This window comes from Peribacillus sp. NPDC096448, assembly GCF_044762675.1.
In the GTDB taxonomy this organism is placed as follows: domain Bacteria; phylum Bacillota; class Bacilli; order Bacillales; family DSM-1321; genus Peribacillus; species Peribacillus frigoritolerans_B.
In genome coordinates, this window is sequence record NZ_JBIWEU010000027.1 from 1 (window position 1) to 44,623 (window position 44,623).

A 44,623-nucleotide genomic window follows, 5' to 3' on the forward strand; every position below is an offset into this window, starting at 1 on the left:
CAGGCACTCGCTTTCCGCGGGCGGGCGGGAGCCTCCTCGGCGCGCGCCTGCGGGGTCTCCCATGCCACGCTTTTCCCGCAGGAGTCTCGTACCTTACATTCCAATCAACTGAAACGTTTACTAGATTACCCTTCATGTTTTTTACTGAAATCAACTGGAATTTTTTTTGTCTACAGCTTGAAATACTTAAGTATTTTCACCATTCAGGACGACTTTTACACCTTTACGTTTTTTTACATCATCTTAATGGGACCGACATGGCACTAAGTTAAAATGTTAATGGGTAACGAATAAGAATGGGGGGATTGGCATGAAGGTTGAATTACATTGTCATACGAACGTTTCAGATGGTTCCAGTTCTTTTGAAGAACTATTGGAGGTTGCAAAAAGGGAGAGCATTGGCCATTTAGCGATTACGAATCACGATACAACAATGAGAATGCAGGAGATGGTGGAACGGGGTAAGGAAATGGGAATTGAAATCATCCCCGGTATCGAAGTTTCCGGTTATGACTTTGCAAGAGGAAGGCGTGTACATATTTTGGGCTATTTTGTTGAGCCTGGTCATAAGGCACTTGAGGATCTATGTAATCCACTGATTGAAAAAAGGAATGCAGCTTCTGAAAAAATGGTGGAACGGCTGATTCATGCAGGATATCGAATAACTTGGGATCAGGTATCTAAATTCAGGGGAGGAACCGGCGTTTATAAACAGCATATCATGCTAGCACTAAGGGAATCGGGGTATACGGATTCTATCTATGGAGATTTGTATAAGAAAATCTTCAGTCGCGGCCAAAATGGGGAAGAGCCGGGCATTGCCTTCATTCCTATGGAGTATATGGATGCCATACTGGCTGTGAAGGCGATTCGTGCTGCCGGAGGCGTCCCGGTCCTTGCTCACCCTGGACAATACGGGAGCTTCGAAATTATTCCCGATCTTGTAGAAGCAGGGCTTGAAGGGATTGAAGTTCTTCACCCGCATCATGGTCCTGCAGAAGAGGAAAGAGCGATTTCATATGCAGATCAATATAATCTCATTAAGACAGGAGGTTCGGATTTTCATGGGGATTATGGGGAGAAGACGATTCGGCTTGGCAGTATGAGCCCTGGAACGGAATGTGTGAATGCTTTGAAATTAAGGAAAAAAAGCATGGCCATTAATGATGTGGTATTGAAAAATATCGATCTATGAACAGGAATTTTGCTGAGAGAGCGGCATGCTTACATGCTGGATTTGGAATTTGAAAGGCTGAACATGCAGGATGTTCTATTGAAAAGATTCATAAAATAAGTACTTCCTTTCGTTCTGGTATTTGACCAGGACTTTTTTTTTACAAGAAAATCATGATAGCTTCATATTTTCTCATTACACTGGCAGTAACAAGGAAAAAGGGTATTAGGGAGATCGAATATTTAAAGGGGGATTTCTGTTGGCGGAAAAAAACTTTTTAGTGGATCATTTGATATCTGAAATTAAGAGTGGGACCTTTCAATTGGATAAAAAGTTACCTTCAGAGCATATACTCGCCGATCAATTTAATGTACCAAGAATGGTGGTCAGGAAAGCATATGAACAGCTTCAAGATTTAGGCTTTATCTATTCGAAGCAAGGTAAGGGAAGTTATGTCCAGGAAACCAAGAAACAAATTCCGTTAATACTATCCGGAGATGTCAGTTTCACCGAGAAAATGAAAGAATTCCAGTTTTCCTTTCAAACGAGTACTATTTTTTGCGAAGAAATTTCTTATGATCAGAAGATTTTTCAAAGCCTCGAGGTGGAAAGTGATGACAAGGTCTTTAAAATTGGCAGGCTTAGGTTAATGGACGATTTCCCGATTGCTCTTCATACATCTTTTGTAGCAAAATCAACATTTCCTGAAATAGAAAAGGACGGTCCGGATATGACCTCCATGTTTCAATATTACCGGCAGCGTGGCTTTGTAGAATTCGGATCCAGCAGGAGCACGCTGAATGTGATTTTTCCCACTCTTTTCGAACGGGATATTTTGCAGTGTTCAAGTTTAATTCCACTTTTGCAAGTGCAATCATTATGCCGGGATAAACGGAGTAATCAAGTCCTTGAGCACACGGTCATAATCTATCGGAGCGATTGTTTCACATATGTTATATAAAAACTTCCATTCAAGATATCGATCGAATTCACTAGTAAATGCCCTGAATTCACGAGTAAAAATACGAAACTCACGAGTAAATGTCCCGAATTCACGAGTAAAAGTCCGGAACTCACGAGTAAATGCCCTGAACTCACGAGTGAAGCACGAAATTTGAATAGGCAGGCCCGGCTTTAACAAATTTCATACAAAGATTTACTCTTTCTTAACGTACGTTCACTTGGCAACAAGATACATTGAAGGTGTTAGCTTGAAACCAAAACATTTGGAGGCCAATGGAATGAGAAGAAGGGAAAGAACCGAAATTTTGATTCAAGGCTCTGAGGACATTGCGAAGGAATTTGCCAAGGAAATAGCAATGAAATATAAAGTTACCGTCATTCAAAAGCCAGAGAGTGCCCTTGTGTTGCTAAAGACAAGGGAGACGGCAAAAAAGAGCTTGTTTTATCTAGGGGAAATGCTGGTGACAGAATGCACGGTCCAAATCCAGGATTCAATCGGGATTGGTATCGTTAAGGGACAGCGGGAAGAACTGGCACATAGTTTAGCGATCATTGATGCCGCTTATCAGGCTGATCTTGGCGAAACAAGATTATGGTCACATGTTTTAGAAAATGAGAAGAAGAATATCCAGAAAAATCTTCAAGAGCTTAATCGATCAATCTTAAGAACCAAGGTTAATTTTGAAACAATGGATGTTCAATAAGAGGGGGGAAAGCAATGAATTTGGATGTAGTTCATGATATACAAACTGTTTATAGAAAGCTTGTAACGGCGACTTCAAGACCTGGAACTTTAGTGGTTATGGAAAGGGAAGCCAGGACGTTGGATGTTCAAATGGAATGCTTATCTTCGACCATCCTGCTTGCACGAACGGTACTCGACCCTGAAGTGTCCTTTAAGGTCATTTCAAAGGCGGAGGGGGCGGTGACAAGAATGATTAATCAGCTTACTTATTCAAAGCCTGTCGATTTGCCGGAAGCGGATTTTATTTTTATTTTACATGATGCCTCCGACGAGCAAATAAAGGAAGCATTGAATAAAGCAAAAGTAGGGAATCTATTGAACCCTCATGAATCGGCGATGATCATTCTAGAAGTACCGGATGTAACAAAAGGGGACGCAATGATCCTTTCAGGACCGGGAATTCAAGAGGAATCATTCATGAGCCTCCCGAATGTCTCCGCCTGGCTGGGTGCAAGGAACGAAAAAAACATAGAATTCCCGTTAGGAATCGATCTGTATTTTGTTGATCAACAAGATCGTTTAATAGCTTTGCCGAGAACGACTCAAATCAGAGAAAATGGGGGTGAGGTTATATGGGATATGTTGCAGTAAAGGGCGGAACAAAGGCGATTGAGGAATCCATCAAACGCTTAAAGTATGAACGGGTCAAAAAAGGGACGGCCATAGAGCTGCATAAGATAGAGGCCGGGATGAGAGGGTTGATTGATCAGGTTATGTCGGAAAGCAGTTTGTATGATCAATCACTGGCTGCACTTGCCATTAAACAGGCTGAAGGCAATCCGGAAGAAGCTGTTTTCCTATTGAGGGCCTATCGATCCACTTTGCCGCGAAAACATGTTTCACGAGTGATCAGTTCTGAAAATATGAAAGTGGAACGGCGGATTTCAGCTAGTTTTAAGGATGTACCTGGCGGACAGATTTTAGGTGCCACGACCGATTATACACATCGTTTACTAGATTCGGGGCTGGAAAATGAATCGGATATAAGCATTCAAGATTGGTTACGGGCTTTTCAAGAGGAAGATCATTCAACAGAAAACCAAAACGATTTGGATATGGCTGATTTAAAATCCCTGCCTAAAGTTTTGGATTACTTAAGAAGTGAAGGCTTATTAGCAAGCTGTGAAAATAATGATTTGCAGCCTAGGGATGTTACAAGGAAAAGTCTGGAGTTTCCTTCAATGCGGAGTGAACGCCTGCAAATTTTGACAAGAGGCCAAACAGGTGCAGTGACATCACTTGCTTATGCAGTCATCCGTGGATATGGTGCACTGCACCCGACAGTAGGGGAGCTGCGTGTAGGCAAGCTGCCCGTCCATCTCGATCTCGGCGCCTCTTGTTTCCATGCTGCCAACATGTCTGTGCATGAGCCCAGTAGATTACCGGGTTCATGCCCTCAAGGTTTCCTAATTAAATAAAGTGTCTAACTTTTTGGGTTCACTTCAGACGTGGTCTCTTTATTTGTTTGCAAATCGTTGTCTCGGGCTGATTCTCTAATGATGTCATTGTCATGAAAGGTTTATATAAGGGCGGACTTTATTTCTTGTATCTGTTTGATATGCCTTTGTTCATGTAAGGATAATAACTCAATCCATTGATCCAATGAGAGGTCCCCGAATAGGGGATGCTTGGCTTTCTTTCTATTTAACAAGATATCTGAATCCATATCATAAAGAACCTGTAATAATCGATCCCTTGATTCTGCCAGCAAATCCATAAGGCCCGATAATTGAAATGGGGTTGAAGAGGGTGTAATGACCTCAGGGGATGAGTATTTCCTTGTTCTATCAGTAACGAAGTAAATGTTTTTTTGAATGATATTATTAAAATCCCTTTCCCGAATGCCATTTGCTATAACTTCTGTAAAAACCTGCTCCGTGAGATATAAATGATGGCAAATTTGGGCGATGTTCCATACTTCAGGCACAGGCTTATGGTGGAGCATTTTTTCATCCAACTCCGTAATTTCCTCAATTAACTGTTTTCTTGATTCAAATAGCAAATCATACTCGATATAATTCATGAGAACTCCCCTTTTGTGACACCCCCATATGAAAGCATCACTGAATTTTTTGATATAGGAAAAAACAAAGGGATATCGACTGCATGACAAATGCAAAAAACTACGGAAAAAACACCTGATTTAAAGTGGATGCATGGTGATTGAATGAGTGTGACACAACGTCATTTAGGTAAAATTGTTAATATGATTTCATAGGAAACTGCATTGTATTTGAAGCTTTGATACCCTAATGCCTATGCACAATAGTCAAGTTTATGCCTGCGCTCAGTATGTTAGGCTTCAAAAACAAGAATGCGATGTCTAGGGCTTCATCTTTTGCACCGAAAAATGTAAGTTTAGTGAACCAAGCTTAGTGGATCCAAAAGGGAAGGATTAGCCATTCGGAAAATTCAGAATGGAACATATTGCATTTATCATTACATTAGGACTGCTTTGTTGCAATAAAAAAACAGTAGAAATCTATGCCATCTGCTGTAATTGGGTTAACAGTCGCTCGGGGATCGTCGCTATAGCGGGATATGGGCATTTATCTTAGCTATACATCCGGTACTCTATGAGATTGCTATCATGTTAAAGGGGAAAAACTCTAAGAAGTTGGCAATGAAATTGGTGATATCTGAATTATAGCACAGTTAATATTTCCCTAGAAATGGTTATATGAAAAAAGATGGAAGGTTTCCGCATCGCCTTTTTGCTAATTATATTGGATAGACTGCCAATAAGAAAAGTTGCTAACGCAATGGGAAGCTTATAAACTGAAGGTAGAAAAAATCAACTAGGATGGTGAATGCAATGGCTAAAACAATAGTTGAAAAACTGAATTTACATAAATATGAACGGGTGGCAGTCCTGAATCAGCCAGCCGGGGCGGATTATTTAGCAGAGCTGCCGGATTACGATACAAAGCTTACTGAAAGTGCCTATGATCTTATATTTGCCTTTGTATTGGATTTGGAATCCTTAAAGAGAATCGTGGATAAGGTGATCGAGAAAAATCATTTGAGTAAAAACGGCTATATTTATTTGGCGTACCCGAAGAAGGGGAATAAAGAATATGCTACATATATTCATCGTGATGATCTGATGCAAGGCCTTGGTGCGGATGATGAAGGTTATGTTGGCTCGAGTGACCTGAAGTTTGCCCGTATAGTTGGGTTGGATGACGTCTTTACGGTAGTCGGACTGAAAGAAGATTCGAAAAATAGAAACCGTCCATCTACCAAAGCAAGCCAATCAGTAGATGATTATATCGAAATGATTTCTGAAATTGAGAAAGATTTGCAGGATTCCCCTGATTTGCTTGCGTTCTATCAATCACTTACCCCAGGGTATCGGAAGGATTGGGCCCGTTACGTGTATAGTGCAAAACAAGAGGCAACACAAGTGAAACGGCGCCAGGAAATGAAAATGATTTTAGGAGAAGGTTACAAGAGCAGGGATCTATATCGAAGAAATAAATGAGGGTGGGGAATGTCTTCCATTCTCTTTTTTTCTTGTTCTGTTCATCCTATCAAAAGCATATACTAGACCGAATCCAAACTTAAATCGTAATAATTATGATTTGTGAGGTGGTTAAATATGCTTTTGAAACGCTACACGGGAAACGTGCTGTTATTGATTTTGCTGTTTTTGCTGCTGGCATTCTTTTTTCTAGGCGATGTGTTCATTCCCAAAGCCATTGATTTCTCGGACTACCCGATGCTTCACTCTGTGTTCGTCGTGTTTTTGGGATTGTTTTTAGAATCGATTCCTTTCCTGTTCCTGGGGGCCATTGCTTCATCGTTCATCCAGTTGTTCATCAGTGAAGAAATCATTCAGCGGATGATACCCAAAAGACCCCTGACGGCCATTTTTGCCGCGATAGCGGCGGCGCTGATCATTCCGGTTTGCGAATGTGCAATCATCCCGGTTGTCCGGAGATTGATTCAAAAAGGTGTCCCGGTCCATGCAGGTGTGGTCTTGCTCGTAACAGCCCCAATATTGAATGTCATCGTGTTCGGCTCAACTTACTATGCGTTCCAAAATAATCCGGCCATTCTTTATGGAAGAGTCATTCTCTGTGTCCTGACGGCCATAATCGCAGGCTTATTCATTCATATATTCAGCACTAAAGATGTGGTGAAAGAGGACAAGCTGGAACTGGTACAAGGGCATGAACATGATATTCAGTCCAGTAAATGGACAAGTTTCATTGAACATACTTCGCAGGAATTTTTTATGGTCGGCAGATACTTTATCATCGGGGCCTTGTTTGCCAGTGTATTTCAGGTGTTCATGGATCGGTCCGTAATGGCCGATATTGGTCAGGCACCAATAAAAGGCACGGCGTTGATGATGGGAATTGCGTTTTTGCTTTCACTCTGTTCATCAGCTGATGCATTCGTTGCGGCCTCCTTTTCCCATAGTTTTCTGCCAGGCTCCATACTGGGTTTCCTTGTATTTGGTCCCATGCTGGATCTGAAAAATGTTTTGATCATGATGTCCTGTTTTAAACGGAGGTTCGTCATCACGTATGTCTTGCTTATTTTCGCAGTCGTCTTCAGCCTATGCCTGATTGCAGGCGGATTGATCAGTAAGGGGGGCTTCTGATGAAACGCTTTTTTATCCAAAGACTTGAAGGATTACTGCTGCTTGGATTGGGTCTCATGATCTTTAAATTGTATGTTTCAGGATATTTAACGAAATTGATTGCACCCAAAATGGTTCCATATGCATTGGCCGCACTTTTTGCTTTTTTAGTGATCAGCCTTCTCCGAATGAAAAAACAAAAACAGGGTGAACAACATTGTGATTGCGGATCGAATGGAAAGTCCTCTTCGTCCGCACTGGTCCTGAAATACAGTTTGTTCTTCATTCCGATTCTTCTGGGCTTCATCCTGACCGATTTTACATTAAGCGGGGAAGTGCTGGCGAAAAGGGGGATGGCGAAGCAGCAGACACAGATGGTAAGTTCATATGAATCAGGGAAACATGCGAATGGGGAGCAAATCTCCGTAACCGATGATAATTATTTTGAAGTACTGGATGATTTACTGAACAACCTCGATACGATCGAGGGAAAGGAAATAGAGATTTCGGGGTTCATATACCGTGAGGATACATTTACGAAAAAACAAATGGCCATCTCCCGCCTCTCCATGTCCTGCTGTGTGGTCGATGCGACGTTATACGGATATATGGTAAACGGGAACGTGGAAGGAATGAAGACGAATGATTGGTATACGATTACAGGGACATTAAAAAAAGGAAGCTATAAAGGGGAACCCGTACCGGTGATCGATTTAAAAGAGTCGAAGAAAATAAAGGCACCCGAAGATGCTTATTTATATGAAAATGTACAAATCATTCAGTAGAATTGGAAAACCTGGCAAAAGGAAGTTTTGCCGGGTTTTGGTGCCGAAAGAGGTAAATTGCCAGTGCGAAGGCATCCTTTTCATGTAAAAAGGCCATATATCCCCTCATAAGATACATTCCGCTTGTGTTTACACCGCCGAATGGCAGAAAACGTTGGCGGCGGGAATTCTCTTCAAATTCATATTGAAGGCATACATTGATTTGATGGGCACCTGGTTCTCTGTTATTCATACTATAGGGATAAAGAACAGGAAGAAGTTATGCCATGTATGGGCATGATATGCATGAAGGTGAGTGGAATAGACAGCAGGATAAGTTGATTAACCAGCTTGAAAAGGGGATAAATGGCGAGTATAGTGCATCCAGTGTTATGAGAAATTGGCAGCATTAGCGCCTGATGAAAAACAGAGGAAACAAATCATTGAAATAAGGGAAGATGAAATAAAGCATTTTCAAGCATTCACCCGAATTTACAACAGTTTGACCGGGTTGCAGCCACAGCCTAAAGTGACGGAAACATGCCCGGACTCCTATGCGGCCGGATTGGAATTTGCCGTTCAGGATGAACAGGAAACCGTGGATTTTTATCTGGATGTCGCAGATGGTGAGGCTGATAGAACCATTCGAAAGGCGTTCAGGCGTGCTGCCGCCGATGAACAAAACCATGCCGTTTCGTTTTTGTTTTACTTGGTTAAACTGAGAAGTTGATTCATTCGTAAGGAAAGTTGAAAAAAGCCAGGAAAATAGCCTGGCTTTTTTTACTTTGACAGCTCCTGGTTCATCAATGTAGTACTTTTTCGTTGTCCTGGCGAAATCGTCAAAGAGATGATTCCGCATAAGAGTAATCCGACCCCAATCCATGACATGGGGGCCAAGCTCTCCCCGACAAGGAAGACACCGAGAAGAGCGGCTGTCAGCGGCTCTGCGAGTGATAGCGAAACCGCTGTTGATGAGGGAACGGATAATAGCCCTTTATTAAAAAATAAGTAGGCGGCGGCTGTAGCAAGAAGTCCAAGGTGAAGGCTGACGGCCAGCCCATTCATTGTACCGGTCCAGCTGATATCGAGTATGAATAAAGCGGGTGCCAACAGAAGGGCGCTAAAACTGAAGATGACAGCGGCAGTTGCTTCTGGAGGTTGCTTATCCAGGATTCTTTTACTGACCAGTGTGTATACCGTAAAAGAAGCTCCAGCCCCCAGCGCAAGCAGCGCACCTACTGGATCGATGGTAACTGAACCTTGGTTGGAAAAAAGCAGTAAACATCCGGCAATCGATAAACCTGTGGCAATCCACCAGCTTGTTGATGGCCGTTTTTTACTGAACAGCCATTCAAGGAATCCGGCGATGATGGGGGCGCTGCTAAGTGTAATGATGGTGCCGATGGCAATTCCGGTCATGCTGACAGCCATGAAAAATAGCGGCTGGTAACAGGCCATGCCTAACGTGGCTAAGATGGTTTCTTTCATTGGCCAGTTGTACCGCGTTAATTTTTTTTGCCAGATTGCAATGAGCAATAAAGCGGCCCCGCCGACTGCCAGGCGGACGGCACCTATTGCAATGGGATGGGCTCCATCGGGGGCGAATGACTGGGCTGTTCCGGTCGTTCCCCACAGCATTGCACCAAGGATGACGAGTAAATAGGGGTATTTTTCCTTCATGGAAGTTCTCCTGAAATAAAGATTTACTATTCAGACTATATGATTGTACCGATTAAGTCAAAGGGGCCATTTGTTCGGGAGCACGTAACATAGTATAATGGCCTTACCATGGAAGGGTGTAAGGAGGGATAATCTTGTCTTCAGGTAATCGAAACAATCAAATTGGACCGCCGCGGTTTGCTATTGCCATTCACTCTCTGGTTTGGCTCGCACAAAGCGAAAAGCTCCTGACAAGTTCGGCAATCGCCTTAAAGGTGAAGTCACACGCCACTTTTTTAAGAAGGGTGATGGCACAGCTTGCAGCTGCGGGAATTGTCGAAACAAAGGAAGGACGGGAAGGCGGTTATAGTTTGAAGGTGCCTGCATTTCAGCTTACTTTGGCGGATGTGTATCAAGCGGTACGGCCGGAATGTCTTGTTTGTATGGAAACGAGCGAATGCGGTGAGGTCGGGAAACAGCTGGATACGGCTTTGGAGGAGATCATGAACGAAGCCGAAAAGGAAACATTGCTCCTGCTAAAGGGCTATACATTGGAAGAATTCATGAAAAAAGTCGACTTCACCAATTTTGAAAATGAGTGTCTGGGGTAATATCCTTGCAAGAGGATACCCAGGATTATATAATGTGCTTAATGTGATTGCATTTGAAATGAGGAGGTATTTACATGAAGGTGGAAATTTGGTCGGATTATCAATGTCCGTTCTGTTATATAGGAAAGCGTCGATTCGAAGAGGCGTTAAAGCAGTTTGAAAATAAAGATCAGGTAGAGGTTTCATTTCGCAGTTTCGAGTTGAACCCAGAGGCTGAGCGGGATATCAACATGACGCAAAATGAAATGCTGGCCAAGAAATACGGAATGTCTCAAGCGCAGGTGGAAGCGAACAGCCAAAACCTGACTCAACAGGCTAAAGAATTGGGACTCGATTATCATTTGGACAAAGTGGTCTTAACGAATTCGTTTGATGCCCACCGCCTGATGCACTTTGCTGAATCAAAAGGTAAAGAGAAAGAAATGAATGAACGTCTATTTAAAGCTTACTTTACGGAAGGCAAACATATTGGCGATCACGCTACATTGGCTAGTTTGGCTGAAGAGGTTGGCCTTGAAAAGTCCGAGACGGAGTCCATGCTGGCAGGAACGGCATTCACGGCAGAGGTTAGGGGAAATGAGCAAGAAGGAAGCCTGCTTGGTATTACAGGTGTTCCATTCTTCGTCATTAACCGCAAGTATGGAATCTCCGGCGCCCAGCCAACAGAAGCGTTCCTCGATACGCTAAAAAAAGTATGGGCTGAGGAAAATCCGCTTACGATCGTGAATGATCCAGCAACAGGCGGCGCTTGTACGGACGGTTCTTGTAACGTGACGGAAGAATAATGAAGATATGAAGAAGGAGGCCCGAAACTGGGGTCTCCTTTTTTTACTTAAAAAGGAAATGTCATGTATGACAAAGAATATAGTGTACAGGAGGGGTTTTCGAAAAAGTCCGAACTGAAAGGGAGCGAAAAGGTGTATATAATGATTGGAATACTATTCTTCGTGATTGCATGCATAGTAATTGCCAAACTAATATCCTATAAATATTGGACATGTATTTATACAGCATTCGGGAATGAAAATTATTTTAAGGTCGTTGCGAAATTGGAAAGGGAAGGGATTCAATTCAAAACGAAAACGCCTATGAATTTAGGCACTGATAACTTTCATAATCGCCATCAAACCACTCAATATGATGTTTTTGTAAAAAAAGAACAGGAGCATATTGCCCAAAGGGCGATAAACAAGAATTAACAAAAGTTAAATCGTGAAAATAGCTGTACTGATGGTAGCTTTTTTTACTGACTGGGAAGGTAAGATGAGGGAATTGAAGTAGGCCATGTTTTGCTTTTCTGGAAACTCACGAGTATTTGCTCCAAACTCACGAGTAAAAGCCCGAAACTCACGAGTATTTGCTCCAAACCCACGAGTAACAGCCCAAAACTCACGAGTATTTGCTCCACGAGGGTGGGACTTATAAAAAGCAAAGCGCTGCTAATCCATCCTTCCACTGAATTTATATAAGATAAAAGAAAGAAAAAGCATTGATTTTGATATGGAATCCGTTTTTTATAGTTTCGAAGACTGAAAATTTGTATAATGGGTGAGATGGATTTAATTGAATGTACATATAGGAGGGACATGGATGAGTAAGCTTAATGGCAGGACCGTTGCTTTATTGGGGGCGCGGAAGACGGAAGAACTTAGTAAAATCGTTCAAAATCTTGGGGGAGTCCCGGTCGTTCGCCCGGCTCAGGGGACGGTTTTCCTTGATGATTCCCATTTGGAAGAGGATGTCACCCGGTTGATGGCTGGGGAGTTTGATTGGATCATTCTCACGACGGGAGTGGGGACGGAATTATTATATAAAACGGCAGTGAAGATGGAAGCGGGAGATCGTTTCATAGAGGCCTTGCAGTCTATGAAAATTGCAGCTAGGGGCTATAAAACGGTGAATATGCTGAAAAAGCTTGGTCTGCAGCCATTAATCCGTGATGATGATGGCAGTACGGCAGGGCTTGTTCGCAATCTGGAAGGCCATCTGCCAGGAGGTGTAAAGGTCGCTTTGCAGCTTCACGGCGATCCGGCGCCTCTTTTGATGAACTGGTTGGATGAACAAAAAGTGGAACATAAAGAAATCCTGCCATATGAACATATTCCGCCTGAAAAAGAAACGATGCAGCAGCTGATCCAAGAAATCCTTGAAGGCAAAATCGATTCGGTTGTGTTCACGAGTGCACCCCAGCCGCGAAATTTAATGAGATTTGTCCGTGAACAAGGTGTGGAAGATAAGATAATCGGCCTGTTTGCATCAGATGTAATTGCTCTTGCGGTTGGAAAGGTAACGGCGCAGGTGGTGATCGATGAAGGGATCGAGCGGGTCATTTATCCTGAAGATCAACGGATGGGCAGTGCAATGGTGGAGCTAGTGAAATATTATCAGGGAATAGCAAGCAGATAGGGGTGAGTGCGGCATGACCAAGGGCAAGGTCTATTTTGTTGGTGCAGGTCCGGGTGATGTGGGCCTGATTACCGTAAAAGGTCAAAAAGCGATTGAAAAAGCGGACGTCATTTTATATGATAGATTGCTAAATCCCAAGCTGTTGGAGGCTGCCACCTTCGATTGTGAATTGATATATTGTGGCAAGACACCTTATACTACTGGCATCAGCCAAGGGGAAATCAATGAGCTGCTTGTTTCCAAAGCACTGGCAGGGCATCGGGTTGTCCGTTTGAAAGGCGGTGATCCTGCCGTCTTTGGAAGAGTCGGGGAAGAAGCGGAATCGTTGAAAGATGAGGGAATCCCATTCGAAGTCATTCCGGGGGTTACTTCCAGCATTGCTGCATCCATGTACGCAGGAGTCCCCGTCACGCATCGGGATTACGGACGTTCCTTTGCAATGGTGACGGGCCATGACCAAACGAAGAAGGATATAGATTGGAACGGGCTTGTTAAAAGTATAGATACGCTTGCCTTTTATATGGGGGTGGCTAACCTTCCGTATATCCGCGAAAATTTGATCAATCATGGAAAGCCGGGCAACACGCCGGCACTGGTCATTCAATGGGGCACTTATGGAAGACAGGAAAGTGTCGAGGGGACCTTGGATGATATTGTCGAACGGGTAAGTGAAAGGTCGCTAGGCAATCCTGCGATCACCTTGGTCGGGGATATCATTTCACTAAGGGGAAAACTGCAATGGTTCGAAAAGAAGCCGCTATATGGACAACGGTTTTTAGTGGCCCGAACGGGGACGGCAAAGAGTTCCTTGGCGGAAGCCCTGCATGAACTTGGCGGCGAAGTCATCGAGTTTCCTAAATGGCATGCGGCAAAAGTGAAAATAGAAGAAAGTCAGCTGCTCGCTTTTCTTTCGTATGATCGAATTCTCTTCACCTCGCCTGAAAGTGTCCATGGATTCTTGGATTCACTCACTGAACATGCAATTGATTTCCGCCGGATTTCTTCTAAACTATATGTGTTATCAAGGAAATCGAAAAAGGCTTTACAGCAACGGGGTCTGATAGCCGAGCTCAAATCCGAGATGTCGGAAGCCGGAACATTGTTGGTTGTTGGAGATCGAAACAGAGATCAAAGAGATCCGGCACATGGGGACGGAGACTATATACAATCTATCGATAAATTTGTCGATGAAAGATTCCTTGAAATCTTTCCGAGAATGATGGACGGGAAAGCTGTCGGAACGGCACTATTTTCGAATCGGCATTCAGTTGATATGCTGATGCAATATGGGAACAAGGCAGACGTGGATGTTGAAGGGCTGCTAAATCAAGCCTCCATCGGGGTGATCGGGGAAAGTACCGGCAATAGACTTAAAGACTATGGATTTACATCTGATATGATGCCGAAAGAACCGTCTGTCGAACAATTGGTGGATTTGATCGTGAATAGGAATGTTTTTTAGGCTCTGATAAAAACAGGGTCTATTTCCTTTGGGGGGGGCTTCGTTATTCAACTCTTATAAATGTTGTTGGCGTTCAGTGTTATGGCCTATCGTGTTATCATTTAATTACGGGACATCACGGAACATGCGGAAAGTACGAAAAGCACTCACTTACTGTTTTTATTGGCCGGAATGGATGTTTAACATTCAAAGATAGGGGGTGACTTCATGTTAAATATTGGCGATATTTTATGGCAATTATTCTACCTTGCCCTACTTGTTCTGTTATTCGTAATGGTTGTGAAGGCGGTCCGTTTCTTTATAAAGCACATGACAAAAATGAATAACCTGAAAAATAAAAGAGATGAATTAAATGAACGATTGAAAAAGAAGGATAAATGAAGGCGGGTATTAAGGCAGGGATGGATGCTAAATGGATTTGGATGACTTCACCAAATGGACAGTAAGGAATAAAAGTCTTTTATTCCTTCACAGATTGGGTATTATATATACGTGACTTTTCCAGGGAGGCGAAGCAAATGAAACGGACATGGGAATTCGTTTTAAGTATCATAGGCGTGGGTATCGCAGCGATTTTTTTAATCGTCACGATCATGGCGGCCGTTTATCTCAATAGTATCGATTTGAAAGAAATGATGGACTACTCATTAATGACAGATTCTGAGTTTTCCTCGTCTGAGGTAGATATGTCAATCAAGTTGTTCATGGGCATACTATGGGCGGGGATCATATCGCTGTTCATTGCCTTGGCAGGCGGTTTGATCGCTATCTTTCTATTAAAAGGCGGCAAAGCGAAGGGAGCCGGAATCTTATTGATCATTACGGGCATTCTGACGATCTTTCATGTTTGGCCGCTTATCTTCTTCATCATACCGGGTATCATGTGCCTTGTAAGGAAGCCGAGGGAAACGGTGGAAGTGATCGTATGATCCGGCACCATACATAGCGTGATTTGAAAACAAAGGAGCTGTCCCGAAAATGCGGGTAAGCTCCTTTTGTGCTGCAAGGATATTTTAGGGGGATATACCTTTTTATACCTACAATCACCAGTCTACCATGTTACTATTATTATAGATTTAAATATAAATAGACTGGAGTTCGATCGATGAAGATACCTTTAATGAAGGTTGGGGCACTGACCTGTTTAACACTCGGTTTGTTCAATGGACACGCTTTTGCGGAATCTGGAATAACCAATGCGTGTTCATCATTCGGTGAGATTCAACCTAATGAAAATCCTTCCCATAAGCAGATCAACTGCTTACTGACGAATGCGGCAATAGAGGCTGAAATCCCCCCTGAAGTGGTAAAAGCGGTGGCTACGCAGGAAAACGGGGATTGGAGGCAATTCAATGATGATGGAAAACCGATTATATCCGACGATGGCGGTATCGGTCTAATGCAGCTTACAAATAAAAGCGGGTATGACCAGAAAAAACTGGAACATGATATAGTCTACAATATCGGGGCAGGCGTCGAGGTCCTGAGTGGCATGTATCCAAGAAGGGATTTGCCCAAGATCAAAGGTGCAGGACGCAGGGTCATCGAAAACTGGTATTTCCCTGTCATGGCTTACAATGGGACAAAACCGGTGAACAGTCCTCTTTACCAGGAAAACGGGAAAATAAATGCGAATGCCTACCAAGAGGAAGTTTTTGCTGAGATAGAAAACCAAAGTTATTTGAATGATACAAAACTGGCAAAATATCCATTCAAAACAACGGACTTTCAATATGATCGGGACAGCACTGAAAATATCGTCTTTAAAAACCTTGAATACACACTTACAGATCAAACCCATGACTCTGTTTATTGGTTCAAGGCAGGAGACAAAGTGGTGACGACATCCAGCGCGAATATCAGGAAGGAAATAAGCACTACGGCAGGTGCAGTGACCGTTACTCCCAATACAAGATTGATCATCACAGGGAATTTTGACTATCACGAATCTAAGGGAAATAAATTTGTCTTTTACCCGGTACAAACGGAAGACAAGAGTATTAAGGGGTATGTTTCATCAGCTTACATCTCCAATCGGCTATCGATTGTCAAGGATACGAATAAGCCTGTGATTTCAGGGGCTGCCGGTAAATCGATTCCATTCAACTCTACTTTCAATCCTAAAACCGGCGTAAAGGCGAAGGATGATAAAGATGGTGACTTAACGAGTGCCATGCGTGTGGAAGGTAAGGTGGATACCAAGAAAGTGGGCACCTATAATTTGACTTATACGGTAGCTGACAAGGCAGGGAATGTTGCCAAGGCCACAAGGAAAATAACCGTTTATGATCAAGTCAAGCCGGTGATTACAGGTGCCGGGAATAAAACCATCAAACTTAATTCTTCATTCAATCCAAAAACAAACGTGAGTGCCAAGGATAATGCCGATGGCAATTTGACTAGTAAAATCAAAGTGACGGGTACAGTCAATACGAAGAAAAAGGGGACCTATACATTGAAGTATACGGTCACAGATTCATCGAAAAATGCAGCGACAGTCACAAGAAAGATCACGATAGATGGTACCAAGCCAGTCATCTCGGGAGCCAATAGTAAAACCGTTGGCTATTATTCGACATTCAACCCTAAATCAGGCGTATCCGCAAAAGATAATCTTGATGGAACTTTAACAAGTAAGATCAAAATAACAGGGACTGTGAATACGAAGAAAAAAGGCACGTATACTTTAAAGTATACAATCGCGGATTCTTCGAAAAATACTGCGACAGTCACAAGAAAGATTACGGTAGACAGCACCAAGCCGGTCATTTCCGGTGCCAAAAGCAAAACCATTGCCTATAACTCGACATTCAATCCTAAATCAGGTGTATCCGCAAAAGATAATCTTGATGGAACTTTAACAAGTAAGATCAAAATAACAGGGACTGTGAATACGAAGAAAAAAGGCACCTATACATTGACTTACACAGTTACGGATAAATCGAAGAACAAGGCGGAAGTAAAAAGGAAAATCACAGTTAAATAGAAGGCAAGGGATTCCCTAATTAGGGAATCCTTTTTTTAATGTCTCCAATGTGTTTGGCTGAAAGATATGCATATATAATAGTAGAAAGTGTCTTACAGGGTGGAGTGGATATTGATAAAAATGTTATAATTGTAAAAACATGTAACGAAAGTGATCTGAAGGGGGATTGTTTATGGGCAAAGAACACGGGTATGTGAACTGGATGGATCAGATTTTTAAGGAATATGAAAGAGAAGGCGGGTTGAAGAATAATCCTGGCTTTGGAAAACCGCTTCCGGAGTCGGCGCTGTCGGGAAATATATATGATAACTTCTTGACGAAGGCCAAGGATGCCGGCTTCCTTCCGCTTTGGATAAAATGGCAAAAAGAAATTCGGGAAGAGCTACCCGAATTGGTTAGATTGAAAAAAATGAATGGAACTGAATCTGAATTAATGAAATAAATGAGAAAGTCCGTACATATAATGCGATTTGTCCAACCCAAATGCAGCGCAGGGAAATAGAGTTGGAAAGCATCGAAATCCAGTATGAAAAATGGAAGGAATTGATAATGTGTAAAATGTGGGTATTTGTATGACGTGATCATTAAAGGATTATGATATAATGGCATGAATAAAAAACAGAGAGAGGGACTTCGATTGGAAAAAAGAAAAGAAGTTTTTTCATGGATAAAAGCGATATTGATTGCAGTCATTCTAGCTTTTTTAATTCGAACGTATATTTTTGCACCGATTGTCGTGGACGGTGAGTCAATGATGCCGACTCTGCAAGACCACGAAAGAATTGTACTTACTAAGTTTGGAACGAATATCGATAATATAGACCGGTTTGATATTGTCGTTTTTCATGCAACGGTAGATAAAGATTATATAAAAAGGGTTATCGGTCTGCCAGGTGACCATATTGAATATAAAGACGATACGCTTTATATTAATGGGAAAGCTTATGAAGAACCATACTTGGACAAATATAAGAATCAGATGGCATCAGGAGTGCCGTTGACTGAGTCCTTCAAGCTCGAAGATATTACGGGCAGCATGACAGTGCCGGATGACCAGTTGTTCCTTATGGGTGACAATCGCCAAAATAGTTTGGATAGCCGTGAAATCGGCACGATTTCCGTCGATGAAATCGTGGGCAAGGCGAATCTAGTTTATTGGCCGATCAATGAAATAAAGATTGTGAAATAAGAAGAAGCGGACTCAGGTATCGAGTCCGCTTTATTGTTGCCATTTTTCATTTCCGTAAAGGGGGACATTGAATCGCATTGCCAAACAGGTATTTCAACAAAAAACGTGTCCATTCTTCTTTTTTTTCTATTTTTTTTATGAAAATCAACTCATTTGGGTTAAATTAGGTTATCCTATTAAAAAGAAGTAATCACGTTACCCAGGCCCGCATAAGAAAATGGATTACTTTAATAAAGGGTGCTGAGATGGAGTACTTTAGATGGATATAGTAAAAGATTTAATATCAAACTATGGTTATTTTGCGATATATGGACTGCTGGCCATTGGGATAATTGGCTTGCCGGTACCTGATGAGTTCATGATGACTTTTGTCGGCTATCTGTCATCCATTTCCGTTTTGAATGTCCAGGGAGCATTCCTTGTCAGTTTCCTTGGATCGATATCCGGGATGCTTGTCAGTTATTTCATCGGGAAAAAGGTGGGGAAGCCTTTCTTGAGGAAGCATGGTAAGTGGATCAAATTGACCCCCGCGAGGTTGGAAAAATTGGAGAAATGGTTCAATAAATACGGTCCTTGGACCATTATCATAGCCTATTTCATCCCAGGAGTCCGTCACTTCGCCAGTTACATTTCCGGTATGAATGGAATGGGGAAACGAAAGTATTTTATCTTTGCAGGAGCAGGGGCATTCAGCTGGTGTTTGGTATTTACGACTTTTGGCTATTTCATCGGTGTGTTAACTTAACTCATTACAACTTACAAAATTTCTTTATTGAATCAGAAAATCCCGTTTCTGAATTTTAGAAACGGGATTTTCCATTCCTGCTATAATTATTGAGCTGAGTATCCGCCGTCGATGAAAGCCCATTCCGATTTGTGCAGTAAAGGAAGAAATGTTTACAACTGTGCCTTTACCTTCTTTAGCCATGTGAGGAACAACGTGTTTCATTCCAAGGAATGGTCCAAATCCATTGATGCTTAACATTTGCTGCCAATCGGCCAATGTCGTATCGTTAACTCCTTTTTCCAGCTTTCGTCTGAAGATACATCAAGTACGGTTCCATGGACGTTACCCAGTTCATTCATAACAGCTACAGCTTTTCATTGATATCGGCAGCAATGACTTGTGCTCCTTCTTTCGTGAATAGGTCTACCATTTCCCTGCCCATTCCAGATGCTCCGCCGGTGATAATGGCTACTTTATTAGTCAATCTTCCCATCATATCACTCCTGAATAGTTTTATAACGATGAATATATGTTCAAGCATAGTTCAAAAGTTATATGATCAACGAGCAATACTAAAACTCCTTCAAGAATCCGTCAAGCATTTTATTTTCCGGCTTGCGAATTGCCTTTTTCTTGCTGGATAAAAATGCACGGTTCATATGTAAAAAAATGGAATTCCCATAACCCCTGCGGGTTGAAGGCGATATCAATCTTTCAATCTTCAAATTTTGATACGTAAGTTATCAATATCTAATTGGCTTTTACCCGTTCTATTTGAAACGTTTCACAAGTAATCTTGTAGAGGCATCTCTTGCATGTTGGGGAGCACCATAAGTACAATTCTAGTGATTGAAATAGGATACTGCAATCTTTTTATACTTTAAATACAAAGTTTTATAACGCTATTCCAATTCTAACTTTTCAAAACTTTTATGTACATAGGAGGTCATCATTTTATGAATAACAGAGTGTATCTTTCCTTGGCCATCCCGCTTACGATTTCGACGATGAGTACGCCATTGCTCGGTGCGGTGGATACGGCTGTGGTTGGAAAGTTGAGTGATCCCGCTTATATTGGCGGGGTGGCTGTCGGGACGATAATTTTTAATACGATGTATTGGCTTTTTGGTTTTCTCCGGGTCAGTACATCTGCCTTCGCTGCACAAGCGGAGGGGGCAAGGGATGAAAAGCAAACCCTGATGGCCTTGATTCGGCCTTTTTTCATTGCAGCGATCATCGGTCTGCTTTTTATCGTGATCCAAAAGCCCATTTTGAATGTGTCGTTAGGCGCAATCGGTCCGGAATCGGACGTTTCCGCCTTTGCCGCAGATTATTTCGGCATCCGGATATGGGGGGCACCTTTTGCTCTATTGAACTATGTCATCTTAGGCTGGTTAATCGGGAAATCGAGGATAAAAACGTCTTTGTTCATTCAAGTTTTCATGAACGTGCTCAATATAATCTTATGCCTCGTTTTTGTAAATGGCTTTTCATGGTCTGTATCAGGGGTTGCTGCCGCTTCATTGATATCAGAGATTTCCGCTTTTTTACTGGGCTTGTGGGTGATCCGGAAAGCGGTTAACGTACCGGATTCATTTTCATTCCGGGAGGGGTTCGATCGGGCTTCCCTGAAAAAAATGATGGTGGTCAACAGGGATTTATTCATCAGGACCATTTGCCTGATCACGGTTTTCAATCTTTTTACCGCCAAGGGAGCGACTTTCGGGACAGAGACCCTGGCGGCCAATGCCGTACTCATTCAAATCCATTACCTGATGGCCTATTGCTTTGATGGCTTCGCGAATGCGTCGAGTCTTCTGGTCGGGAAGGCGATTGGTTCGAGAGATATAAACCTATATAAAAAAACACTCTCACTATCGGCGCGGTGGGGCTTGTATGCTTCGTTCATGCTTGCCGCAACTTACTATCTTTTCAGCGATGAGGTCATTCTCCTATTCACGGATATTCCCGGCGTCATCGAATTGGCCCATGAATATGGACTTTGGATAGCCCTATTCCCATTCACTGCCTTTATCGGTCTCATTTTTTATGGAGTGTTTACCGGTGCGACTGAAGCCGTTCCAGTAAGGAACTCGATGCTTCTGGCACTAATGGCTTTTCTATTAGTCCAATTCACAGCAGTCAGCAATCATGGCAATCATGGTTTATGGCTTGCATTCCTGGCTTTCAGTTTAGGACGTTCCCTGTTTTTAGCATTATACATCCCAAGACTAAACAGAAAAGTAACAGAGATAATGAATGACGATAGTCTAATGAAATCATCCTCTTTTTAATAAAAGAGGGTGTTTTTTATTTATTTTAGGAATTCCATCGGTAGTTTGATGATAGCAAAAATGCGGGAATACGAAGATTAGGTAGCCACGCTTGGCGAATGGGGTAGTAAAAGTGATAAAATGAAAAATATATATAAAAGAGGAGTTGTCATATTTTGAGTGAATTGAATTGGCGAGAAGAAGTTGAAAAACGGAAAATGGACTTATTACTGGACACACAAAACTTATTGAAAATAAAAAGTGTACTTGATGAAGAACATCCGACAGAGGAGGCCCCATTCGGTAAAGGGGTGAAGGAAGCGCTTGATTTCATGCTTCAATTAGGCGAAAAAGACGGTTTTACTGTGAAAAATGTCGATAATGTCGCTGGTCACATCGAAATGGGTGAAGGCGAGGAGTTAATCGGGATATTATGCCATGTCGACGTGGTACCTGAGGGAGATGGCTGGAGTTCGGATCCGTTTGGCGCTGAAATCCGCAATGGCCGCATATATGCTCGTGGGGCAATCGATGATAAAGGGCCGACGATGGCTGCCTATCATGCGATGAAGCTGGTCCGGGAGCTGGGAGAACCTTTGAACAAACGTGTGAGGATGATCATTGGAACCGATGAAGAATCGAACTGGCGCTGCGTTGACCGGTACTTTGAAGTGGAGGAAATGCCTTCGATCGGCTTCGCACCAGATGCTGACTTCCCGATCATCAGTGCGGAAAAAGGAATCTGGGATTTCTCGGTTATCCACCCTGCCGATGCAGGAAATGGCACGAACTCAGACGTGAATGTCATCGAATTTTCTTCAGGTCGAAGGACTAATATGGTACCGGATTTTGCTACGGCTATTGTGGAGGCGGCCAATCCTGCTGAAGTGGCGGCAAACTATCAGGATTATCTGCAAAAATACTCGTTGGGGGGCCAAGCCGTTCCGCAAAAAAATCAAGTGCTGCTTGAAATGAATGGTATCTCGGCACACGCGATGGAACCGAAAAATGGAAGAAATGCAGGCCTGCATTTAGCCGTATTTTTAGCTGATCTCACTCTTGATCCGCATGCGAAAGCCTACTTCACTTTCATTAAGGATCGTTTGTTTGAAGATTCCCGCGGAAATAATTTAGGTGTCGCTTATTCGGATGAGCAAACAGGAGAATTGACGGTCAATGCCGGCGTTTTCAATTATTCTAAACAAGGTGACAGCTCGATCGGTTTCAGTATGCGTTATCCGGTCACGTTTGAGTGGGAACAGCAAAAGGCGGCTTTGGAAGAAAGGCTTGCGGCATATAATTTGAAAGTGAAGACCAATTCGCATTCAACTCCACATTATGTGGACAGTGAAAGCTTCTTGATTAAGACGTTGCAGGACGTTTATGAAGCGGAGACAGGTGATAAAGCCGAGCTTCTTTCGATTGGCGGCGGCACATACGCCCGGTCATTGAAAGAAGGCGTTGCATTTGGCCCGCTTTTCCCTGGCAGCGAAGACATTGCACATCAGAAAGATGAATATATTGATATTGAAGATATGCTTAAGGCTACGTCCATTTATGCACGTGCCATTCATGAATTGGCTAAATAAGAGGCAAAGAGGGAGAAAGACATGGGAAAAATCATTTTTAACGGCGACCTTAAAAGCAGGTCCGAAGTAAAGGTAGATATTGAAGACCGGGGATACCAATTCGGTGATGGCGTCTATGAAGTCATCCGGGTTTATAATGGCAAATTATTTGCGGGGGACATGCATCTGAACCGGCTGATCGACAGTGCGAAGTTGATACAGATGAAAGTTCCCTTTACCATAGCGGAAATCAAAACCCGCATGAAAGAGCTGATCGCTGAAGATCAACTGAAGGACGGTATCGTCTATATGCAGCTGACAAGGGGAGTGTCTACGCGTACACATTCTTTTCCAACTGCAGAGGTAGTGCCGGTCTTTGTTGCCTATACCAAGGAAATGCCTTATACAGGCAAAATGAAGCCAGGGGTCAATGCTGTTACCACCGAGGATATACGTTGGCTGCGCTGTAATATCAAGAGTTTAAATCTACTGGGTAATATAATGGCTAAACAGCAAGCGGTGGAATCCGGTTGTGATGAAGCGATCCAGCATCGGGATGGTACGGTGACGGAGGGAAGTTCGTCAAATGTCTCAATCGTTGTGGATGGTCAACTTAAAACGCATCCGGCCACAAACTTGATCCTGAATGGAATTACCCGTCAGGTGATGCTGAAGCTTTGCGCTGATCATGGGATTCCCTATGTCGAAGAAGCCTTCACGGTCGAGGACATGATGGCAGCCGATGAAGTCCTTTATACAAGCACTAGTGTCGAAGTGACACCAATCATTAATATCGATGGCCAATCGATTGCAGCCGGGGAACCCGGTCCGATAACTCAAAGACTGCAGAAACTGTTTTCCGAGGAAATCGAGAAGCAATGCGGTTCCATTAAATAGTAAAATGCCCCTTTGCCACTATTGGCAAGGGGTTTTTATTATCTGTATAGTCGGAAGCGAGTTGGCCTTCCCCGAATCCAATTACATCCATATGCAATCCTCCCTTTTGACATTTTCAAAAACCAGGAATATACTTGCTAATAACCTAAAAAGTTTACCTATTGCAACAATTTGAGTTGCGTGTAAAAAGGAGTAGAAATAGCTATGTCCGATGTGTTGCATCAATCTTCTTCGAGAGGAATAAAAAAACTGCTTCCCTATCTAGGGCCTGCCTTCATAGCAGCTGTGGCCTATATTGACCCGGGGAATTATGCGACCAATATTACAGCCGGATCTAAATATGGCTATACGTTATTGTGGGTTATCTTCGCCTCCAATTTAATGGCTGTGCTAATCCAATCGCTATCAGCTAAATTGGGGATAGCCACTGGAAAGAACCTTCCGGAGCTATGCAGGGAAAAGTTTTCGAAAAAAACATCTTTCTTATTATGGATTCAGGCCGAAGCCGTTATAATGGCAACCGACCTAGCTGAATTCATAGGAGCGGCACTAGGGATTTATTTACTATTTGACTTACCGTTAATCACATCGGCAATTATTGCCGCGATTGGTTCCTTTGCCATTCTGGAAATCCAGCGCAGAGGTTATCGGACATTCGAAGCCCTGATCACGGTCATGATATTTGTCGTTGTGATAGCTTTTGGCGCTCAAGTCTTTTATGCAAAACCTGACACTTCAGCTGTTGTTTTAGGACTCTTCACTCCAAAATTCGAGGGAGTGGACAGTATTTTACTATCGGCCGGTATGCTTGGAGCCACCGTTATGCCACATGCGATATACCTTCATTCCTCTTTGACTCAAAGAAGGATAGTCGGAGTAAACGATTTGGAAAGAAAAAGGATTTATCGTTTTGAGCTAATTGACATTGTCATCGCCATGTTGATTGCAGGTGCGATCAATGCAGCCATGGTCATAGTTTCAGCTGCCCTATTTCATAAGAATGGAGCACTAGTGGAGGACTTGGATGTTGCCTATCAACAATTCGGGGCCATGCTTGGACCATCAGTCGCGATGTTCTTCGGAATAGGATTATTATTTGCCGGTTTATCCAGCTCATCCGTTGGTGTAATGACAGGTGATGTTGTCATGCAAGGATTCATTAAAAGACATATACCGATTTATTTAAGAAGGGTCATTACCACCGTCCCGCCCCTGCTCATAATATTATGGGGAGTGAATCCATCCAAAGCACTTGTGATGAGCCAAGTTGTACTCTCGTTTGGCATCGCGTTTGCCTTAGTGCCATTGATCATGTTTACAAGCAATAAAAAAATCATGGGCAGCCTGGTCAACCATAAAATCACCTCGAGCATCGCTTGGCTTATAGCTGTACTTATCATTGGACTGAACTTGTTCCTGCTTTACGAAACACTGTTCAGCTAAAGAAGAAATGGCAGGGAAGGACCGATTTTTGGTCCTTTTTTGCTGTATTTTCCGTTAATCGGCCAAGACCGAAAAAATACGCCCCGGACCTGCATATTATCCGTCAGGGGCGTCGCTCATAGCATGGTGGATTGGGAATATTCCTGTGGAGGGAATAATTATTAGGGAGCCCAAGAAAAGGTATATGCAATGGGATTTATGGTAAAATTAAAGGGAAAACAGGAAGGAATGTAAGTGACCATGAATACTCATTTTTTCTTTGCTTTAGTATTGCCTGATGATATTAAGGCATATTTAAATGCTGTTACGGAACAACTAAAGCCAGACTTTCCATTTAAGAAATGGCTGCATCCAGCCGATTATCATATTACGATGGCATTTTTGGGCAATGCTCCCGATACATTGAAAGAGGATGCTTTGGGGCGTGTGGAAAGCGAGCTTTCCAATGAGGCCTCATTCGGCTTGGAACTCGGCGATATCGGAGGGTTTGGCAAGAGTGAGAGTCCAAGGATTCTATGGGCAGGCGTCAAGCAGCAAGAAAGGCTTTTTGCCATTCAAAGGAAAGTCTATAATTCTTGCATCGAAGCGGGTTTTGAACTTGATAAAAAGCCGTTTAAGCCTCATATTACGCTGGCAAGAAAATTCGAGGGGGATAGTCCCTTTTCGTTGGAGAGCGTTCGCCAGATGGGGGATTTGCAGGATAAGCATTTTGAAGCAGATCAGGTTGCGTTATATCAAACACATCTTGGAGCTTCCCCTTCATACGAGAAGATTTTCACGATAAACCTTCAAAAATAGAGAGATGGGTGGTGGTCGAATGGCACAGCTCATAAAGATGCAGGATTATATTTCCCGGTATGAGCAGGATATTTATCGTTATCCAACACAATTTGCACGGTTGAAAAAACAGCAATGGGATAAATTGAAGGCTGCTTATAATGCGGGCGAGCTAGATCGGTTGTATAGCGAACAAACTGAAAGTGAAAACCAGGTCAAATTTGATCCGCCTCAGGAAGATTCAATGGGCCTGTTTAAAAAGATGAAAGGCATATTCCGCCGGACAGGTAAACAGGAGTCAGAAGCAGAAGAACTGCAGATACCGAACCAGATGGAAGATTCTAATGTTTTTTCATTAAGATTTCCGTTCCGACCGGACAGTCTGGATGAATTAAAGCAAAATTTTTTAAATCAATTGCTTCGTTTTCAAATGAAATGGGGGAGTTCGACGCTTCGTGAAAAGTCATTTGTGGACCAATCATTCTTTTTGGATGAGAGGCTCCGCTTTTTTCTGCAGCGTTTTCCGGATACGTTTCTCGTATTATATAAACCTATCTTTCTTTTGAAAAATGCGCCTGTTGAAGCCGAAGTCATTTTATTGACCCCTGTTGATGCTTGGTGCATCACTTTTCTGGAAGCGGAAGAAGACGCTGCTTTCATCGGTTCAAGTGAACGATTCTGGGTCCGCAGGCATCATAAGCATCCTGATAAAAAAGTGCTCAACCCTTTGCTTGGTGCAAATCGGATGACGAACATCGTCTCCCAGTTATTTGAGCTATATGAAGTGAACATGCCGATTAAAAAGGTGATTTTATCCCGGAATGGATATGTCGATTATCCCGAAGCCCCCTATGATATTACGATATTGGATAAACGGACCTTCCCGGAGTGGTTTGAAAGGATGCGGGCTATATCGTCTCCTCTTAAGGCACAGCAGTTAAAAGGGGCACAGGCTTTGCTTGAATATTGCCAAACTACATCCAGCCTGCGACCTGAATGGGAAGCCGGTTATAACCAAACGGAAGGAAATCAGCATGCCGCACCTTAAAGAAACGATGTATTTCATTGTCAATCCAATGGCTGGAAATGGAGAGAGTTTGAAGGTTTGGAAAAAAGCCGAGAAAATACTGAAATCAAAAGCTGTTCCCCATGAGGTGTTTTTTACACGGGAAAAGGGGCATGCGCTAAGATTGACGAAGGAGATTCTATCAGGGACGAATCATGATACCCGATTGATCGCGATCGGGGGAGATGGCACGATTAATGAAGTGATAAATGGCGCCATTGGTTTCCCCCACGCTATCATTGGCTCCCTTGCGGCTGGATCCGGCAATGATTATGTAAGGGGCATTCAAAAAACCGAGAGTGTGGAAGAAGCTCTTTCTTTATTTCAGGATAATGCCTTTAGTGCCATTGATATTGGACAGTTCGAGACGAATGGCAAGATGGGTTATTTCGTGAACAGCCTGGGAATGGGCATTGATGCTGAAATTTCCGATGAAGCGGACCGTTCCCCACTGAAAAAATGGTTTAATTTTGTCAGAGCGGGTAAATTAATTTATCTGTTCATTTTTATAAAAAAGATATTTACTTACAAGCCCAGTTGCATGGAATTGATCATTGATGGAGACCGGCATCTTTTGAAAAAGGTTTGGTTCATCGTTATTGCGAACCAGCCCTATTTTGGCGGTGGGATGAAAATTTCACCGATGTCGAAGCTGGATGATGGCAAGTTGAACGTGATTGCGGTCCATGATATTCCTTTGGTGAAATTATTGACCGTCTTCATCACCGTTTTATGGGGCGGTCACCTAAACATAAAAAATGTTGATTCTTTTTCTGGTAAAATGATAAAAATGAAGAATGAAGGGTCAGTAAAAATCCAGTCTGATGGGGAAATTGTTGGCAGGAACGAAGTAGCTGCAGCGGTTCTGAAAGAGAATTTGCGCGTCTTGTTTCAGGGAGATAACCCTTACAAAAATATGAAATGATTTATTTGTTTTTGTTTTATGCGTATAATCGTTTTATAGTACTTGACGAAGAAACCGTTTTTCAACTAAAATTTAATTTATGGCTATTGTTTAATTGCTCAATAGCTATTTTTTTATTTCTCTAAATGAGGATGTTTTTAATTGCGGGTATCATCCCGATGCAAGTATATATGCAGCTTCGCCAGCAGGCGGATTTTTTATAAAACATGGACTCAAAGTAGTGGTAATACATACACTAGGTGAACGTACCCACATTTGTATGATTAAGCGAGGAAATCGAAGGTGAACCAGTTGGAACATTTATTAGGTCAGGAGTGGGATATATCCCCTGCTGGAGGAGCTACGGGAGAAGCCTTTATTGCCGAGAAAGAGGGGCAGAAGCTCTTCCTTAAACGAAATTCATCGCCATTTTTAGCTGTTCTTTCAGCTGAGGGCATTGTTCCAAAGTTAATGTGGACAAAACGCCTGGAAAATGGGGATGTAATTACGGCCCAGCATTGGATGGAAGGCAGGGAGCTATCTCAGCAGGAAATGAACAATATAAGAGTCGCAAAGCTGCTTCAAAAAATTCATCAATCCGATCCTTTGTTAAGCATGCTCAAAAGGCTTGGGAAATCCCCTTTACGACCTGAAAGTATACTTACAGACATAGAAACCGGGTTATCTTCGGATGTTACGGACATTCCGATTATCAAGCAGGCCATCCATTTTTTACAGAACAATCTCCTGTTGATTGAATGCGACGAAAAAGTCGTCTGTCATTGTGATGTGAACCACAATAATTGGCTCATGACCGAAACGGACGGTTTGTTCCTGATTGATTGGGACGGAGCGGTCATAGGCGATCCGGCCATTGACCTCGGCATACTCCTGTATTCATATGTCCCAAGGGAAGAATGGAATCAATGGCTTGCCCGTTACGGCAAGAAGCTTGACGCAGGCCTGGAGATGAGGATGAAATGGCATACGGTTTCACAACTTGTCCTTTCCATCCAATGGCATCATCGTAGAAAGCGGTACGAGGAAAGAAATGAATTACTGCAAAAACTGGAAGCGTTATTGATGGTCAGCTGATCAGAATTGATCTATATCATCCACCCACTGGGACAGGTCGTTCTGGTGGGTTGAAATATGGGCATCTAAATCGGCGGTACCGATGCCCGTCTGACTGTACTCGTAAATCTCCGTCAGTATCGTTTTCACATTGCTGTCAATTTCCATATTGATCATTAAGGATTTGACGAGCCTTTCAACCTGTTCACATTCAGAAACGGATCCGCAGCAGTCTGTTTGATGGTTGGTCAATATATCTTTCAATAGTGACATTTGATGTTCATGGGAAAGCGGCATATAATACCTCTCCTTTCTTAAACATGGATTCAAGGGATTCCCAGGTGGTTCTCGCCTGCCCTTCACTTATTTATGGTGTGTTTTGCTGAAAGTTTTATACATGAAAACTACAGAGACTGTCGCCTGGATGGCCGGCAGTTTTTTTATTTGAAGAGTGGTGTTTCCTGTAAAAATCAACTTGCAGGAATCCATGCACTCGTGTTATGGTTTGAACGATTATATTATAAATAGGGGTGTCATCATGCGTTTAAGAAATAAACCTTGGGCTGAAGACCGTTTGAATGATTTTCCACAATATGTAATTCAGCAGCCAGTGAGCCATAAAGGTAAATGGCATGAAGTTTTCGGAAACGATAATCCGTTATATATTGAAGTGGGTACGGGAAAAGGCCGTTTCATCACAGAAATGGCAAAAGCCCATCCTGATGTGAATTTCATTGGAATTGAAGTATATGGAAGCGTCATTGTAGCCGCATTGGACTTGCTGATCGAAGCGGATGTTCCCAATCTAAAGCTGTTGAATGTTGACGCAGCGAATTTAGGGGACTATTTTGCAAAAGGCGACGTCGATCGCGTCTACTTGAATTTCTCTGATCCATGGCCGAAATCACGTCATGCAAAACGTCGTTTAACGTATAAGACCTTCCTCGAAGTATATGAAGGCATCCTGCCAGACAAAGGCGAGATTCACTTCAAGACGGATAACCAAGGGTTATTCGAATCTTCCTTGAAAAGTATTTCCGAATACGGCATGCTCTTGAAATATGTAAGCCTTGATTTGCATAACAGCAGTTTTGAAGGTAACATCATGACTGAATATGAAGAAAAGTTCTCGAGTAAAGGCAACCGGATATACCGATTGGAAGCAATGTTCCAATAATCATCGATCGAAACCAGGTGCACAGCATCTGGTTTTTTTCTTTGTTTATGATTCACGGGGATGCCTTGATTGTTATCAATTTCAATATATGGAAGTGGGTGTTAAACTAAAGGTAGAGGAGGGGTAAAATGGAAACGATGCAAATAGGGGAAATTAAATTAACGTGGTTGAATGGCGGTGTGACACACTTGGATGGCGGTGCGATGTTCGGTGTTGTACCGAAACCGCTTTGGTCCAAGAAGCATCCTGTTAACGAAAATAACCAAATCGAGTTACGTACGGATCCGATTTTGGTGCAGGCTAATGGATTGAACATGCTTATAGATTCCGGTATTGGCAATGGAAAGATGAATGACAAGCAGAAACGGAATTTTGGGGTGACGGAGGAATCCAATCTTGTCGAAGATCTTGGCAGACTTGGGATTCAGCCAAATGATATCGATTACATTTTAATGACCCATCTACATTTCGATCATGCCTGCGGATTGACGAAACGTGAAGGAGAAACTTGGGTACCTGTTTTCGAGCGTGCAGAAATCATCACGACCAAAACTGAATGGGCGGAAATGAAAAACCCGAATATTCGTTCAAAAAGTACATATTGGGCAGAAAACTGGGAGGCTGTCGCTTCTCTGGTACGTCCTTTTGAAGGTGAGCAGGAAATTACGGACGGCATTAAAATGATCCATACCGGGGGGCATAGTGATGGACATGCGATCATCATCATTGAAGATGGAGGGGATAGATTGATTCACATGGCAGATATCATGCCGACGCACGCGCATGCGAATGTCCTCTGGGTCCTTGCTTATGATGATTATCCCATGACTTCCATCGAGGCGAAGGAAAAGTGGATGAAATCCGGACTGGAAAATGGGTCCTGGTATAGCTTTTACCATGATGCCCAATACTGTGCCATCAAATGGGATGTAACGGGTAAGGAGATAATAGCCGAATTGAAACGGAAGCGTTAAGAAGGAAAGCAAAAAGGAGGACGTCATCTTGACGGTCCTCCTTATTTTTGTTTCAATCATGTTGTGCATTAAGCTCCAATATCGTTCCTGTTGAGGCATCTGCAACAAATTCGAATTGCTCGCGTATACCCTCTGTATTCCTGGTGATCCCGCCTTTGTACACTTCATAGTCCAAATCGTTTTTTGTATAGTTCTCCGGCTTCATCAAGATCCATGAGCCATATATATTTCCATCCTTTTTGACTGTTTCCTTCACTTGGGCCAAGACTTTATCGGGAGAAGGTTTACTTGATTGATCCAATAGTTGTTTTGTTGCATAGCCTGCAGCGAACCCGGCTGCAGTACCTAGTAAAAACGTTTTCCAATTCATTGATTTCTCCTCCATTGCATTTTATAAAATCACTTCTTCTAGTATACAGAAGAACGCTTTATTTGACTAATAATTTGAAATTTTACCCATAAACTGATAAATTAGAACTTTCTAGTGTAACACGATGCTAAGTTCTGTAAAATAGAAAGAAACAATACATAGTTAGGGGTAGAAAAATGAATCATGAGACTTTGGAGCTTTTTAAAACATTGACGGAATTACCGGGAGCCTCGGGAAATGAACATGCAGTTCGGAGTTTCATGAAGAGTGAGTTGGAAAAGTATTCCGATGAAATCGTCCAAGATCGCCTTGGCGGAATATTTGGCCTGAAAAGAGGCAATGAGGATGGGCCGACAGTACTGGTTGCCGGGCACATGGATGAAGTGGGATTCATGGTCACCTCCGTAACGGAAAATGGAATGATTCGCTTTCAGACCCTGGGAGGCTGGTGGAGTCAAGTGCTTTTGGCCCAAAGAGTCGAGATCATAACCGATAACGGTCCGGTCATTGGTGTCATCGGTTCGATTCCGCCCCACTTGCTTGATGAATCGCAACGCTCAAAACCAATGGATATTAAAAATATGCTGATTGATATCGGGGCGGATGATAAGGAAGATGTGAAGAGAATCGGTATTAAGCCTGGTCAGCAGATTGTACCGATTTGTCCATTCACGCCGATGGCCAATGAGAAGAAAATCCTCGCAAAAGCGTGGGATAATCGTTATGGCTGCGGACTTGCGATTGAATTGTTAAAAGATTTAAAAGGTGAAACGTTACCGAATGTCTTATATTCCGGGGCAACCGTCCAGGAGGAAGTGGGATTACGGGGTGCGCAAACTGCAGCCCATATGATCAAACCGGATCTTTTCTTTGCTTTGGATGCAAGTCCGGCGAACGATATGTCCGGCAGTAAAAGTGAATTTGGCCAGCTGGGAAAAGGGGCACTGCTCCGCATTTTTGATCGTTCGATGGTTACGCATCGCGGCATGAGGGAATTCATCCTTGATACGGCCGAGTCGAATGAGATTCCGTATCAATATTTCGTTTCCCAGGGCGGTACGGATGCAGGGCAAGTCCATATTGCAAACGAAGGCATTCCAAGCGGGGTGATTGGCATTTGTTCCCGCTATATCCATACACATGCATCCATGATTCATATTGATGATTATGCCGCTGCACGTGAACTGATTGGGAAATTGGTTCGTTCCTGTGATAAAACGACATTCGAGACCTTGATAAAAAACGGTTGATGGAGGAAGCTGAAATGGAAAGGGATGCTGTCATGATCCTTTTCCATCAGCTTTTTTTACATAGAAGGAAGGTAATTATATTGAAAATAGCAGTAGGCAGTAAGAATCCGGCGAAAGTAAGTGCCGTGCTTGGTGTATATGAAGATGCTGAAATCATTTCGCTTCAAGTGGAGAGCGGGGTCCCGGAACAGCCTTTTTCAGACGAGGAAACGATGGAGGGGGCAATTACTCGTGCCCGGAATTGCTTGATTCACAGTGATGCCGATATGGGTATCGGACTTGAAGGCGGTGTCGTGAAAATGGGACAAGCGCTGTTTCTGTGTAATTGGGGTGCAATGGCCACGAGGGACGGTGAGGTCTTTGTAGCTGCAGGAGCGAGAATCCCTGTTCCGGGAATTGTTGCCGGGAAGTTGCTGGACGGTGAAGAGTTGGGCCCCGTGATGGACGCCTTCACAAAGCAAGAGAATATTAGCAAAAAGGAAGGGGCAATAGGCGTATTTACAAATGAGCGGATCACCAGGGGCGAAATGTTCCTTCATATCATGAGGATGCTAGCCGGTCAACACGAATATAAGCGGAAAATGAAAAAGCGGGATTTTTGAATCACTGTCATGGAAAGGCGGGCTTCGATTTGGAAACGAACACTGCCAAAACAGAGCAGAATAAGACAGGGTTTTAATGAGCGGCCTTGCTAATATAGTGATAAGGGGTGAGCGGATATGGGGTGGGTTGAATCAATCCAAAAGGCCATCGACTATATCGAAGAGCACTTATTGGAGGACCTGACAATCGAGAGCATTTCCAGGCAGGCGAATGCCTCAGCTTTTCATTTTCAACGGACTTTCACCATTTTAACGGATATATCAATTGGTGAATATATCCGGCGTCGAAGACTGACCTTAGCTGCCCAGGAGATTTCATCCACAAATGGTAAGGTCATTGATTTAGCCTACAAGTACGGCTATGACACCCCCGAGGCATTCTCAAAAGCTTTTCGAAGGCAGCATGGGGTATCTCCAAGCGAAGCTCGAAAGTATATGGGGAAGCTGAAATTTTATGAACGCCTGATGATACAGGTCATTCTGAAAGGGGCTAAACCGATGAAATACAATATCCTTGAAAGGGATTCCTTTCAATTGATTGGAATCAAGCAAGAGTTTTCCTTGGTTAATGAAGAGAATTTGATAGGGATTCCAAAGTTGTGGGAGAAAGTCAATTCGAATGGAACAGGAGATAGGTTAGCGAAGTTGAACAATGGCCAAATAGATGGCTTGCTTGGTGTATGTGTCGATAAGCGGGCTGTAGGAAAAAATGAAACGATGGATTATTGGATAGGTGCAGAGTATGCCGGGAAAGTGCCTGAAGAGTTTTCAGCCCTTATGATACCGGCTTCCAAGTGGGTTGTATTTGAAGTTCACGGACCTATGCCTGATGCCATGCAACAAGCTTGGAAGCGGATTTTTTCCGAATGGTTCCCAACCAGCGGTCATGAACATGCCGGAACCCCTGAATTGGAAGTATACGCGAATGACGATGCTTCAAACCCTGACTATTACTCCGAAATTTGGATTCCGATTAAAAAGGGATAGTGTTCAACCATAAAAATTCATTCGTTTTTCGCTTGCAGGGAGTTAGGCATCTAATTTCCCCCTGCAAGCTTTTTATCATTTCCTGCCAGAAGACTCCCTCTTCAAGTGAGTGAAGGGAGAGAGCCCAACGGTAAAGAGGAAATGAATGGGAGTTGGCATAAGCCAAAGTAAATCGTACGTTCGATGGTCAGTCCTTTATACTTGTGCTGGATTTACAGCCCTTCTTCAAATATATAAGAAAGCACCTTCATGGCTTGGTTCACGGATTCGACAGTGACACTCGCCTTTTCCGATAATTCCTTTAAGGCATGGTGATGGGATTCCGGGCGAATCAAAATAAGCGGTTTTCCCAAGGAAACGGCGGTGCTTGCGTCCATGGCAGTATTCCATTGCTTATATTTCTCGCCAAACAAAGCGACGACAAGATCGGCTTTTTTCATCAAAAGACTTGTCCGCAAATTATTGACTTGGGAAGCGGCTGCATCCTTCAGGATAGGATTTGGCTGTTCCCCGAGGATATCTTCACCGATATTATCGGAGCGTTCATGATTTTCCATCGGGCCGACGAATTCTAATGGAAGCTTCAGTGCAGCGGCCTTATCTCTCAACTCACTTCTCCAATTTGTATGGATTTCCCCAGCAAGATACACGGTTAACTTCATTGTTTTCCTCCTCGATATTAAAATTGCTTTCATTGTACCATGTTTTTTAGAAAATGGATGAATTCCATAAATAAGGATAATATTATCCATAAGGTAATAAAAGAGACGGCTGGAGGAATGACGATGGCTTTATCGAAAAAGAATTTCCTTGTTATCTTGTTGATAAGCAGTTTGATCGTGGGCTGCTCAGGGATCGAGAGACAAACCGAAAAAGCAATGAAGGCTGCTGAAGTGGCTTTTCGTGACGATGAAAAACAGCCCAATCAAGAGGCAGGGCTAATTCAAGTCTATCTGCCAAAGGATTTTAAAGTAGTGGAAGAACATGATAATAATTTGATTTTACAAAAAGGGGATAAGATTTATATATTATTTGTCAATCCAAATGAAAAAGAAGACAGCTCCGTGTTATATTTGGCGATAAAGGAACAAGAGGATCAGTTTGAAGTGCTGCATTCTTTTCAAACTGATGATAAATTCGGCTTTATTTCGATCAAAGAGATACCGAAAGAAAAGTATGAGCTTGCAGTGGGGATCGGCGGGGTGAAGCTGACAACCGAAACGAAAAAAGACCAATTAAAAACCGATGCAAAACAAATGATGGAAATTGTTTCATCCGTGCCCCAGAAATAAGATGACCCTGCCTTTCAACCGATCCGTATTAATGGTTGATTCGCGGAGAGTCTGGTATGATGGGATTATAAAAACTAAGGTGTCATTTAGAGCAGGAGGAATATTCAAATGGAAAATTTACAAACCGTTGAACAATATGATGTATTGAAAAATGAAGGCAAACATATCTTTCTTTTTTCAGCAACATGGTGTGGAGATTGCCGTGTAATCGAACCGATAATGCCGGAGATTGAAACGAAATTTCCTGACTTTACATTCATTTATGTGGACCGTGATGAATTCATCGATGTGTGTGCGGCAAATGATGTATTCGGTATACCAAGTTTCATCGCCTATGATAATGGTAAAGAGTTAGGCAGATTCGTGAGCAAGGATCGTAAAACGCAAGAACAAATTGAGGAATTCATTCAATCACTATAATCAAAATCCCCTTCTCGCTGGGGATTTTTCAATGAAGAGGAGGGTCAGTCATGAAAATGGACAGCACGAAGCTGAAAAATATCTTGAAGGAACGTTTAAAAGATGAGGGTCGGACATTCAAATTCGATAGCAAGCAAGATACGTTACGGGTGGAAAATGTGAAGACCGGGAAGGGAATCACCATCGAATTGCCTCCTGTACTTGCTAACTATGAAAACGTACAGGAAAAGGCGATCGATGAAATTATTTATTACGTGGAAGAGGCCCTGAATGTGATGGGGGAAGAACACAGCATGGAAGGCAAGGAGAAATTCATTTTCCCAGTCATCCGCTCGACCTCCTTTCCTATGGAATCGGAAGAAGGAAATCCATTTTTATTCGATGAGCATACAGCTGAAACCCGGATTTTTTATGCCCTTGATTTAGGTAAAACCTACCGTCTTATAGATGAAAAGATGATTCAACGTGAAAATTGGCAGGGTGACAGGATCCGTGAAATTGCCCTTTTTAATGCCCGTTCCCTTTCCACTGAAATGAAGTCGGATATCGTTGCAGGTAATGCATTTTATTTTTTGAACACGAATGATGGATATGATGCCAGCAGGATCCTGAATGAATCATGGCTTCGGGAAATGAAGGACAAGGTCGAGGGGACCATGGCTGTGGCCATTCCCCATCAGGATGTCATCATCATTGCCGATGTGAAGAATGATACGGGCTATGATATTCTGGCGCAAATGGCGATGAGCTTCTTTGCCAGCGGTCATGTTCCGATAACGGCTCTATCATTCCTTTACGAAGAAAATGAGCTGGAGCCCATCTTCATTATGGGTAAAAACAAAAAGCGTGAACAATAATATATTGAATCACAAAAGGACCGTGTCAGCATCTGGCAGCGGTCCTTTTAAAGTTTGATAGAGTATATGACTCTTGGAGTTGATATTTATTTTTTAATCGGCGATAATATAATTGAAATATTTTGAAAATATGGAATAAAACAATAGAACAAGCGGATGAACGCTGCGGAAGAGTGCAAAGCATTGAGCCACCGAAGGAGTAAGTTCCAAAAGTATCCCTTGGAAAAACACTCTGTCCGTTTTAGCGTCCAATATAATAATGGGTTGATTGCAATTTTTTTAAATTGAACAGAAGCGCCTTTTGCTCAGTAAACGTAAATGCAGTTCCGGCAATATAAAAAAGATTTTCATTGGTTTTCCGGAGGTAGTTATGCCGATTATAAGAAATATTGAATTATTCTTTCCAGAGGATAGACAGGCAAATTTAATCTTTTATAGGGAAACAAGATGTATCGCTTCTTTATACAGTCGTTTGCTTCCAGAATTCAAAACGGATGAATATAAGGGAATACTGATTAATTGTGTATCAGGCTTGGACATAATAAACAAATTAGACGCTGGTTCGTTTATTATGTTTAATCATAAATCTGTTTTCGCTGAGATTAATATGAAAGAGTTTTTATCTTTGCCTACGGACCAAAGGAAAAAAGAATATACACTTGAAGTTATGCAAAAACCTTTAGAACAAGTAGCTAAGGAACTTAATCTTGATATTGGCCATTTTAAGGCCATCCATCAAAAAATAATAAACCTGGGCTTTGCGAACAAGTGGATTTATGCGAAGAAAAGCAGCCCTAACAGAAAATATTCTTGCAGTATTGTCTGTGAACAAGAAGTTTCTTATATAGATGTGTTTCTCGAAATCAAAAAGAGAAACGGTGAAGTTATAGGAAGAGAACGGATCATGAGAGAAACCGATACCGATGAACAGCATCTTTTCAGTAAATTAGGAAAAATAGGCTGGACACACAATCATAAAGTTTCATTTTCAGATCCAGATTATAAAACTAAATTTGTAGTCACCTTCTTAGAAAAGAAAGAATCCGAGAACTTATATTGGAAATATGAACAGCAAATATTCCAATAGAATCCTTTTTAGTATTACCCGGAATATCCGGTGCGGTAGTTTAAGCAACTAAGTAACGACCTGTAAGCAGGGTCCTTTACTATTACACTGTTTATCCACAATGATATTCAACGGGGCATGATGTATAAATGCTATACAGGGGCCACGAAAGGCATACCTGACAAAGGGGGAGAATTATCGTGAACGTGAAAAGCAAATTAATGGACATGCTGGAGGCCCGAAAAGGGGAAATGGTTCAAATCCGCCGTCACTTACACGAGAATCCGGAACTATCCTTCAAAGAAGAGAAAACGACACAATATATCATTGATTTTTATAAGGGGAAAGATGTCTCGATACAAACGAATATAGGAAATGGATTAGGGATCATCGTAACGATCGAAGGCGGAAAACCTGGGAAAACGATAGGTCTCCGTGCGGATTTCGATGCATTGCCGATTACGGAAGAAGCGGAGGTCCCGTTCCGTTCAAAAAATGAAGGTGTCATGCATGCCTGCGGACACGATGGGCATACCGCTTATTTATTAGTACTGGCAGACTGCATCAATGAGCTGAAAGATTCCCTATCAGGTACAATCAAAATAATCCATCAACATGCAGAAGAGACACCCCCAGGAGGAGCAAAAAGCATTATGGAATCAGGGGCTTTGGATGAACTGGATGCTGTTTTTGGAATCCACTTATTTCCGTCGCATCCAGCAGGGGTTGTCGGGTATCGCGGCGGCTATTCGATGGCTGGACGGACCTATTTCAAACTGGCGATAAAGGGTGTGGGCGGCCATGGTTCCTCCCCGCATATGGCTAATGATGCCATTGTGGCAGGGGCCCATTTCGTGACAGCCGTACAAACCGTAATCAGCCGTCGCTTGAACCCATTTGATATGGGTGTAGTCACAATCGGGTCCTTCGATGGAAAAGGAAGCTTTAATGTCATTAAAGATCGTATAGAAATCGAAGGGGATGTCCGTTATATGACAGCGAAAACCCAACAGCTGATCGATAAGGAAATCCACCGAATCGTCAAAGGGATAGAAACGGAATTCGATGTTCAGTGCGAACTTACATATGTCCCCGATTACCCTCCGTTATATAATGACCCTGAACTGACTGGATTCGTGAAAAAAAGCCTGGAAAGCATGAATGATAAAGATATTAAAAAGGTTGTGGAATTTCCGGTTTTCTCAGGTTCAGAAGATTTTTCGTATTATGCAGAAAAGATACCAGGCTGCTTCTTTTACATTGGCTGTAAACCGAAAGGGGTGGAGAAGGCATATTTCAATCACCATCCTAAATTCGACATTGATGAAGATGCCCTTTTGATCGCTTCCAAATCAGTGGCGCAGGTTGTTTGCAGTTTTTATGAATGGAAATAGTCCCTTTGGTCCTTGTTTGCAAAAAAAACGGAGAAACCCACAAAACACCGTTCGGTATTAACGAACGGTGTTTTATGGGTTGTGAAAGGTATTTGGATGCTGCCGGAGGTTTCATGAAGGATGATGCAATGAATAGGCCAGTCTGCTTTCAAGTCAGCATGAAAACTTAATCTCTTTGTAAACGCGATTTAACAGCTGTGTTTTATTTAAATAGTAGACTAGGGGCTAATGTTATTTCGCGATGATAGGTTTAAACTCATTTCAGAAGGGGTTTAATAGGGTAGGAGTTCTGCGAAATACGTTAAGTTGGTAAGAATGCGATAAAAAAAAGATACTAATCCCAATTTAGCTTAAATTTTCTCGATATTTTTAAAATAACTGGTAGAATTAGTTACATAACTACAGATGTAGAAAGAGTGATAGTTTTGAAATGGCTAAATAAGATGAAAAAATGGTTCCAAGCAGAGGAAATTATTGAAATCGAAGAAATTATTATAGATGAACCGCTTGATGAAGAGACATTAAGGAAAATGGATTTTTCGAAGCTTTCGAAGTCAAAGAAAGAAGAAATAAAGGTTTATAATCAAAAAGTGGAAAAAATGTCACAGACGCCAGACCCGGATACGAAAATCCTGTTTCAATATCCAAAAGGCCAGTTCAAGTTTCCGCTCATTCCAGACCGGGAGCAGAATAAAAGAAAGCCTAGGGAAAGAAACAGGGAGGACAATGAACCTAAACAGGGGAAGAATGTGCCCAAAGAAACACCGAGAAGGCCTGTAAGGGATCCTGAACCAAAACGGAGAAGCTTCGACAGGGAGGAAACTTCAAAAATAGTCCCGTCAAATACTCCATTCCGCCCAACGGAAATCCCTTCACCCATTTACGGGTTCCGTCGTCCGGAAAAAAAAGTAGTCCCTTCTGAAGAAATTGTCGAATATGAATTGGAAAGCAAAATGCCCATCCTAAAAAAAGAAGAACCCGATATCGAGATTCCGGTATCGATCCCTGAAATCTCAAAAGGTGCGTCACATGAGGCAATGACGGTAGAACCCGCCATTCTTATACCGGAACAAGCGGAAGAAAAAAAGGAAGATTCGGAGATACCCGCTTTCTTTCGAAGAAATCCCATTGAGTCACTGCCAGAAGAAGCAGTAAGCGAGCCTAACATTATTGAGCCTGAGGTAGAAAAAGAGGCTATTGAACAGGACCAAGTCGATTTTGGACGCGAAGTCGCTGTATCCATCATGGAACAGGCGGACGACACTCCGCCTGAAGCGATATCGGTTCCTGGGGAGGTTGCTGTACAATCAAATCAACCATTAAGTCAAGAAACAATGCCTGAAAGGGACCCATCTGAGGCAATACCTGAAGTGCAGCCTAAACGTCCGAAAAAACATATCCCATTTAATGTGATGATGCTTAAGCAAGATCGGGAAAAAAATGGCTTCATGAATAGAATGATGCCGGAAAAAAAAAGCCTTAATTCGGAAAGGGCAGTAGTTTCACCTGACAAACGACCTATGGATGACGCTGCCCAAACGGAGGCAGGACAAGCGGAACCATCCGCCATTCCCGAACGGAAACCGGAGGAAAGCAGAGTTATGCCGAAAGAGGAGACTCCGGACATTACACCTGCCTTTTTGGACACCGAAACCGCCGCCGTGCCTGAAAATACAGTTGAATCCAATATTGGTTCCGACCCTAAGCGGCTTCTTGAACAGGAATCCCCCATTTCTGGAGATGGGTATCAAGAAGCAGTTTATACAGAGACAGCGGAAAGTGGCCAAGGCGATGCCCCGGAAGTTTTTGGCTCCGTGGAAGCGGATGATAATCCATACTATGTGTTTCCGAATATCGAATTGCTGACACCTCCCACTTATGCTGTGCATGATGATGAGTGGCTCGAGGAACAGACATTATTACTTGATCAGACATTGAAAAATTTCAATGTCCGTGCAAAGGTCGTCAATGTCACTCAAGGACCGGCAGTAACTCGTTTCGAGGTGCATCCGGAGCCGGGAGTGAAGGTGAATAAAGTGACGAACCTGATGGATGACATCAAATTAAGCCTTGCTGCTCAGGATATGAGGATGGAAGCGCCCATTCCGGGTAAACATACAATCGGCATCGAGATTCCGAACAGGAAAAGCAAACCGGTATTTTTGCGTGAGGTTTTGGAAAGTACTGAGTTTCAAGAGCATGAATCACCGCTTGCCGTGGCATTAGGACTCGATATATCCGGTCAGCCGATTATCACGGATTTGAGAAAGATGCCGCATGGATTGATAGCCGGGCAAACTGGATCGGGGAAAAGTGTCTGTATCAACACCATGCTGGTCAGCTTGCTATATAAAGCGACGCCGCAGGAGTTGAAGTTACTATTGATCGATCCGAAAATGGTCGAGCTCGCCCCATATAACCGGATCCCGCATTTGGTCAGTCCAGTCATAACCGATGTAAAAGCCGCTACGGCTGCGTTGAAATGGGCTGTAGAGGAGATGGAACGACGTTATGAATTGTTTGTACATGCGGGTGTACGTGATATCACCCGCTTTAATGAACAAGCGGAAAAAGCCGGTCAATATTCAAGCAAGCTGCCTTATATCCTGGTGATCATCGATGAGCTTGCGGATCTAATGATGATGTCCCCGGCTGATGTAGAGGAAGCGATTTGCCGGATTGCTCAAAAGGCCCGTGCCTGCGGCATCCATTTGATTGTAGCCACTCAAAGACCTTCAGTCGATGTCATAACTGGATTGATCAAGGCAAATATCCCGACAAGGATCGCTTTTTCGGTTTCTTCACAAGTCGACTCCCGTACAATCATCGATAGCGGCGGTGCAGAAAAACTATTGGGAAGAGGGGATATGTTATTCGCTGAAAACGGCTCTTCAAAAACGGTGCGCCTGCAAGGGACTTTCGTGAGTGATGAAGAAATCGATCAAGTGGTCAACCATGTTAAACTGGAGCAGCAGCCGAAATACCTGTTTGAACAGGAAGACTTGCTGAACAGGGCCCAGGTCACGGAAGAAGCGGATGAACTGTTTTTCGAGGCTTGTGAATTTGTCGTGAGCCAGCAGGCCGCATCTGCATCGAGCGTCCAAAGGCGCTTCCGTGTCGGATATAACCGTGCAGCGCGTCTAATAGAAATGATGGAGCAACATGGAGTCGTTTCCGAATCCAGGGGCTCAAGGCCAAGGGATGTATTGATTACGGAAGAAGAACTGGAATTTTTACATGTTAATTAAGAGAACCTAATAAAAGGAAATTGTATATAATGTGAAAGGGTGAAAACCCTTTTTTATCCCCTTAATTGAGGGAAAAACCAATGATTTGATAAATTGGCATCTGCCTGACATGGATGAATGAATAAAAAAGTGATATAATAGATTTTTGTTGATGAATGATTGAAAATAAAAGCTTGAAAAACCTATGAAGAAATTGCGTTACTAACAAGTCTCGTAATGGAAAAACAAATAAAAGATGACGTCATATACTGTCATACAGGTAGACGATTGGTGGAGGTTCGCTTTATGACTGCTTACCATTTTGTGGGAATTAAAGGGTCGGGTATGAGTGCTCTTGCACAAATACTGCATGATATGAATATTGAAGTGCAGGGTTCCGATTACGAAAAAGAATTTTTTACACAATTGGCATTAGAAAAAGCCGGGATTAAAATCCTTCCTTTCAACGAGGAAAATATTCAACCTGGAATGACCATCATTGCAGGAAATGCGTTTCCGGATAGTCATCCGGAAATCGTAAAGGCAAAAGAACTTGATTTGCCGATTATCCGTTATCACCGTTTCCTAGGTGATTTCATGAAAAACTTCATTAGCGTGGCGGTTACGGGAGCGCATGGTAAAACATCGACGACCGGCTTACTTGCCCATGTAATGGGGGGCGCTAAACCGACATCCTTCTTGATTGGGGATGGAACGGGTAAAGGGATCGTGAATTCTGATTACTTCGTATTCGAAGCATGTGAATATCGCCGTCATTTCCTTTCCTATTATCCGGATTATGCAATCATGACGAATATCGATTTTGATCATCCTGATTATTACGCCAATGTCGAAGACGTGTTCGAGGCTTTCCAAACGATGGCCCTTCAAGTCAACAAAGGCATCATAGCGTGCGGGGATGATGAGCATTTACCACATATTCAGGCGAAAGTACCGGTTATTTTTTACGGATTTGCAGAAGGAAATGATTTTCAAGCGAAAAATGTTTCCGTCACTCCGGATGGCACGACTTTTGATGTGCATGTAAGGAACAATTACTATGATACATTCACAATTCCTACTTTTGGAAAGCATAATGTGTTGAATGCACTTGGTGTCATTGCACTTTGTAAATATGAAAACTTGGATACGGAAGCTGTGAAAGCCCAATTGCGGACTTTTGGCGGAGTTAAACGCCGGTTCTCCGAAAAGGAAATCGGAAGTCAGATCATCATTGATGATTATGCACACCATCCGACCGAGATCTCTGCAACTGTTGACTCGGCTCGACAAAAATATCCAGAGCGTGAAGTTGTTGCGGTTTTCCAGCCGCATACATTCTCGAGAACGCAGGCATTCCTGGATGAATTCGCCGACAGCTTGAATTTGGCCGACAAAGTATACTTATGTGAAATTTTTGGATCTGCTCGTGAACATCAAGGAAAGTTATCGATTGAAGACCTTCAAGATAAGATTCCAGGTGCCGAGCTGATTACGGAGAACACAACATCAATATTGCAAAACCATGATAACAGTGTCGTGTTATTCATGGGTGCGGGGGACATTCAAAAGTTCCAAGCAGCCTACGAGCATACACTGCAGGTAAAATAAAAAAACGACCGATCCGTTAGTATGAAGTGAACCCAAAAAGTTAGACACTTTATTTAATTAGGAAACCTTGAGGGCATGAACCCGGTAATCTACTGGGCTCATGCCTTTTAATTTCAC

At 42.7% G+C, this 44,623-nt stretch carries 44 protein-coding genes and 3 pseudogenes; 41 read left to right on the top strand and 6 right to left on the bottom strand.

What is annotated here, in order from left to right; all coding sequences use genetic code 11:
- From ACIQ0C_RS24930 to ACIQ0C_RS24955, 6 genes and pseudogenes are all read left to right on the top strand, one after another.
- The coding region (locus tag ACIQ0C_RS24930) for a hypothetical protein (RefSeq protein WP_403065065.1) at positions 1-267 on the top strand (267 nt) is incomplete at its 5' end.
- Positions 268-310: 43 nt separating this feature from the next.
- Positions 311-1,195 carry a PHP domain-containing protein gene (locus tag ACIQ0C_RS24935; protein WP_403065068.1) on the top strand — a complete coding sequence of 295 codons (885 nt, stop codon included), beginning with the start codon at positions 311-313 and terminating at the stop codon, positions 1,193-1,195.
- Positions 1,196-1,433: 238 nt separating this feature from the next.
- On the top strand, positions 1,434-2,135 hold the full coding sequence (locus ACIQ0C_RS24940) for a GntR family transcriptional regulator (RefSeq protein WP_403065071.1): 702 nt from the start codon (positions 1,434-1,436) through the stop codon (positions 2,133-2,135).
- Between the two features lie 280 nt (positions 2,136-2,415).
- Positions 2,416-2,841 carry a phosphonate C-P lyase system protein PhnG gene (phnG, locus tag ACIQ0C_RS24945; protein ID WP_403065074.1) on the top strand — a complete coding sequence of 142 codons (426 nt, stop codon included), beginning with the start codon at positions 2,416-2,418 and terminating at the stop codon, positions 2,839-2,841.
- Between the two features lie 14 nt (positions 2,842-2,855).
- Entirely contained in the window at positions 2,856-3,473 is a 618-nt protein-coding gene (phnH, locus tag ACIQ0C_RS24950) for a phosphonate C-P lyase system protein PhnH (protein WP_403065077.1), read from the top strand.
- A pseudogene (locus ACIQ0C_RS24955) lies at positions 3,455-4,204 on the top strand (carbon-phosphorus lyase complex subunit PhnI); the annotation flags it as partial. The gene phnH and the pseudogene ACIQ0C_RS24955, both read left to right, overlap by 19 nt.
- Before the next feature lie 197 nt (positions 4,205-4,401).
- On the opposite strand, the gene ACIQ0C_RS24960 reads toward ACIQ0C_RS24955, so the two are convergent.
- Entirely contained in the window at positions 4,402-4,905 is a 504-nt protein-coding gene (locus tag ACIQ0C_RS24960; RefSeq protein ID WP_402835377.1) for a DinB family protein, read from the bottom strand.
- Between the two features lie 792 nt (positions 4,906-5,697).
- On the opposite strand from ACIQ0C_RS24960, the gene ACIQ0C_RS24965 reads away from it, so the two are divergent.
- The 4 genes and pseudogenes from ACIQ0C_RS24965 (at position 5,698) to ACIQ0C_RS24980 (ending at position 8,967) form a co-directional block, all read left to right on the top strand.
- Positions 5,698-6,366, top strand: coding sequence for a YdeI/OmpD-associated family protein (locus ACIQ0C_RS24965; RefSeq protein ID WP_403065080.1), 669 nt, complete (start codon positions 5,698-5,700; stop codon positions 6,364-6,366).
- Positions 6,367-6,483: 117 nt separating this feature from the next.
- Complete coding sequence (locus tag ACIQ0C_RS24970; RefSeq protein ID WP_403065083.1) at positions 6,484-7,494, top strand: permease; 1,011 nt, start codon at positions 6,484-6,486, stop codon at positions 7,492-7,494.
- Complete coding sequence (locus tag ACIQ0C_RS24975) at positions 7,494-8,258, top strand: TIGR03943 family putative permease subunit (protein ID WP_403065086.1); 765 nt, start codon at positions 7,494-7,496, stop codon at positions 8,256-8,258. The genes ACIQ0C_RS24970 and ACIQ0C_RS24975 overlap by 1 nt, the downstream gene beginning before the upstream one ends.
- 266 nt (positions 8,259-8,524) lie before the next feature.
- Positions 8,525-8,967, top strand: a pseudogene (locus tag ACIQ0C_RS24980) (ferritin-like domain-containing protein).
- Positions 8,968-9,017: 50 nt separating this feature from the next.
- Here ACIQ0C_RS24980 and ACIQ0C_RS24985 read toward each other — a convergent pair.
- On the bottom strand, positions 9,018-9,917 hold the full coding sequence (locus tag ACIQ0C_RS24985; RefSeq protein WP_403065089.1) for a DMT family transporter: 900 nt from the start codon (positions 9,915-9,917) through the stop codon (positions 9,018-9,020).
- Between the two features lie 134 nt (positions 9,918-10,051).
- Between ACIQ0C_RS24985 and ACIQ0C_RS24990 the strand changes: the two genes are divergently transcribed.
- The 11 genes from ACIQ0C_RS24990 to ACIQ0C_RS25040 all read left to right on the top strand — a co-directional run bounded on the left by ACIQ0C_RS24990 (position 10,052) and on the right by ACIQ0C_RS25040 (position 19,295).
- Entirely contained in the window at positions 10,052-10,507 is a 456-nt protein-coding gene (locus tag ACIQ0C_RS24990; protein ID WP_403065092.1) for an RrF2 family transcriptional regulator, read from the top strand.
- A gap of 74 nt (positions 10,508-10,581) precedes the next feature.
- Positions 10,582-11,292 (top strand): DsbA family oxidoreductase, encoded by a 711-nt coding sequence (locus tag ACIQ0C_RS24995; protein WP_402835370.1) that lies wholly within the window; start codon positions 10,582-10,584, stop codon positions 11,290-11,292.
- 63 nt (positions 11,293-11,355) lie between these two features.
- Positions 11,356-11,706 carry a hypothetical protein gene (locus ACIQ0C_RS25000; RefSeq protein ID WP_403065095.1) on the top strand — a complete coding sequence of 117 codons (351 nt, stop codon included), beginning with the start codon at positions 11,356-11,358 and terminating at the stop codon, positions 11,704-11,706.
- A gap of 391 nt (positions 11,707-12,097) precedes the next feature.
- Positions 12,098-12,913, top strand: a complete 816-nt coding sequence (locus tag ACIQ0C_RS25005) for a uroporphyrinogen-III synthase (RefSeq protein ID WP_403065098.1) — start codon at positions 12,098-12,100, stop codon at positions 12,911-12,913.
- A 13-nt stretch (positions 12,914-12,926) separates the two neighbouring features.
- Positions 12,927-14,375 (top strand): uroporphyrinogen-III C-methyltransferase, encoded by a 1,449-nt coding sequence (cobA, locus tag ACIQ0C_RS25010; RefSeq protein ID WP_403065101.1) that lies wholly within the window; start codon positions 12,927-12,929, stop codon positions 14,373-14,375.
- Positions 14,376-14,582: 207 nt separating this feature from the next.
- Complete coding sequence (locus ACIQ0C_RS25015; protein WP_403065104.1) at positions 14,583-14,756, top strand: hypothetical protein; 174 nt, start codon at positions 14,583-14,585, stop codon at positions 14,754-14,756.
- Positions 14,757-14,893: 137 nt separating this feature from the next.
- A complete protein-coding gene (locus tag ACIQ0C_RS25020) occupies positions 14,894-15,304 on the top strand; it encodes a DUF4064 domain-containing protein (protein ID WP_403065107.1) in 411 nt (136 codons plus the stop codon).
- A gap of 176 nt (positions 15,305-15,480) precedes the next feature.
- Positions 15,481-17,361, top strand: a complete 1,881-nt coding sequence (locus ACIQ0C_RS25025) for an immunoglobulin-like domain-containing protein (RefSeq protein ID WP_403065110.1) — start codon at positions 15,481-15,483, stop codon at positions 17,359-17,361.
- A 172-nt stretch (positions 17,362-17,533) separates the two neighbouring features.
- Entirely contained in the window at positions 17,534-17,803 is a 270-nt protein-coding gene (locus tag ACIQ0C_RS25030; RefSeq protein ID WP_403065113.1) for a DnaJ family domain-containing protein, read from the top strand.
- Between the two features lie 195 nt (positions 17,804-17,998).
- Positions 17,999-18,550 (top strand): signal peptidase I, encoded by a 552-nt coding sequence (gene lepB, locus ACIQ0C_RS25035; protein WP_202311459.1) that lies wholly within the window; start codon positions 17,999-18,001, stop codon positions 18,548-18,550.
- 259 nt (positions 18,551-18,809) lie between these two features.
- On the top strand, positions 18,810-19,295 hold the full coding sequence (locus ACIQ0C_RS25040; RefSeq protein ID WP_328131439.1) for a DedA family protein: 486 nt from the start codon (positions 18,810-18,812) through the stop codon (positions 19,293-19,295).
- Positions 19,296-19,406: 111 nt separating this feature from the next.
- Here the strand turns inward: ACIQ0C_RS25040 and ACIQ0C_RS25045 are convergent.
- A pseudogene (locus ACIQ0C_RS25045) lies at positions 19,407-19,770 on the bottom strand (SDR family NAD(P)-dependent oxidoreductase); the annotation flags it as partial.
- Positions 19,771-20,233: 463 nt separating this feature from the next.
- Here ACIQ0C_RS25045 and ACIQ0C_RS25050 point away from each other — a divergent pair.
- The 8 genes from ACIQ0C_RS25050 (at position 20,234) to ACIQ0C_RS25085 (ending at position 29,300) form a co-directional block, all read left to right on the top strand.
- A complete protein-coding gene (locus ACIQ0C_RS25050; RefSeq protein ID WP_403065117.1) occupies positions 20,234-21,571 on the top strand; it encodes an MATE family efflux transporter in 1,338 nt (445 codons plus the stop codon).
- Between the two features lie 155 nt (positions 21,572-21,726).
- Positions 21,727-23,139 (top strand): dipeptidase PepV, encoded by a 1,413-nt coding sequence (gene pepV, locus ACIQ0C_RS25055; protein ID WP_403065120.1) that lies wholly within the window; start codon positions 21,727-21,729, stop codon positions 23,137-23,139.
- 21 nt (positions 23,140-23,160) lie between these two features.
- Positions 23,161-24,015, top strand: coding sequence for a D-amino-acid transaminase (dat, locus tag ACIQ0C_RS25060; RefSeq protein ID WP_403065123.1), 855 nt, complete (start codon positions 23,161-23,163; stop codon positions 24,013-24,015).
- Between the two features lie 204 nt (positions 24,016-24,219).
- Positions 24,220-25,458, top strand: coding sequence for an Nramp family divalent metal transporter (locus tag ACIQ0C_RS25065; protein ID WP_214770922.1), 1,239 nt, complete (start codon positions 24,220-24,222; stop codon positions 25,456-25,458).
- A gap of 240 nt (positions 25,459-25,698) precedes the next feature.
- On the top strand, positions 25,699-26,256 hold the full coding sequence (gene thpR / locus ACIQ0C_RS25070) for an RNA 2',3'-cyclic phosphodiesterase (RefSeq protein WP_403065152.1): 558 nt from the start codon (positions 25,699-25,701) through the stop codon (positions 26,254-26,256).
- A gap of 19 nt (positions 26,257-26,275) precedes the next feature.
- The gene (locus ACIQ0C_RS25075; protein ID WP_403065127.1) at positions 26,276-27,283 is read left to right on the top strand and encodes an NERD domain-containing protein; all 1,008 of its coding nucleotides are present in this window, start codon (positions 26,276-26,278) and stop codon (positions 27,281-27,283) included.
- Positions 27,195-28,226 (top strand): diacylglycerol/lipid kinase family protein, encoded by a 1,032-nt coding sequence (locus ACIQ0C_RS25080; RefSeq protein ID WP_403065130.1) that lies wholly within the window; start codon positions 27,195-27,197, stop codon positions 28,224-28,226. Before ACIQ0C_RS25075 ends, ACIQ0C_RS25080 begins: the two co-directional genes overlap by 89 nt.
- 291 nt (positions 28,227-28,517) lie before the next feature.
- Positions 28,518-29,300: a phosphotransferase family protein gene (locus ACIQ0C_RS25085; protein ID WP_034311469.1), complete on the top strand. Its 783-nt coding sequence runs from the start codon at positions 28,518-28,520 to the stop codon at positions 29,298-29,300.
- On the opposite strand, the gene ACIQ0C_RS25090 is transcribed toward ACIQ0C_RS25085, so the two are convergent.
- Positions 29,301-29,576, bottom strand: coding sequence for a YtzH-like family protein (locus ACIQ0C_RS25090; RefSeq protein ID WP_034309293.1), 276 nt, complete (start codon positions 29,574-29,576; stop codon positions 29,301-29,303).
- Positions 29,577-29,817: 241 nt separating this feature from the next.
- Between ACIQ0C_RS25090 and trmB the strand changes: the two genes are divergently transcribed.
- The gene (gene trmB, locus ACIQ0C_RS25095) at positions 29,818-30,456 is read left to right on the top strand and encodes a tRNA (guanosine(46)-N7)-methyltransferase TrmB (RefSeq protein WP_251539812.1); all 639 of its coding nucleotides are present in this window, start codon (positions 29,818-29,820) and stop codon (positions 30,454-30,456) included.
- Between the two features lie 128 nt (positions 30,457-30,584).
- Complete coding sequence (locus ACIQ0C_RS25100; protein ID WP_402835354.1) at positions 30,585-31,430, top strand: YtnP family quorum-quenching lactonase; 846 nt, start codon at positions 30,585-30,587, stop codon at positions 31,428-31,430.
- Between the two features lie 52 nt (positions 31,431-31,482).
- Here the strand turns inward: ACIQ0C_RS25100 and ACIQ0C_RS25105 are convergent, their stop codons facing one another.
- Entirely contained in the window at positions 31,483-31,800 is a 318-nt protein-coding gene (locus tag ACIQ0C_RS25105) for a hypothetical protein (protein ID WP_402835353.1), read from the bottom strand.
- 176 nt (positions 31,801-31,976) lie between these two features.
- On the opposite strand from ACIQ0C_RS25105, the gene ACIQ0C_RS25110 reads away from it, so the two are divergent.
- The 3 genes from ACIQ0C_RS25110 (at position 31,977) to ACIQ0C_RS25120 (ending at position 34,639) form a co-directional block, all read left to right on the top strand.
- Positions 31,977-33,050 carry a M42 family metallopeptidase gene (locus ACIQ0C_RS25110; RefSeq protein ID WP_402835352.1) on the top strand — a complete coding sequence of 358 codons (1,074 nt, stop codon included), beginning with the start codon at positions 31,977-31,979 and terminating at the stop codon, positions 33,048-33,050.
- 80 nt (positions 33,051-33,130) lie between these two features.
- On the top strand, positions 33,131-33,652 hold the full coding sequence (locus ACIQ0C_RS25115) for a DUF84 family protein (protein WP_403065155.1): 522 nt from the start codon (positions 33,131-33,133) through the stop codon (positions 33,650-33,652).
- Between the two features lie 117 nt (positions 33,653-33,769).
- Complete coding sequence (locus ACIQ0C_RS25120; protein ID WP_403065134.1) at positions 33,770-34,639, top strand: AraC family transcriptional regulator; 870 nt, start codon at positions 33,770-33,772, stop codon at positions 34,637-34,639.
- Positions 34,640-34,851: 212 nt separating this feature from the next.
- Here the strand turns inward: ACIQ0C_RS25120 and ACIQ0C_RS25125 are convergent, their stop codons facing one another.
- Entirely contained in the window at positions 34,852-35,301 is a 450-nt protein-coding gene (locus ACIQ0C_RS25125; protein WP_403065137.1) for a YtoQ family protein, read from the bottom strand.
- Positions 35,302-35,424: 123 nt separating this feature from the next.
- Between ACIQ0C_RS25125 and ACIQ0C_RS25130 the strand changes: the two genes are divergently transcribed.
- The 7 genes from ACIQ0C_RS25130 to murC all read left to right on the top strand — a co-directional run bounded on the left by ACIQ0C_RS25130 (position 35,425) and on the right by murC (position 44,506).
- Positions 35,425-35,931 carry a hypothetical protein gene (locus tag ACIQ0C_RS25130; RefSeq protein WP_403065140.1) on the top strand — a complete coding sequence of 169 codons (507 nt, stop codon included), beginning with the start codon at positions 35,425-35,427 and terminating at the stop codon, positions 35,929-35,931.
- Between the two features lie 108 nt (positions 35,932-36,039).
- A complete protein-coding gene (locus ACIQ0C_RS25135) occupies positions 36,040-36,351 on the top strand; it encodes a thioredoxin family protein (RefSeq protein WP_403065143.1) in 312 nt (103 codons plus the stop codon).
- Positions 36,352-36,401: 50 nt separating this feature from the next.
- The gene (locus ACIQ0C_RS25140) at positions 36,402-37,208 is read left to right on the top strand and encodes a DUF1444 domain-containing protein (RefSeq protein WP_034309261.1); all 807 of its coding nucleotides are present in this window, start codon (positions 36,402-36,404) and stop codon (positions 37,206-37,208) included.
- A 370-nt stretch (positions 37,209-37,578) separates the two neighbouring features.
- A complete protein-coding gene (locus ACIQ0C_RS25145) occupies positions 37,579-38,295 on the top strand; it encodes a hypothetical protein (RefSeq protein WP_403065146.1) in 717 nt (238 codons plus the stop codon).
- Between the two features lie 185 nt (positions 38,296-38,480).
- Entirely contained in the window at positions 38,481-39,668 is a 1,188-nt protein-coding gene (locus ACIQ0C_RS25150) for an amidohydrolase (protein ID WP_403065158.1), read from the top strand.
- Positions 39,669-40,093: 425 nt separating this feature from the next.
- Positions 40,094-42,916 (top strand): DNA translocase FtsK, encoded by a 2,823-nt coding sequence (locus ACIQ0C_RS25155; RefSeq protein ID WP_483878369.1) that lies wholly within the window; start codon positions 40,094-40,096, stop codon positions 42,914-42,916.
- A gap of 285 nt (positions 42,917-43,201) precedes the next feature.
- Positions 43,202-44,506 (top strand): UDP-N-acetylmuramate--L-alanine ligase, encoded by a 1,305-nt coding sequence (murC, locus tag ACIQ0C_RS25160; protein ID WP_403065149.1) that lies wholly within the window; start codon positions 43,202-43,204, stop codon positions 44,504-44,506.
- Positions 44,507-44,623: the final 117 nt, after the last annotated feature.

Excerpts from the sequence above, each read along its gene's own strand:
- ACIQ0C_RS24935 (WP_403065068.1), top strand. The coding sequence starts at position 311 with ATGAAGGTTGAATTACATTGTCATACGAACGTTTCAGATGGTTCCAGT.
- phnG (WP_403065074.1), top strand. The coding sequence starts at position 2,416 with ATGAGAAGAAGGGAAAGAACCGAAATTTTGATTCAAGGCTCTGAGGAC.
- phnH (WP_403065077.1), top strand. The coding sequence starts at position 2,856 with ATGAATTTGGATGTAGTTCATGATATACAAACTGTTTATAGAAAGCTT.
- ACIQ0C_RS24960 (WP_402835377.1), bottom strand. The coding sequence starts at position 4,905 with ATGAATTATATCGAGTATGATTTGCTATTTGAATCAAGAAAACAGTTA.
- ACIQ0C_RS24965 (WP_403065080.1), top strand. The coding sequence starts at position 5,698 with ATGGCTAAAACAATAGTTGAAAAACTGAATTTACATAAATATGAACGG.
- ACIQ0C_RS24970 (WP_403065083.1), top strand. The coding sequence starts at position 6,484 with ATGCTTTTGAAACGCTACACGGGAAACGTGCTGTTATTGATTTTGCTG.
- ACIQ0C_RS24975 (WP_403065086.1), top strand. The coding sequence starts at position 7,494 with ATGAAACGCTTTTTTATCCAAAGACTTGAAGGATTACTGCTGCTTGGA.
- ACIQ0C_RS24985 (WP_403065089.1), bottom strand. The coding sequence starts at position 9,917 with ATGAAGGAAAAATACCCCTATTTACTCGTCATCCTTGGTGCAATGCTG.
- ACIQ0C_RS24995 (WP_402835370.1), top strand. The coding sequence starts at position 10,582 with ATGAAGGTGGAAATTTGGTCGGATTATCAATGTCCGTTCTGTTATATA.
- ACIQ0C_RS25000 (WP_403065095.1), top strand. The coding sequence starts at position 11,356 with ATGTATGACAAAGAATATAGTGTACAGGAGGGGTTTTCGAAAAAGTCC.
- ACIQ0C_RS25005 (WP_403065098.1), top strand. The coding sequence starts at position 12,098 with ATGAGTAAGCTTAATGGCAGGACCGTTGCTTTATTGGGGGCGCGGAAG.
- cobA (WP_403065101.1), top strand. The coding sequence starts at position 12,927 with ATGACCAAGGGCAAGGTCTATTTTGTTGGTGCAGGTCCGGGTGATGTG.
- ACIQ0C_RS25015 (WP_403065104.1), top strand. The coding sequence starts at position 14,583 with ATGTTAAATATTGGCGATATTTTATGGCAATTATTCTACCTTGCCCTA.
- ACIQ0C_RS25020 (WP_403065107.1), top strand. The coding sequence starts at position 14,894 with ATGAAACGGACATGGGAATTCGTTTTAAGTATCATAGGCGTGGGTATC.
- ACIQ0C_RS25025 (WP_403065110.1), top strand. The coding sequence starts at position 15,481 with ATGAAGATACCTTTAATGAAGGTTGGGGCACTGACCTGTTTAACACTC.
- ACIQ0C_RS25030 (WP_403065113.1), top strand. The coding sequence starts at position 17,534 with ATGGGCAAAGAACACGGGTATGTGAACTGGATGGATCAGATTTTTAAG.
- ACIQ0C_RS25040 (WP_328131439.1), top strand. The coding sequence starts at position 18,810 with ATGGATATAGTAAAAGATTTAATATCAAACTATGGTTATTTTGCGATA.
- ACIQ0C_RS25050 (WP_403065117.1), top strand. The coding sequence starts at position 20,234 with ATGAATAACAGAGTGTATCTTTCCTTGGCCATCCCGCTTACGATTTCG.
- dat (WP_403065123.1), top strand. The coding sequence starts at position 23,161 with ATGGGAAAAATCATTTTTAACGGCGACCTTAAAAGCAGGTCCGAAGTA.
- ACIQ0C_RS25065 (WP_214770922.1), top strand. The coding sequence starts at position 24,220 with ATGTCCGATGTGTTGCATCAATCTTCTTCGAGAGGAATAAAAAAACTG.
- thpR (WP_403065152.1), top strand. The coding sequence starts at position 25,699 with ATGAATACTCATTTTTTCTTTGCTTTAGTATTGCCTGATGATATTAAG.
- ACIQ0C_RS25075 (WP_403065127.1), top strand. The coding sequence starts at position 26,276 with ATGGCACAGCTCATAAAGATGCAGGATTATATTTCCCGGTATGAGCAG.
- ACIQ0C_RS25090 (WP_034309293.1), bottom strand. The coding sequence starts at position 29,576 with ATGCCGCTTTCCCATGAACATCAAATGTCACTATTGAAAGATATATTG.
- trmB (WP_251539812.1), top strand. The coding sequence starts at position 29,818 with ATGCGTTTAAGAAATAAACCTTGGGCTGAAGACCGTTTGAATGATTTT.
- ACIQ0C_RS25100 (WP_402835354.1), top strand. The coding sequence starts at position 30,585 with ATGGAAACGATGCAAATAGGGGAAATTAAATTAACGTGGTTGAATGGC.
- ACIQ0C_RS25105 (WP_402835353.1), bottom strand. The coding sequence starts at position 31,800 with ATGAATTGGAAAACGTTTTTACTAGGTACTGCAGCCGGGTTCGCTGCA.
- ACIQ0C_RS25110 (WP_402835352.1), top strand. The coding sequence starts at position 31,977 with ATGAATCATGAGACTTTGGAGCTTTTTAAAACATTGACGGAATTACCG.
- ACIQ0C_RS25120 (WP_403065134.1), top strand. The coding sequence starts at position 33,770 with ATGGGGTGGGTTGAATCAATCCAAAAGGCCATCGACTATATCGAAGAG.
- ACIQ0C_RS25125 (WP_403065137.1), bottom strand. The coding sequence starts at position 35,301 with ATGAAGTTAACCGTGTATCTTGCTGGGGAAATCCATACAAATTGGAGA.
- ACIQ0C_RS25130 (WP_403065140.1), top strand. The coding sequence starts at position 35,425 with ATGGCTTTATCGAAAAAGAATTTCCTTGTTATCTTGTTGATAAGCAGT.
- ACIQ0C_RS25135 (WP_403065143.1), top strand. The coding sequence starts at position 36,040 with ATGGAAAATTTACAAACCGTTGAACAATATGATGTATTGAAAAATGAA.
- ACIQ0C_RS25140 (WP_034309261.1), top strand. The coding sequence starts at position 36,402 with ATGAAAATGGACAGCACGAAGCTGAAAAATATCTTGAAGGAACGTTTA.
- ACIQ0C_RS25145 (WP_403065146.1), top strand. The coding sequence starts at position 37,579 with ATGCCGATTATAAGAAATATTGAATTATTCTTTCCAGAGGATAGACAG.
- murC (WP_403065149.1), top strand. The coding sequence starts at position 43,202 with ATGACTGCTTACCATTTTGTGGGAATTAAAGGGTCGGGTATGAGTGCT.